56 protein-coding genes, 1 tRNA gene and 3 pseudogenes are annotated in these 54,635 nt (G+C 72.6%); 26 read left to right on the plus strand and 34 right to left on the minus strand.

Translation table 11 applies throughout. The features are described from left to right. Positions 1 to 114: 114 nt before the first annotated feature. Genes cobA through cobC form a run of 3 tightly spaced genes read right to left on the minus strand, consistent with a single transcriptional unit; the run spans position 115 to position 3,499 of the window. A complete protein-coding gene (gene cobA, locus EAD96_RS10810) occupies positions 115 to 1,350 on the minus strand; it encodes a uroporphyrinogen-III C-methyltransferase (RefSeq protein ID WP_121684175.1) in 1,236 nt (411 codons plus the stop codon). Beyond that, the gene (gene cobT / locus EAD96_RS10815) at positions 1,347 to 2,417 is read right to left on the minus strand and encodes a nicotinate-nucleotide--dimethylbenzimidazole phosphoribosyltransferase (RefSeq protein WP_121684199.1); all 1,071 of its coding nucleotides are present in this window, start codon (positions 2,415 to 2,417) and stop codon (positions 1,347 to 1,349) included. Before cobT ends, cobA begins: the two co-directional genes overlap by 4 nt. Then, on the minus strand, positions 2,417 to 3,499 hold the full coding sequence (gene cobC, locus EAD96_RS10820) for an Rv2231c family pyridoxal phosphate-dependent protein CobC (RefSeq protein WP_121684176.1): 1,083 nt from the start codon (positions 3,497 to 3,499) through the stop codon (positions 2,417 to 2,419). The genes cobT and cobC overlap by 1 nt, the downstream gene beginning before the upstream one ends. A 121-nt stretch (positions 3,500 to 3,620) precedes the next feature. Here cobC and EAD96_RS10825 point away from each other — a divergent pair, with 121 nt between their 5' ends. Further along, entirely contained in the window at positions 3,621 to 5,753 is a 2,133-nt protein-coding gene (locus EAD96_RS10825) for a transglycosylase domain-containing protein (protein WP_121684177.1), read from the plus strand. 117 nt (positions 5,754 to 5,870) lie between these two features. On the opposite strand, the gene EAD96_RS10830 is transcribed toward EAD96_RS10825, so the two are convergent. The 3 genes from EAD96_RS10830 to EAD96_RS10840 all read right to left on the minus strand — a co-directional run bounded on the left by EAD96_RS10830 (position 5,871) and on the right by EAD96_RS10840 (position 9,119). Continuing rightward, positions 5,871 to 6,932 carry an IS110 family transposase gene (locus tag EAD96_RS10830; protein ID WP_120572001.1) on the minus strand — a complete coding sequence of 354 codons (1,062 nt, stop codon included), beginning with the start codon at positions 6,930 to 6,932 and terminating at the stop codon, positions 5,871 to 5,873. 250 nt (positions 6,933 to 7,182) lie between these two features. Beyond that, a complete protein-coding gene (locus EAD96_RS10835) occupies positions 7,183 to 7,752 on the minus strand; it encodes a GNAT family N-acetyltransferase (RefSeq protein WP_091423050.1) in 570 nt (189 codons plus the stop codon). Next, positions 7,749 to 9,119 (minus strand): cobyrinate a,c-diamide synthase, encoded by a 1,371-nt coding sequence (locus EAD96_RS10840; RefSeq protein WP_121684178.1) that lies wholly within the window; start codon positions 9,117 to 9,119, stop codon positions 7,749 to 7,751. The genes EAD96_RS10835 and EAD96_RS10840 overlap by 4 nt, the downstream gene beginning before the upstream one ends. 135 nt (positions 9,120 to 9,254) lie before the next feature. Here EAD96_RS10840 and EAD96_RS10845 point away from each other — a divergent pair, with 135 nt between their 5' ends. Both EAD96_RS10845 and EAD96_RS10850 read left to right on the plus strand, forming a co-directional pair. After that, a complete protein-coding gene (locus EAD96_RS10845) occupies positions 9,255 to 10,073 on the plus strand; it encodes an SURF1 family protein (protein ID WP_121684200.1) in 819 nt (272 codons plus the stop codon). A gap of 81 nt (positions 10,074 to 10,154) precedes the next feature. Further along, positions 10,155 to 10,931, plus strand: a complete 777-nt coding sequence (locus EAD96_RS10850) for a hypothetical protein (protein ID WP_121684201.1) — start codon at positions 10,155 to 10,157, stop codon at positions 10,929 to 10,931. A 4-nt stretch (positions 10,932 to 10,935) separates the two neighbouring features. On the opposite strand, the gene EAD96_RS10855 is transcribed toward EAD96_RS10850, so the two are convergent. The 4 genes and pseudogenes from EAD96_RS10855 to EAD96_RS10870 form a co-directional block, all read right to left on the minus strand. Next, entirely contained in the window at positions 10,936 to 12,519 is a 1,584-nt protein-coding gene (locus EAD96_RS10855; protein ID WP_121684202.1) for an ATP-dependent DNA ligase, read from the minus strand. An 88-nt stretch (positions 12,520 to 12,607) separates the two neighbouring features. Beyond that, positions 12,608 to 12,814, minus strand: coding sequence for a hypothetical protein (locus EAD96_RS10860; protein WP_030273275.1), 207 nt, complete (start codon positions 12,812 to 12,814; stop codon positions 12,608 to 12,610). 78 nt (positions 12,815 to 12,892) lie between these two features. After that, positions 12,893 to 14,257 (minus strand): dipeptidase, encoded by a 1,365-nt coding sequence (locus EAD96_RS10865; protein WP_121684179.1) that lies wholly within the window; start codon positions 14,255 to 14,257, stop codon positions 12,893 to 12,895. Between the two features lie 24 nt (positions 14,258 to 14,281). After that, a pseudogene (locus tag EAD96_RS10870) lies at positions 14,282 to 14,932 on the minus strand (uridine kinase); the annotation flags it as partial. 111 nt (positions 14,933 to 15,043) lie between these two features. Between EAD96_RS10870 and EAD96_RS10875 the strand changes: the two are divergent. Further along, positions 15,044 to 15,445 (plus strand): rhodanese-like domain-containing protein, encoded by a 402-nt coding sequence (locus EAD96_RS10875; RefSeq protein WP_120573558.1) that lies wholly within the window; start codon positions 15,044 to 15,046, stop codon positions 15,443 to 15,445. A gap of 74 nt (positions 15,446 to 15,519) precedes the next feature. Here the strand turns inward: EAD96_RS10875 and EAD96_RS10880 are convergent, their stop codons facing one another. The 3 genes from EAD96_RS10880 to ssb all read right to left on the minus strand — a co-directional run bounded on the left by EAD96_RS10880 (position 15,520) and on the right by ssb (position 19,046). Further along, positions 15,520 to 17,061: a cobyric acid synthase gene (locus EAD96_RS10880; protein WP_121684180.1), complete on the minus strand. Its 1,542-nt coding sequence runs from the start codon at positions 17,059 to 17,061 to the stop codon at positions 15,520 to 15,522. Continuing rightward, entirely contained in the window at positions 17,058 to 18,056 is a 999-nt protein-coding gene (locus EAD96_RS10885) for a cobalamin biosynthesis protein (RefSeq protein WP_121684203.1), read from the minus strand. The genes EAD96_RS10880 and EAD96_RS10885 overlap by 4 nt, the downstream gene beginning before the upstream one ends. Positions 18,057 to 18,161: 105 nt before the next feature. Continuing rightward, positions 18,162 to 19,046: a single-stranded DNA-binding protein gene (gene ssb / locus EAD96_RS10890; RefSeq protein WP_121684181.1), complete on the minus strand. Its 885-nt coding sequence runs from the start codon at positions 19,044 to 19,046 to the stop codon at positions 18,162 to 18,164. 286 nt (positions 19,047 to 19,332) lie between these two features. On the opposite strand from ssb, the gene EAD96_RS10895 reads away from it, so the two are divergent. Beyond that, the gene (locus tag EAD96_RS10895) at positions 19,333 to 19,743 is read left to right on the plus strand and encodes an HPF/RaiA family ribosome-associated protein (protein ID WP_121684182.1); all 411 of its coding nucleotides are present in this window, start codon (positions 19,333 to 19,335) and stop codon (positions 19,741 to 19,743) included. Between the two features lie 78 nt (positions 19,744 to 19,821). Next, positions 19,822 to 20,838 carry an alpha/beta hydrolase gene (locus EAD96_RS10900; protein ID WP_199733133.1) on the plus strand — a complete coding sequence of 339 codons (1,017 nt, stop codon included), beginning with the start codon at positions 19,822 to 19,824 and terminating at the stop codon, positions 20,836 to 20,838. A 24-nt stretch (positions 20,839 to 20,862) separates the two neighbouring features. Here the strand turns inward: EAD96_RS10900 and EAD96_RS10905 are convergent, their stop codons facing one another. Continuing rightward, complete coding sequence (locus tag EAD96_RS10905) at positions 20,863 to 21,597, minus strand: hypothetical protein (RefSeq protein WP_121684183.1); 735 nt, start codon at positions 21,595 to 21,597, stop codon at positions 20,863 to 20,865. 170 nt (positions 21,598 to 21,767) lie between these two features. On the opposite strand from EAD96_RS10905, the gene EAD96_RS10910 reads away from it, so the two are divergent. The 5 genes and pseudogenes from EAD96_RS10910 to EAD96_RS30835 all read left to right on the plus strand — a co-directional run bounded on the left by EAD96_RS10910 (position 21,768) and on the right by EAD96_RS30835 (position 27,531). Continuing rightward, positions 21,768 to 21,840: transfer RNA gene (locus tag EAD96_RS10910), tRNA-Arg, on the plus strand. Positions 21,841 to 21,869: 29 nt separating this feature from the next. Continuing rightward, positions 21,870 to 23,394, plus strand: a pseudogene (locus EAD96_RS10915) (tyrosine-type recombinase/integrase). Positions 23,395 to 23,804: 410 nt separating this feature from the next. Next, a complete protein-coding gene (locus tag EAD96_RS10920) occupies positions 23,805 to 25,025 on the plus strand; it encodes an ATP-binding protein (RefSeq protein WP_158614787.1) in 1,221 nt (406 codons plus the stop codon). A 5-nt stretch (positions 25,026 to 25,030) separates the two neighbouring features. Beyond that, positions 25,031 to 26,749 (plus strand): hypothetical protein, encoded by a 1,719-nt coding sequence (locus EAD96_RS30830; RefSeq protein ID WP_147457864.1) that lies wholly within the window; start codon positions 25,031 to 25,033, stop codon positions 26,747 to 26,749. 32 nt (positions 26,750 to 26,781) lie between these two features. Continuing rightward, positions 26,782 to 27,531, plus strand: coding sequence for a hypothetical protein (locus EAD96_RS30835; protein ID WP_147457865.1), 750 nt, complete (start codon positions 26,782 to 26,784; stop codon positions 27,529 to 27,531). 1,111 nt (positions 27,532 to 28,642) lie between these two features. On the opposite strand, the gene EAD96_RS10930 is transcribed toward EAD96_RS30835, so the two are convergent. After that, a complete protein-coding gene (locus EAD96_RS10930; protein ID WP_121684185.1) occupies positions 28,643 to 29,203 on the minus strand; it encodes an AAA family ATPase in 561 nt (186 codons plus the stop codon). A gap of 638 nt (positions 29,204 to 29,841) precedes the next feature. Between EAD96_RS10930 and EAD96_RS10940 the strand changes: the two genes are divergently transcribed. Continuing rightward, a complete protein-coding gene (locus tag EAD96_RS10940; RefSeq protein ID WP_047890589.1) occupies positions 29,842 to 30,309 on the plus strand; it encodes an NUDIX domain-containing protein in 468 nt (155 codons plus the stop codon). A 57-nt stretch (positions 30,310 to 30,366) separates the two neighbouring features. Here EAD96_RS10940 and EAD96_RS10945 read toward each other — a convergent pair. The 3 genes and pseudogenes from EAD96_RS10945 to EAD96_RS10955 all read right to left on the minus strand — a co-directional run bounded on the left by EAD96_RS10945 (position 30,367) and on the right by EAD96_RS10955 (position 32,266). Then, positions 30,367 to 30,766: pseudogene (locus EAD96_RS10945) on the minus strand (barnase inhibitor). Between the two features lie 106 nt (positions 30,767 to 30,872). Beyond that, positions 30,873 to 31,427: a GrpB family protein gene (locus tag EAD96_RS10950; RefSeq protein WP_158614788.1), complete on the minus strand. Its 555-nt coding sequence runs from the start codon at positions 31,425 to 31,427 to the stop codon at positions 30,873 to 30,875. A gap of 110 nt (positions 31,428 to 31,537) precedes the next feature. After that, complete coding sequence (locus EAD96_RS10955) at positions 31,538 to 32,266, minus strand: SDR family oxidoreductase (protein WP_120573511.1); 729 nt, start codon at positions 32,264 to 32,266, stop codon at positions 31,538 to 31,540. A 75-nt stretch (positions 32,267 to 32,341) separates the two neighbouring features. Between EAD96_RS10955 and EAD96_RS10960 the strand changes: the two genes are divergently transcribed. Then, a complete protein-coding gene (locus tag EAD96_RS10960; RefSeq protein WP_199733134.1) occupies positions 32,342 to 32,701 on the plus strand; it encodes a MerR family transcriptional regulator in 360 nt (119 codons plus the stop codon). 26 nt (positions 32,702 to 32,727) lie between these two features. Here EAD96_RS10960 and EAD96_RS10965 read toward each other — a convergent pair whose 3' ends face one another. The 3 genes from EAD96_RS10965 to EAD96_RS10975 form a co-directional block, all read right to left on the minus strand. Then, positions 32,728 to 33,576 (minus strand): aminopeptidase, encoded by an 849-nt coding sequence (locus EAD96_RS10965; protein ID WP_121684189.1) that lies wholly within the window; start codon positions 33,574 to 33,576, stop codon positions 32,728 to 32,730. A gap of 137 nt (positions 33,577 to 33,713) precedes the next feature. After that, on the minus strand, positions 33,714 to 34,124 hold the full coding sequence (locus EAD96_RS10970) for a TIGR03618 family F420-dependent PPOX class oxidoreductase (protein ID WP_047890586.1): 411 nt from the start codon (positions 34,122 to 34,124) through the stop codon (positions 33,714 to 33,716). 42 nt (positions 34,125 to 34,166) lie between these two features. Further along, entirely contained in the window at positions 34,167 to 34,607 is a 441-nt protein-coding gene (locus tag EAD96_RS10975; protein WP_013475439.1) for a hypothetical protein, read from the minus strand. Between the two features lie 73 nt (positions 34,608 to 34,680). Between EAD96_RS10975 and EAD96_RS10980 the strand changes: the two genes are divergently transcribed. The 5 genes from EAD96_RS10980 (at position 34,681) to EAD96_RS11000 (ending at position 39,495) form a co-directional block, all read left to right on the plus strand. Continuing rightward, on the plus strand, positions 34,681 to 35,481 hold the full coding sequence (locus tag EAD96_RS10980; RefSeq protein WP_047890585.1) for a class I SAM-dependent methyltransferase: 801 nt from the start codon (positions 34,681 to 34,683) through the stop codon (positions 35,479 to 35,481). 148 nt (positions 35,482 to 35,629) lie between these two features. Next, complete coding sequence (locus tag EAD96_RS10985) at positions 35,630 to 36,805, plus strand: ATP-binding protein (RefSeq protein WP_121684190.1); 1,176 nt, start codon at positions 35,630 to 35,632, stop codon at positions 36,803 to 36,805. Continuing rightward, positions 36,795 to 37,991, plus strand: coding sequence for a hypothetical protein (locus EAD96_RS10990; RefSeq protein WP_121684191.1), 1,197 nt, complete (start codon positions 36,795 to 36,797; stop codon positions 37,989 to 37,991). Before EAD96_RS10985 ends, EAD96_RS10990 begins: the two co-directional genes overlap by 11 nt. Continuing rightward, positions 37,961 to 38,677: a response regulator transcription factor gene (locus tag EAD96_RS10995; protein WP_013475435.1), complete on the plus strand. Its 717-nt coding sequence runs from the start codon at positions 37,961 to 37,963 to the stop codon at positions 38,675 to 38,677. Before EAD96_RS10990 ends, EAD96_RS10995 begins: the two co-directional genes overlap by 31 nt. 74 nt (positions 38,678 to 38,751) lie before the next feature. After that, positions 38,752 to 39,495, plus strand: a complete 744-nt coding sequence (locus EAD96_RS11000; protein ID WP_120573506.1) for a hypothetical protein — start codon at positions 38,752 to 38,754, stop codon at positions 39,493 to 39,495. Positions 39,496 to 39,523: 28 nt separating this feature from the next. Here the strand turns inward: EAD96_RS11000 and EAD96_RS11005 are convergent, their stop codons facing one another. Next, a complete protein-coding gene (locus tag EAD96_RS11005; protein ID WP_120573505.1) occupies positions 39,524 to 40,276 on the minus strand; it encodes a 1-acyl-sn-glycerol-3-phosphate acyltransferase in 753 nt (250 codons plus the stop codon). A 99-nt stretch (positions 40,277 to 40,375) separates the two neighbouring features. Between EAD96_RS11005 and EAD96_RS11010 the strand changes: the two genes are divergently transcribed. Continuing rightward, complete coding sequence (locus tag EAD96_RS11010) at positions 40,376 to 41,035, plus strand: alpha/beta hydrolase (protein ID WP_121684192.1); 660 nt, start codon at positions 40,376 to 40,378, stop codon at positions 41,033 to 41,035. 9 nt (positions 41,036 to 41,044) lie between these two features. Next, positions 41,045 to 41,434 carry a VOC family protein gene (locus tag EAD96_RS11015; protein ID WP_047890580.1) on the plus strand — a complete coding sequence of 130 codons (390 nt, stop codon included), beginning with the start codon at positions 41,045 to 41,047 and terminating at the stop codon, positions 41,432 to 41,434. A 45-nt stretch (positions 41,435 to 41,479) separates the two neighbouring features. Here EAD96_RS11015 and EAD96_RS11020 read toward each other — a convergent pair whose 3' ends face one another. The 7 genes from EAD96_RS11020 to EAD96_RS11050 all read right to left on the minus strand — a co-directional run bounded on the left by EAD96_RS11020 (position 41,480) and on the right by EAD96_RS11050 (position 49,072). After that, positions 41,480 to 43,540: a glycogen debranching N-terminal domain-containing protein gene (locus tag EAD96_RS11020; protein WP_120573502.1), complete on the minus strand. Its 2,061-nt coding sequence runs from the start codon at positions 43,538 to 43,540 to the stop codon at positions 41,480 to 41,482. Then, on the minus strand, positions 43,540 to 43,911 hold the full coding sequence (locus tag EAD96_RS11025; protein ID WP_091422977.1) for an SCP2 sterol-binding domain-containing protein: 372 nt from the start codon (positions 43,909 to 43,911) through the stop codon (positions 43,540 to 43,542). Before EAD96_RS11025 ends, EAD96_RS11020 begins: the two co-directional genes overlap by 1 nt. A gap of 158 nt (positions 43,912 to 44,069) precedes the next feature. After that, positions 44,070 to 44,486: a CBS domain-containing protein gene (locus EAD96_RS11030; protein ID WP_013475429.1), complete on the minus strand. Its 417-nt coding sequence runs from the start codon at positions 44,484 to 44,486 to the stop codon at positions 44,070 to 44,072. Positions 44,487 to 44,550: 64 nt separating this feature from the next. After that, on the minus strand, positions 44,551 to 45,219 hold the full coding sequence (locus EAD96_RS11035) for a TMEM175 family protein (protein WP_047890577.1): 669 nt from the start codon (positions 45,217 to 45,219) through the stop codon (positions 44,551 to 44,553). 100 nt (positions 45,220 to 45,319) lie between these two features. After that, positions 45,320 to 46,342, minus strand: a complete 1,023-nt coding sequence (locus EAD96_RS11040; RefSeq protein ID WP_121684193.1) for an aspartate-semialdehyde dehydrogenase — start codon at positions 46,340 to 46,342, stop codon at positions 45,320 to 45,322. Positions 46,343 to 46,439: 97 nt separating this feature from the next. After that, a complete protein-coding gene (locus EAD96_RS11045; protein ID WP_013475426.1) occupies positions 46,440 to 47,783 on the minus strand; it encodes a pitrilysin family protein in 1,344 nt (447 codons plus the stop codon). Beyond that, positions 47,783 to 49,072, minus strand: coding sequence for a pitrilysin family protein (locus tag EAD96_RS11050; RefSeq protein WP_121684194.1), 1,290 nt, complete (start codon positions 49,070 to 49,072; stop codon positions 47,783 to 47,785). Before EAD96_RS11050 ends, EAD96_RS11045 begins: the two co-directional genes overlap by 1 nt. Before the next feature lie 85 nt (positions 49,073 to 49,157). Between EAD96_RS11050 and EAD96_RS11055 the strand changes: the two genes are divergently transcribed. Then, positions 49,158 to 49,871 (plus strand): phosphodiesterase, encoded by a 714-nt coding sequence (locus EAD96_RS11055; protein WP_121684195.1) that lies wholly within the window; start codon positions 49,158 to 49,160, stop codon positions 49,869 to 49,871. Here the strand turns inward: EAD96_RS11055 and EAD96_RS11060 are convergent. Next, a complete protein-coding gene (locus tag EAD96_RS11060; RefSeq protein ID WP_114921124.1) occupies positions 49,846 to 50,067 on the minus strand; it encodes a hypothetical protein in 222 nt (73 codons plus the stop codon). The genes EAD96_RS11055 and EAD96_RS11060 overlap by 26 nt on opposite strands. A gap of 254 nt (positions 50,068 to 50,321) precedes the next feature. Between EAD96_RS11060 and EAD96_RS11065 the strand changes: the two genes are divergently transcribed. The 3 genes from EAD96_RS11065 to EAD96_RS11075 are packed head-to-tail and all read left to right on the plus strand — an operon-like array spanning position 50,322 to position 51,930. Then, positions 50,322 to 51,419, plus strand: coding sequence for a 3-deoxy-7-phosphoheptulonate synthase (locus tag EAD96_RS11065; protein WP_121684196.1), 1,098 nt, complete (start codon positions 50,322 to 50,324; stop codon positions 51,417 to 51,419). Positions 51,420 to 51,468: 49 nt separating this feature from the next. Further along, the gene (locus tag EAD96_RS11070) at positions 51,469 to 51,693 is read left to right on the plus strand and encodes a hypothetical protein (RefSeq protein ID WP_013288143.1); all 225 of its coding nucleotides are present in this window, start codon (positions 51,469 to 51,471) and stop codon (positions 51,691 to 51,693) included. Between the two features lie 27 nt (positions 51,694 to 51,720). Next, complete coding sequence (locus tag EAD96_RS11075) at positions 51,721 to 51,930, plus strand: hypothetical protein (protein WP_030502248.1); 210 nt, start codon at positions 51,721 to 51,723, stop codon at positions 51,928 to 51,930. Positions 51,931 to 51,990: 60 nt separating this feature from the next. On the opposite strand, the gene EAD96_RS11080 is transcribed toward EAD96_RS11075, so the two are convergent. The 3 genes from EAD96_RS11080 to EAD96_RS11090 are packed head-to-tail and all read right to left on the minus strand — an operon-like array spanning position 51,991 to position 53,181. Further along, entirely contained in the window at positions 51,991 to 52,530 is a 540-nt protein-coding gene (locus tag EAD96_RS11080) for a DUF1360 domain-containing protein (RefSeq protein ID WP_120573497.1), read from the minus strand. A 34-nt stretch (positions 52,531 to 52,564) separates the two neighbouring features. Next, positions 52,565 to 52,882 carry a hypothetical protein gene (locus tag EAD96_RS11085; RefSeq protein WP_120573496.1) on the minus strand — a complete coding sequence of 106 codons (318 nt, stop codon included), beginning with the start codon at positions 52,880 to 52,882 and terminating at the stop codon, positions 52,565 to 52,567. Continuing rightward, the gene (locus tag EAD96_RS11090; protein WP_047890574.1) at positions 52,882 to 53,181 is read right to left on the minus strand and encodes a DUF6158 family protein; all 300 of its coding nucleotides are present in this window, start codon (positions 53,179 to 53,181) and stop codon (positions 52,882 to 52,884) included. The genes EAD96_RS11085 and EAD96_RS11090 overlap by 1 nt, the downstream gene beginning before the upstream one ends. A 124-nt stretch (positions 53,182 to 53,305) precedes the next feature. Here EAD96_RS11090 and EAD96_RS11095 point away from each other — a divergent pair, with 124 nt between their 5' ends. Both EAD96_RS11095 and EAD96_RS11100 read left to right on the plus strand, forming a co-directional pair. Next, the gene (locus EAD96_RS11095) at positions 53,306 to 53,728 is read left to right on the plus strand and encodes a hypothetical protein (RefSeq protein WP_120573495.1); all 423 of its coding nucleotides are present in this window, start codon (positions 53,306 to 53,308) and stop codon (positions 53,726 to 53,728) included. 25 nt (positions 53,729 to 53,753) lie between these two features. After that, positions 53,754 to 54,083: a DUF3817 domain-containing protein gene (locus EAD96_RS11100; RefSeq protein WP_120573494.1), complete on the plus strand. Its 330-nt coding sequence runs from the start codon at positions 53,754 to 53,756 to the stop codon at positions 54,081 to 54,083. A gap of 7 nt (positions 54,084 to 54,090) precedes the next feature. Here EAD96_RS11100 and EAD96_RS11105 read toward each other — a convergent pair whose 3' ends face one another. After that, on the minus strand, positions 54,091 to 54,609 hold the full coding sequence (locus EAD96_RS11105; protein WP_120573493.1) for a DUF6232 family protein: 519 nt from the start codon (positions 54,607 to 54,609) through the stop codon (positions 54,091 to 54,093). Positions 54,610 to 54,635: the final 26 nt, after the last annotated feature.

Below are 54,635 nucleotides of genomic sequence, written 5' to 3' on the forward strand. Positions count from 1 at the left end.
CTCCCCCGGCGATCTTGCACTTACCGCCCTGCCATAAGGGGCTATAACGGGCGCATGGCGGGCGCTAAGTGCAAGATCGGCGCCATCAGGCGTGGGCGCCGTCGGGCGCGCGCGTCAGGGGGTCAGGGCGTGGACCACGTCGCCTACGACCACAATCGCGGGTGGACGCAGCGCGGCGGTCTCGACGTCTTGCGCGACCGTGCCCAGCGTGGAGCGCAGCGTGCGCTGGGCCGCCGTCGTGCCCTCCTGGATCACCGCGGCGGGGGTGTCCGCCGGCTTGCCGTGCGCGATCAGGGTCGCGGCGATGGCGGCGAGGTTCTTCAGGCCCATCAGGATCACGAGCGTGCCGCGCAGCCCGGCCAGGGCGTCCCAGCGTACGAGCGACGCGGGCGCGTCGGGTGCGAGGTGCCCGGACACCACTGTGAACTCGTGCGCCACGCCCCGGTGGGTCACCGGCACCCCGGCCACCTCCGGCACCGCGATCGCGCTGGTCACGCCGGGCACCACAGTCACCGGCACGCCCGCCTCGGTGCAGGCCAGCAGTTCCTCGCCACCGCGGCCGAAGACGTACGGGTCGCCGCCCTTGAGCCGTACCACCGCCTTGCCGGCCCGGGCCCGGTCCACCAGGATCCGGTTGATCTCCTCCTGGGCACGCGACGGCCCGTACGGGATCTTGGAGGCGTCGACCAGTTCGACGTCCGGGCGCAACTCGTCCAGGAGCAGGCCGGGCACGAGCCGGTCGGCGACGACCACCTCGGCCTCGGTGAGCAGCCGCCACCCCTTCACGGTGATCAGCTCCGGGTCGCCCGGTCCGGCGCCGACGAGCGCGACCCGTCCCCCGGCGGCGCCTTCCGCCTCGGGCGACGGCGCGAAGCCGGGGCCGGTCCGCGCGCCCAGCAGGTCCCGCACGGCGTCGCGGACGCCCATCGCCCGGCGCGGGTCGCCGCCGCCGAGGACCGCCACGGTGACCGGGCCGTGCCGGGTCACCGCCGGAGTCCACGCGCTGGCCGCCGTGCGGTCGTCGGCGCGCACGCAGAAGATCCGCCGTTCGGCCGCTGCCGCGCTGACCGCGGCGGCGGCGGCCCGGTCGTCCACCGCCACCTGGACCAGCCAGGCGCCGTCCAGGTCGCCGGGGGCGAACCGGCGCGGCTCCCAGTGCAGCCGCCCGGCGTCGACGTGCGCGCGCAGCGCCGGGGTCAGTTCGGGCGACACCAGCAGCACGTCCGCGCCGGCGTCGAGCAGCGCGGGCACCCGCCGGGTGGCGACCGCTCCCCCGCCGACGACGACCACGCGCCGCCCGCCCAGCCGCAACCCCAGAGGGTACGGGCTGGGCGGCGTCGGTCCGGTCACTTCTCCGCCACCCCGGCGGAGTCGAACGTGGCCACCTCGTGCAGTACCCGGACCGCGCCGGTGACCACGGGCAGGGCGAGCAGCGCCCCGGTGCCCTCGCCGAGCCGCAGTCCCAGGTCGATCAGCGGCTCCAGGCCGAGGTGCCGCAGTGCCGCCGTGGCGCCCGGCTCGGCGCTGCGGTGCCCGGCGACCATGGCGCCCACCGCGTCGGGCGCGAACGCGGCGGCGGCGAGCGCGGCGCTCACCGCGATCACGCCGTCGAGCAGCACCGGCACCCGACGCGCGGCGGCACCGAGGATCAAGCCGGCCAGCGCGGCGTGCTCCAGCCCGCCGACGGTCGCCAGCACGCCCAGCGGGTCGGCCGGGTCGGGCTCGTGCCGGGCCAGCGCAGCCCGCACCACCGCAACCTTGCGGGCGTACGTCTCGTCGTCGACCCCGGTGCCCCGCCCGGTGGCCGCCTCCGCGTCCACGCCGGAGAACGCGGCGATGAGCGTGGCGGACGGGGTGGTGTTGCCGATGCCCATGTCGCCGGTGAGCAGGATGCCCGCCCCGGCGTCGATCAGCTCACCGGCGACCCGGATGCCGGTCTCGACGGCCGTACGGGCCTCGTCCCGGGTCAGCGCGGCGGTGACCGTCATGTCGCGGGTGCCGGGGCGGACGTTCGCGGCCACCAGACGCGGCCCGGCCGGGTCGGCGGACTCGGCGCCGGGGATCGGGGTGGCGACGCCGACGTCCACCACCGTGACCGAGGCGCCGGCCTGGCGGGCGAACGCGTTGACCACCGCGCCACCGGCCAGGAAGTTGGCGATCATCTGGGCGGTGACCTCCTGCGGCCACGGGGTCACGCCCTGGGCGTGCACGCCGTGGTCACCGGCGAAGATCGCCACAGCGGCCGGTTCGGGCAGCGGCGGCGGGCAGGCACCGGCCAGCCCGGCGAGGCGTACCGAGAGCGGCTCCAGGGCGCCGAGCGAGCCGGCGGGCTTGGTCAGCCGTCCCTGCAACTCGCGGGCCGCCGCCATGGCGGCCTCGTCGAGCGGCCGGATCGCCGCGACTGTGGACTCCAGCATCATGCCTCCAGGATCCGTGCCAGCGTCTCGATGAACGCGTCGGTGGTACCCCGGTCGCGTACGGCGATCCGGAGCCAGTCCGGGCCGAGCCCGGGGAACGTGTCGCCCCGGCGTACCGCCCAGCCGTGCGCGCGCAGCCGCTCGCGTACCCCGGCGGCACCGGCCACGTGGATCAGGACGAAGGCGGCGGCCGGGCGCCCCGCCACGCGTACCCCCGGCAGGCCGGACAGGCGGGCCACCAGGTGGTCGCGGTCGGCGGCGAGTTCGGCGGCGATGGCGCGTTCGGCCGCGACGGCGGCCGGCGCGGCGCAGGCGGTGGCGGCGGCGAGCGCCGGCGTGGAGACCGCCCAGAGCGGCTGCGCGGCGGCGAACCGGGCCAGCAGCGCGGCGTCGCCGAGCAGGTAGCCGATCCGCAGCCCGGCCAGGCCCCAGGTCTTGGTGAGGCTGCGCACCACCACCAGGCCGGGCAGGTCGCGCCGGCCGGCGAGGGACTCGGGCTCGCCGTCGACGCCGGGCGCGGCGGTGGTGTCGGCGAACGCCTCGTCGACCACGAGCACCCGGCCGGGACGGGCCAGCGCGGCGATCGTGTCCGCCGGGTGCAGCACCGAGGTCGGGTTCGTGGGGTTGCCGATCATGACCAGGTCGGCGTCGTCCGGGACGCGGGCCGGGTCCAGGCGGAAGCCGTCGGCCGGGTCGAGCAGCACCCGGTCGACCCGGTGCCCGGCGGCGCGCAGCGCGGCCTCCGGCTCGGTGAACTGCGGGTGCACCACCACGGGGTGGCGGACGCCGGACAGCGCGCGGGCGATCAGGACGAATCCCTCGGCGGCGCCGGCGGTGAGGAGTACCTCCTCCGGGGGTCGCCCGTGCCGGTGAGCGACGGCGGCGCGGGCCGGCGCCGGGTCCGGGTACGCGGCCAGGTCGCCCAGCGCGGCGACGACCGGGTCGGCCAGCCAGTCCGGCATCGGGGCGCGGCGCACGTTCACCGCCAGGTCCACCAGGCCGGGCGTGGCCTCGGCGTCCCCGTGGTGGCCCAGGTCGGGCTCGTCGAGCGCGGCGGCGCTCCCGGTCGGTGCTGCGGGCATGTCCGCGATCCTGCCGGGTAGCCGCCGCCCGGGACAGCGCATCCCGGCGTGGGTCGCGTCACGGTCCGCCAGTTTATGAGTTCTTCTCATTTCCGAATCGGAAATGTCATAGCTTGACCCCGTGAGCAGTCGTCCCCTTGCTTCCGCTGGCCGTCTCGTTCCCCTTCTCCGCGCCGGGCTGATCGCCGGCATCGTGGTCGCCGCCGCCCTGTACCCGCTGGTCGCCGTCACCGGCATCGGGGCCAAGGCCACCGCGCACGCGATCGAACAGAAGACGAGCATCCTCAAGACCGCGCTGCCGGCCGAGACCTCGTACGTCTACGCGCCGGACGGCAAGACGGTGCTGACCATGTTCTACGAGGAGTACCGGCAGTACACCAAGATCGAGAGCATGTCGCCGAACATCCAGCAGGCGATCGTCGCCGCCGAGGACAACCGCTTCTACCAGCACCACGGCGTCGACCCGAAGGGCGTGGCGCGTGCCTTCGTCTCCAACGCCCGGTCCGGCGGGGTCTCCCAGGGCGCCTCGACGATCACCATGCAGTACGTGCGGATGGCGCTGCGGGACAGCGCGACCACGCCGAAGGAGGTCCAGGAGGCCACCCAGCAGACCAGCCTGCGCAAGGTCAAGGAGATGCGCATGGCGCTGGACATCGAGAAGCACCTGAGCAAGGAGCAGATCCTGGAGCGGTACCTCAACTCGGCCTACTTCGGCCACCGCGCGTACGGGATCTACGCCGCCTCGCAGATCTTCTTCTCCAAGACGCCGGCCACGCTCACCCCGGTCGAGGCGGCCACGCTGGCCGGGCTGGTGAAGTCACCGTCGGAGTACGACCCGATCACCTCGGACCAGAAGGACGCCACCGGCCGGCGCAACTACGTGCTGGACAACATGGCCCGCCTCGGCTACCTGTCACCTGACGCCGCCGCCGCGGCGAAGGGCCAGCCGATCAAGCTGAAGCTGACCGACCCGCCGAACGACTGCGCCGCGATCGACGGCGGGCACCGCAGCTGGGGCTTCTACTGCGACTACCTGAAGAACTGGTGGAGCTCCCAGCCCGCGTTCGGCGAGAACCGGCTGGAACGGATGGACAAGCTGCGCCGCGGCGGCTACCGGATCGTGCTCGCGCTCGACCCGAAGACCCAGGCGGCGGCGGAGAAGAACGTCGGGGCCAAGGACAACACCGGCAGCCCGTTCGCCAACGGGATCGTGGTCGCCGAACCCGGCACCGGGCGGATCAAGGCGATGGCGGTGAACCGGAACTACTCGCTCGACCTGGCCGAGAACCCGAACAGCTCGAACCCGGAGGCCGGCCCGAAGGTCAAGGCGAACTATCCGAACACGGTGGCGCCGCTGCTGGGCGGCGGGACGCTCCCGGGCTACCAGGCCGGTTCGACGTTCAAGATGTTCCCGATGCTCGCCGCGCTCAACGCCGGGATGCCGCTGTCCACCGCGTACGACTCGCCGTACACGTACAAGTCGGCCGTCTACGACGGGTGGGCCCCGTCCAACGCCAGCGGCGCGATGACCGGCCGGCAGACCATGTGGTCCGGGTTCGGCAAGTCGGTGAACACGTACTTCGTCCAGCTGGAGGAGAAGATCGGCGCCGACGCCGGGGTGCGCCTGGCCGAGCAGCTGGGGCTGCGCTGGCGTACCGACGTGGACAAGGAGCAGGCGTCGCCGGGCAAGGCGAAGAAGTGGGGCGCGTTCACGCTCGGCGTCTCCGACGCCACCCCGCTGGAGATGGCGAACGCGTACGCCGCCATCGCCGCCGACGGACGCTACTGCGAGGCCATCCCGGTCAACGCGATCATGAACCGGGACGGCACGCCCGCCACGTACACCACGGCGGGCGGGGTGCAGCGGGAGGTCGCCAAGCCGCGGTGCCGGCAGGTGGTGAACGCCGACGCGGCCCGCGCCGCCACCGACGCGGCGCGCTGCCCGACCGGCGACACCCCGGCCAAGGGGAGCTGCGGCGGCTGGTCGACGGCCGACAGCGTGCGGGGTACGGTCGGCCGCCCGGTCGCCGGCAAGACGGGTACGACAGACAGCACCCGGTCGGCGTGGTTCGTCGGCTACACGCCGGAGCTGGCGGCGGCGAGCTTCATCGCCGACCCGGACAATCCGTTCAACGCGGTGGGCGACGGGCAGTCGCAGATCCCGGTGAACGCGGTGGCGCAGACCTTGCGGGACTCGCTGAAGGGCCAGCCCACCCGCCAGTTCACCCCACCCTCGGACCAGATAGTCGGCTGATCCCCTCTGTTCCGCCCGGGGGTGCGCCCGGGTAGTTGATCAAGGAGTTTGCGTCAGGGATCGAACGATCTCCAGACGCGAACTCCTTGATCGACGTTGAGAGAGGGGCGGACGCTCCTATGGCGCGTCAAGTGGCTGGGGTGGGCTTTCGAGGCGTCGGTAGAGGTCTCTTGCGATGTATCGCTTGAGGCAGCGTTTGATCTCTCGGTCGGTTTTGCCTTGGGCGCGGCGGCGGTCGGCGTAGGCGCGGGTGGGTTCGTCGTAGCGCAGTCGGGACAGGGCGACGGTGTGCAGGGCGCGGTTGAGTTGCCGGTCGCCTGAGCGGTTGAGCCGGTAGCGGATGGTTTTGCCGGATGAAGCAGGGATCGGGGCGGCGCCGGCGAGCATGGCGAACGCGGCGTCGTTGCGGCAGCGTCCGGGGTGGGACCAGGCGGTCAGGACGGTGGCGGCGACGATGGGTCCGACGCCGGTGAGGTCGAGCAGGTCGGGGCGCCAGGAGCGCACGATCATACGGATTGCTGTCTCGTGGCTGGCTGCCTCCGTTTCCAAGGTCCGGATGCGTCGGGCGAGATCACGTAACACCGCCAGCGCGGTGGCGGCCTCGATGTCGCCACCGGCCGTGGTCGGTCGCAGCCGGCCAGCCGTGGTGATCATCGTTCGGGTGCGCTGCCCGCGAAAGCGGGTTCGCACCGCTTCGGGAGCGGTGATGACCATCGCGTGCAGCTGCCGCTGGGCGGCGGTGGCAGCCTCGACGGCCGCCCGGCGGGCGGTCAGCCGCATCTGCAGCGCTGCCCGCTGAGGCCCGGTCTTGGGCTGCGTCAGCCGGGTGCGGGCCAGGGCATCACGGGCGGCGCGTTCGGCGTCGATCGGGTCGGACTTTGCCCCGGCCCGGCGAGTCGGCCGCTTGGGGCGGTCCAGCTCGACAACCAGCTCACCGGCATCGGCCAGATAACGGTGAAGGCCGGCGCCGTAGCCGCCGGTGCCCTCCAGCGCCCAGGCCCGCAACCCTGACTGCTCATCGGCCAGGGCTACCAGCTCGGCGTAGCCGTCCGGGTCGGTGTTCACCCTGACCCGTGCCAGCACGGCACCGGTGCGGGCATCGAGGACCGCGGCGGTGTGGGTGTCTTTGTGCGTGTCGACGCCGATGACGACCTCGACCAGATCTGCCAGCATGGACATGCGTTCTCTCCTCACCGTGGGGGACGCGAGGTCCGGTCCGGCGCGGAGATGGCAGGACTGTGATGAGACACGCCAGCCGCTAACTGGCGGTCAAGCTCCTGATCAGGCCAAACGTCTCCCGCCGGGCCGACGCTGGCAGCAGCAGACGGACAAGTCCCGCCAAGGACACAAAGCCAGTCAGACGAAGGTCACGCCTGCCACTGCCAGCCATCAGCTCATCACTACTGAACCGACCCCGCCATGCTCACAGTCAGCGGAGGTCGGCCGCCACGAAGGACCACAGCTCCAGGTCGACCCGGGCGCCCCTGACGAAACCGGCGTTGCGCAACAGGCCCTCGTAGCTGAAGCCGGCCTTCTCGGCGACCCGCCGCGACGCCACGTTGCCGGCCGCCACCCGCAGCTCCACCCGCTGGAACCCGTGCTCCAGGATCAGCGCGATGGCCACCGCGTCCACCGCCTCGACCGCCAGGCCGTAGCCCCGGGCGTGCGGCGCGATCGCGTACGACAGCTCGGTGAGCCGGGCGCCCCAGTCCGTGCGGCGGGCCCAGAGCGAGCCGACCACCCGCTGGTCCTCCCGGCGGACCACCGCCCAGTGGTCGCCGTCGCCGCTGTCCCGCCGCTGCCGGGCAAGCTCGGTGCACCACGCCCGCCCGTCGATCTGCCCGGACGCCTCGGCCAGCGGCAGCCAGCGCTGCGTCTGCCGGTCTGCGAACACCTCGTCCACCGCCTCCGCGTCGGCGGCGACGAGGTGCCGCACCTCGATGCGCGGGGTGGAGACGGTGAGCGCCGGGAACCGGCGTACCGCCACCTGCCCGATCACGCCGACGCCCCCATCGGTGCCAGTGCGGCGGCCACCAGCCGGGCCGCGATGTCCGGATGCGCGGCCCAGTGCGGCACGAGCTGCGAGGCGTGCACGGCCTGCCGGACGAAGCCCTCCGGGTTGCCACCCTCCCAGCGCCAGGCCGGCCGGTCGCCGGCGCGCGGAGTGAGCACGGCGGCGTGCTGCTTGTGCCCGGTCACCGTGGCGCCGGCCGCCGCCACCACGCTGTCGGTGACCGCCGTGGCCGTGCGGTAGCCGACCACCAGGCCGTCCCGGACCGTGCCGACCGCGTCGAGCACCCCGCACATGGGCAGGCCGTCCAGCTCCCGGGCCAGCCAGAGCAGGCCGGCCCCCTCGGCGATCACCGGGCGGCCGGAGCGGGCCAGCTCGGCCACCGCGATGCAGAGGCGGCGGTTGGCGGAGAGCTGCTCCGCATACGTCTCGGGCAGCCCGCCGCCGACGACCAGCGCGCGCGCACCGGCGGGCAGCGCCTCGTCGCGCAGCGGGTCGAGCGTCACCACCTCGGCGCCCGCCGCACGCAGCAGCTCGGCGGTCTCGGGGTGGCTGTAGGTGCCGGCCGGCCCGCCGGCGAGCGCCACCACCGGCCGCTCCCCCGACGGCTGCGGGGCCTCGGCCGGCTCCGGCGACCACGGCTCGACGGTGAGCGCGGGGGCGGAGCGGGCCAGCGCCAGCAGCCGGTCGAGGTCGACGGTGGCGGCCACCGCCTCACCGAGCCGGCGTACGCCGCGTTCGGCGTCCGCGTCGGCGCGCACCACGGGCCCGGTGCCATAGCGGCGGGCGGGCAGCACCGGGGGCAGCTCGTGCCGGCGCAGCGCCCCGTAGACCGGCACGCCCACGTCGTCGAGCGCCTCGCGCAGCAGCGCCTCGTGCCGGGGTGAGGCCACCCGGTTGAGGATCACGCCGCCCAGCCACAACTCGTCGTCGTACGCCCGGAAGCCGTGCACCAGCGCGGCCACCGACTGGCCCATCGCGGCCACGTCCACCACGAGCACCACCGGACTGCGCAGCGCCGTGGCGACTGCTGCCGTGGACTCGCTCTCCGGTCGCCCGGCGACCGAGTCGTAGAGGCCCATCGTGCCCTGCACCAGCGCGAACCCGGCGCCGGCCGCGCCGTACGCGAAGAGGGGGGCGATGCGCTCCGGGCCGACCAGTCTCGGATCAAGCGTGCGCCCGACGCGCCCGGCGGCGAGCCCCAGATACGCCGCGTCCACCTGGTCCGGCCCGACCTTGAACCCGGCCACCGGGATCCCCCGGTCGGTGAGCGCCGCGAGCAGGCCGAGGGAGACGGCGCCGGTGCCGTGCCCCGAGGAGGGCGCACTCAGCACGACGCGCGGCACGTCGGTCATCATCGACTCCTGATGTGGGTGGTTTCCGCCCGCGTGACCATACCCGTCCGGCCCGGCGCGCGAGGGCCACGCACTCCGCCGTTTTCTCCCTGGCCGCGGCGAGTGGCATCGCTCATACGGGTAGCCTTGGCCAACGTGTACCGGTTCCTGCTGACCCCGCGCTGGCTCGGCTACCTCGCGCTCACGCTCGTCGCCGCCACGGTGATGGTGTTCCTGGGCAACTGGCAGCTGGACCGCTACCGGGGCCGCACGGCGGTGAACGAGCGGATCGACGCCGGGGCCACCATGACGCCCGCGCCGCTGCGCGACGCGCTCCCCGCGCCCAGCAGCGGCGACGTCGGTCCCGCGCCGTCCGAGGAACTCACCTGGAGCCGGGTCACCGCCACCGGCCGGTACGACAGCGCGAACACCGTCCTGATCCGCGGCCGGACCGTCGACCGGACGGTCGGCTTCGAGGTGCTCACCCCGCTGGTGCTGGCCGACGGCACAGCGGTGCTCGTCGACCGGGGCTGGATCCCGCCCGTGCCCGGCGCCGGCGCGACAGTCCAGCCGGAGGTGCCGGCGGCGCCGACCGGCGAGGTGACAGTCACCGGCCGCGTGGTCGGCAGCGAGAGCGGCGGCGGCGCGGTCAGCCGGCGCGACGGCAAGCTGGAGGCGCGGCGCATCGACATCCCGCGCCTGGCCCAGCAGCTCCCCTACCCGGTGACCGGCGGCTACGTGCTGCTCGACGGGCAGACGCCGGCCGCCGACCCGGCCTTCCAGGCGGTCCAGATCGGGCACACCAACAACTGGCAGAACTTCGGCTACGTCTGGCAGTGGTGGATCTTCGCGGTGATGAGCCTCTTCGGCTACGGCTGGGTGGCACGCAGGGAGGCCCGCCGCCGGGCCGGGCTGGACACCCCGGGCGAGCCGGTGGACCGCGCCGCCGAGCCGGCCGCCCCCACCTCCGCCTGAACCCGGCGCCCTCCCGGTGGGCACACCGGGCGGCGGGGACGTTGTAGGGTCCGCGGATGATCGTCAATCGTGGGGGTCGCGGTGACCTCTGACGCCACGACGCCCCCGGCCGCCGAGCCGCCCGCGTACGACCCGTGGTCGGCCATGCCGCCGGCCGTCGCGCCGCCAACCGAGCAGTTCCCGGTGATCGCCGCGCCGGACGCACCCGTCGCCCCGGCGCCCACCGCGCAGTTCCCCGCCGCGCCGGCGGCCCCGCCGCACTCCGCGCCGCCGTTCTCCGCCCCACCGGCCACCGCGCAGTTCCCGGCCGCGCCACAGTTCTCGGCACCGCCCGCGCAGTTCTCGGCGCCGCCTGCCCAGTTCTCCGCGCCGCCCGCGCAGTTCTCGGCACCGCCCGCCCAGTTCTCCGCGCCGCCGATGGCGCCCGCCGGGGCGGTCGCGCCGTTCCACGGGCCGGCGGGCACGCCCGGGCCGTACCCGCCGGCCGGGCCCGTGCCACCCACGCAGTCCGTGGTGGCGGTGCAGATCGCCGAGATCATGGTGACGCCACCGGTCATCCGTACCCCGGCCGGTGTCCTGCCGCTCGCCGGCGCCTCCTGGTACGTCACCGACCACTGGCAGAAGGAGGAGAAGATCGCCCCGTGGGCCGTCGTCGCCGCGATCCTCGGCTTCTTCTGCCTGACCGTGTTCAGCCTCCTGTTCCTGCTGATCAAGGAGACGCGGCACTACGGCACCGTGCAGGTGACGGTGAGCAGCGGCGGGCACCAGTACGTCGCGCGGATCCCGGTGACCGACCAGTTCCAGGTGCAGCAGCTCAACAACCAGGTCAACTACGCCCGGTCGTTGTCGGCCGGCTGAGCCGTCAGCCGGTGACCCGGCCGGCGTGGATGGCGCGGACCGCGTCGATGGTGTCCGCCTCGGCGGCGGTCTTGTCGTCGCGGTAGCGCAGCACGCGCGCGAAGCGCAACGCCATGCCGCCCGGGTACCGGCTGCTGGTCTGCACCCCGTCGAACGCGATCTCGACCACCTGCTCCGGCCGTACCCGCACCACCCAGTCGCCCTTCTCCACGGCGAGTGACAGGAACCGCTCGGTCTGCCAGCGCAGCAGCTCGTCGGTGAGCCCCTTGAAGGTCTTGCCGAGCATGACGAACTCGCCGGTGCGCGGATCGCGGGCGCCGAGGTGCAGGTTGGACAGCCAGCCCTCCCGCCGGCCGCTGCCCCACTCGACCGCGAGGACGACGAGGTCGAGCGTGTGCCGCGGCTTGACCTTGACCCAGGCCGAGCCCCGCCGGCCGGCGTCGTAGGGCGCGGCCGGATCCTTGACCACCACGCCTTCCTGGCCGGCGTCGACAGCCGCGGCGAACGCCGTGGCCGCCTGGTCCACGTCGTCCACCTCGACCCGGTCGACGAGCAGCGAGGCGTCGACCGCGCCGGCCAGGGCCGCCCACCGCTCCCGCCCGGGCGCGTCGATCAGGTCGGTGCCGTCGAGGTGCAGCAGGTCGAAGAAGTACGGCGTGAGCACCGGCTCGCCGGTGCGCTCGGCGGCGGCCAGCACGGCGGGCGCGACCTGTGTCGGCCCGGTGGTGCTGGGCGTGGTGCGCCGGGCCGCGCGGCTGGACGTCTCCTGGAACGGCAGCGGCCGGCCGGCGGCGTCCAGCCCGATCGCCTCACCGTCGAGCACCAGCTCGCGGGCGGGCAGCGCGCGGACGGCGGCCACCACCTGGGGCAGCCGGCCGGTGATCTCGTCGAGGCTGCGGGTAAAGACGGCGATGTCCGGGCCGGAGCGGTGCACCTGGATGCGGATGCCGTCGAGCTTGACGTCGACCACCGCCGGCACGCCGGTGGCGGTCAGCGCCTCGTCGACCGAGGGCGCGCTCTGCGCCAGCATCGGCGCGAGCGGCCGGCCCACCTGGAGCCCGAACCCGGCCAGCGCGGCGGCACCCCCGGTGAGCGCCGCGACCGCCACCGCCCGCAGGTCACCGGCGAGCAGCAGGGCCCGCCGGACGGCGGTGACCGGGACGTCGGCGGCGCGCGCGACCGCGTCCGCCAGCAGCCCGGCCTGGGCGCCCTGGCGCAGCTCACCCCGGAACAGGCCGGTCAGCAGGCGCTGCTCGTCGGCGGTGGCGGCGGCGAAGAGACGGCCGACCAGTTCCCGCCGCCGGGCCTGCGAACCGGCCCCGGCGACGCGGGAGATCTCCTCGATCGCCGCGTCGACGGCGGCGACGGTGAGCGTCGGCTCAGCGGCCGGCGGGGGCAGATCACGCAGGCCCGCCCAGCCGACACCGGTCTGACGCTGGCGCAGCTCACCGGCGAGGTAGCCGGCGCCGGCCGGGATCTCGCCCGGCTCCAGCCCACGGAGCGCGGCGGCCAGCAGCTCCACCTTGGCCCGTCGGCCACTGGTGGCCCCGACCGCGGCCGAGGTGGCCGCCAGCTCCGCGAAACGCACGACCACATCCTGCCAGCCGGCTGTGACATCGGGGCGGATCCGGCGGCCCGGCACACCGCACGGGTGCGCCGGGCCGCCGGGCCGACGGTCAGGCCGAGACGGGTTCCTCGATGCGCAGGCCGCGCCCGCGCACGCCCTCGGCGACCCGGGTGAGCAGCGCGTCGAGCGTGACCAGGGCGGCGGAGAGCTCGCCGATCTGTTCGTTGAGCGTGTCCTCGGACCACGCGGAGACGTCGACGTCCCCCAGAGCACGGACGGCGGCCTGAAGCCGCTCCATCTCGTCGTTCGTACGCATGTTCGAAAGGCTATAACACCCCGCCCGCCGACACACCACAAACTCCGACATCGGCCCCGAAGTTACGGTTTCGACACCTCACGCGCGGTTTCCGGCCTCCGCCACCCGGGCCAGCAGCAGCGCCTCGGCCAGGCACACCCGGGCGAACTCGCCCAGGTGCAGGCTCTCGTTCGGCCCGTGCGCCCGCGCGTGCGGGTCCTCCACACCGGTCACCAGGATCGCGGCCTGCGGGAACATCTCCTGGAACGTGGCGATGAACGGGATCGACCCGCCGACCCCGATGTCGACCGGGTCGGTGCCGTCCCAGGCCGTCCGGAACGCCGACCGGGCCGCGTCGAACATCGGCCCCGAGGCGTCGATGACGCAGGGCGCGCCGTCGTGCTCGAACGTCACCGACACCTGCGCGCCCCACGGCGCGTGCCGCTCCAGGTGCGCGGTCAGGGCCGCGTACGCCTTCTTCGGGTCGTCGCCCGGCGCCAGCCGCACGCTCAGCTTCGCCTTCGCGGACGGCACCAGCGCGTTCGGGGCCTCGCCGGTGGCCGGCGCGTCCACGCCGAGGATCGCCAGCGCCGGCTTGGTCCAGAGCCGGTCGGTGATCCGCCCGGTGCCGAACAGCTTCGCGCCGTCGACCAGGCCGGCCTCGGCCCGGAACCGGTCCTCCGGGTAGTCGACGCTGGCGCCCTCGCGGGCGGCCAGCCCGTCCACCGCGACGTCGCCGGCCTCGTCGTGCAGCGTGCCGAGCAGCTTCACCAGCGCGGTGAGCGCGTCCGGCACGGCGCCGCCGAACATGCCGCTGTGCACCGCGTGGTCGAGCGTGCGCACCTCGACGAAGCAGTTGACGATGCCGCGCAGCGAGGTGGTCAGCGCCGGCACGCCGACGTCCCAGTTGGTGGAGTCGGCGATCACGATGACGTCCGAGGTCAGGTCGTCGCGGTGCTCGGCGAGCAGCCGCTCCAGCGAGTCCGAGCCGTACTCCTCCTCGCCCTCGATGAACAGCACCACGCCGACCGGGAGCCGGTCGCCGAACGCGCGCAGCGCGGCGACGTGCGCCATGATGCCGGCCTTGTCGTCGGCGGCGCCCCGGCCGTAGAGGCGGCCGTCGCGCTCCACCGGCTCGAACGGGTCCGACTCCCACAGCGACAGGTCGCCGACCGGCTGCACGTCGTGGTGCGCGTACAGGAACACGGTGGGCGCGCCGGGCGGGGCCGCCTTCGTGCCGATCACGGCCGGCTGGCCGCCGGACCGGACGATCCGCGTGTCGAGGCCGCAGCCGCGCAGCAGCTCCGCCACCGCCTCGGCGGAACGCTCCACGTGCGAGTGGTCGAAGCCCTCGAAGGCGATGCCCGGGATGCGGACGAGTCGCTCGAGGTCGGCACGGACGCCGGGCAGTTCCCGCTCGACGGCGGCCCGCACCTCGGACTCGGAGAGGATCGGAGTGGTCATGACCGGAATCGTATGCTGGCCTTACCCCGCCACGCCGCCCGAGCCCGATCGCCGCCCCACGCGCACGTAGTAGCGGTCGCCGTCGTGCGGCAGGTCCGGTGCGCCGTCGACGACCAGGTCCACCGCTGCCGCCGTACCGTCGGCGGCGAAGTGCGCCCGCTCCCCCGCGTGCCAGCGGCGCAGCTCCGGCAGGATCTGTTCCCCGTCGCGGGCCAGCGCCCGGCGCAACCGCAGTTCGGCCGGCGCGGTGACCAGCACCGACAGCGTCAGCTCGGGGCGTACCGCGGCGCGGGCGGCGCTCATCCCCTCGACGATCAGCACCGGTCCGGCCGGCACCGGCACCACCCGGTCCAGGAAGCGGCGGCGCACCCAGCTGTAGCGGCGGTACCCGCCCGCCCGGCCGGCCCGCAGCGGGCCGAGCACCTGCTCGTCCAGCCGGGTCCAGAACGTGAGCTGGTCGTCCCAGCCGTCGAGCAGGTCGTCGGTGTGCACGAGCGGCGGCCGGACGCCGCACGCCAGCTCCGCGAGGGCGTCCGCGAGGCGCGTCGCGAACCGGCTCTTGCCCGCGCCGCTGGGCCCGTCGACGGCGACCAGGCGGGTACGCCCCAACCGCGCCGGGCCGGCCAGCACCCGACGGGCCAGCCCGGAGTACGCCTCGATCACTGCGACGTTCACCCGACCGACGCTAACGTTCCCCCGTCCGCTGGAAACTGCGACCCGGGCGGACCGTTTCGCCGAGCGGCGGCCCGGCGCGCTGGGCATCATCGGGGGGTGCTCCATGACGTGATGTGTCCGGGCGTCGACGCCCTCCTGGAACAGGCCCGCGCCGGTCTCCGCCGGCTCACTCCGCACGAGACCGTCGAGGCGGTCCGTGGCGGCGCGCTGCTGATCGACACGCGTACCGAGGCGCAGCGCCGCGAGGAGGGTGAGCTGCCCGGCGCGATCGTCATCGACCGCACGGTGCTGGAGTGGCGGCTCGACCCGGCCAGCGCGTGGCGCATACCGGAGGCCACCGGGTACGACCGCGAGGTCATCGTGGTGTGCCGGGAGGGGTACAGCTCCAGCCTGGCCGCCGCCAGCCTCCAGACGCTGGGGTTGCGGCAGGCCACCGACATGATCGGCGGGGTGCAGGGCTGGCGGGAGGCCGGGCTGCCGATGTCCGACCGCCCGGCCGACGTGCGCTACTGAGCCCTCGCGGTCGGCGCTGTGGCTCGCGGTCCGAGCCGGGTCGCACGACCGGCGAGGGCCGGTGGAACGGCCCCTTATGCCGGTGGCGCGCCGGGTGGTACGAACGGCAGTCCCGGCGGTGGGCCGGACTCGATCAGCCGCCACAGCGCGTCGGTGTCGAGGTGCTCCTCCACCAGGTCGCCCAGCAGGTCCAGCGTCCCCTCCCGGGCCGCCACGAAGGACGTGTCCGGCGCGACCTTGAAGCCGCTCCGGCCGGACGCCTCCGCGACCTCGGTCAGGAACCGGCGGCGGAACGCGTCGGAGGAGAAGGCGCCGTGCCAGTGCGTGCCGTACACGGTGCCGAGTCGCGCGCCCTCGCCGGTGCCGTCGGCGTAGCGCAGCAGCGGCGCGAGGCCCGGGTCGGCGGCCGAGACCCGGCCGTGGTGGATCTCGTAGCCGTGGACCGGCACGTCACCGGCGGCGGTGCCCTCGGCCCGGCGGACCGTCTTGCGGGGCTCGAAGGTGATCTCGACGGGCAGCAGCCCGAGGCCGGGTACGGTGCCCCGGCGACTCTCCACCGCGTCGTGGATCGCCCGGCCCAGCATCTGGAAGCCGCCGCAGATGCCGAGCAGCGGCCGTCCGGCGGCGGCGTGCGCCCGGACCGCGTCGGCCAGGCCGGTCTCCCGCAGCCAGGCGAGGTCGGCGACTGTCGACTTGGTGCCGGGGAGCACCACCAGGTCGGCGGCGGCCAGTTCGGCCGGCTCGACAGTGAGGCGTACCCGCACACCCGGCTCGGTCGCGAGGGCCTCCACGTCGGTGGCGTTGCTGATCCGGGGCAGCCGGACCACCGCGACGTCGAGCCAGTCGGTGCCCCGGGGTGCGGGCGGCCGGCCGAGCACCCGCCCGTACGCGAGCGAGTCCTCCGCGTCCAGCCACAGGTCCAGTGCCCAGGGCACCACCCCGTACGTCGGGCGGCCGGTGACCCGGCGCAGCATGTCCAGCCCCGGCTGGAGCAGGCCGCGATCGCCCCGGAACTTGTTCACCACGAACCCGGCCAGCAGCGCCTGATCGGCCGCGTCGAGCAGGGCGACGGTGCCGAACATCGAGGCGAACACGCCGCCCCGGTCGATGTCGCCGACCACGATCGTGGGCAGCCCGGCCTGCCGCGCCAGGCCCATGTTGACGTAGTCGCCGTCGCGCAGGTTGATCTCGGCGGGGCTGCCCGCGCCCTCGCAGATCACCACGTCGTACTCGGCCCGCAGCTCGGCCAGCGCCGCGTACGCCGTGGTGGCGAGCCGGGACCGCACCTCGTGGTAGTTGCCGGCGGTGACGGTGTCGACCGCCTCGCCGAGCAGCACCACCTGGCTCGCGTTGTCGCTGCCCGGCTTGAGCAGCACCGGGTTGAAACGCAGGTCGGCTTCGAGCCCGCAGGCGGCGGCCTGCATCGCCTGGGCGCGGCCCAGTTCGCCGCCGCGACCGTCCGGGCCGACCACCACGGCGGAGTTGTTCGACATGTTCTGCGCCTTGAACGGCGCGACCCGGACGCCCCGGCGGCGCAGCCAGCGGCAGATGCCGGCGGTGAGCACGCTCTTGCCGGCGTCGGAGGTGGTGCCGGCGACCAGCAGCCCGCCGCTCACCGCCCGCTCCCCCGGCGGGCTGCACGCGTGAGGACGCCCAACGCCGCCCGGCCGGTGGCGCCGACCAGGCGACCGACTGTCACCGGGTAGAGCGCGGCCAGGCCGAGCGCGGCCACGCCCACCGCGCCGGAGATCCGGGCGGCCCGCTTCAGGTGCCGCGCCTCGGGACGGGGGCCGTCACCGAGGAACGGCCGGGTCTCGGCGCGGCCGAAGTAGACGTTGCGCCCACCGAGCCGGACGCCGAGCGCGCCCGCCATCGCCGCCTCGCACTGACCGGCGTTCGGGCTCGGATGGTCGGCCCGGTCCCGCCGCCACACGTGCCAGGCGGCGGCGCGGTCCCCGTGCGCCACCGGCGCGACGGCCACCGTGAGCAGCCCGGTGAGCCGGGACGGCACGAGGTTCAGCGCGTCGTCCAGCCGGGCCGCCGGGGTGCCGAAGCGGGCGTACCGGGGCGAGCGGTGGCCGACCATCGCGTCGAGCGTGTTCGCCGCCCGGTAGCCGAGCAGGCCGGGCAGGCCCGCGACCGCGCCCCAGACCAGCGGGGCGACCACGGCGTCGGAGGTGTTCTCGGCGACCGATTCGACTGTGGCGCGGGCGAGTTCGGGCTCGTCGAGGGCGGACGGATCCCGCCCGCAGAGGTTGCCGAGGCGGGCCCGGGCGGCGGGCAGGTCGGCCCGGCCCAGCGCGCGTGCCATCACCCGGGACTCGCGCCGCAGCGTGCGCCCGCCCAGCACCGTCCAGGTGCCGGCGGCCACCAGCGCGGCCCGGGCCACGGGATGGCGGCGGGTCGCCAGCGCGGCGGCGGCACCGAGCAGGACCGGCGCGCCGACCGCGAGCGCCGTGAACGCGGTGCCGGCCGCCCGGTCGGGGCGGTAGACCCGCCGTTCCAGCGCACCGGCCGCGATGCCGAAGCCGGCCACCGGATGCCATCGGCGGGGGTCGCCGAGCAGGGCGTCGAGCGCGTAGCCCGCCACCAACCCGGTCGCGTTCGCCATGGCGGTCGCCTGCCGCACCCGTCACCACCTCCGGCGGGCCAGCCTAGTCGTACCGCGGGGTGGTGACGCCGACGTCACCACCCCGCGCCCCCGTCGGACGAAGGGTCAGGCGGGCACCGGGGTGCGCCGCCGGCCACGGCGCCCGGAGGTGGTCCCGGCGGCGCCGCCGGGACTCGCGCCGCCCGGCTCGCCCTCCCCCGGTCCACCGGCACCCGGTGCGGTGACCTCACCCAGCTCGTCGTCCCCGGCCGGGGCCGGCTCGTCGCCCTCCTCGGGGGACAGGTCGTCGTCCTCGGCCGGCAGGCGCGGGCCGGTGCCGGACGGACCGTCCGCCCGCACGCCCGACGGGCCGCCCGGCAGGCCGCCGGACGGTCCGCCGAACCGCCCGTCCCCGCCGGGAACGGGCGCACCGGGCCGGTCGTCGAACGGGTCGGGCTCGCCCACCCGCTCGACGGTGCCGACGAGCCCGACCCGGCCGCCCCCGTACTCCGGCGGCGGGAAGTCGTCGTCGAAGGGCCGGTCGTCGAACGTCGCCGGGGCCTGCGCGTCCGGCACCGGCTCGGTCGCCTCGCCGTGCACCCGCTGCTCGGCCTCCGCGTCCTCGACGGTGCTGGTGGCCGCGCGGGGCTGGTTGCGCAGGAAGCGGGCCCGGCCCCGGGACAGGTCGTGCCCGACCGCGACCGCCTCCAACTCGTAGAGCGTGCGGTGGGTGCCCGCCTCGTCGGTCCAGTCCCGGGTGTAGAGGCGCCCGGCCACGATGACCGGATCACCGACGGCCACCGAGGCGGCCACTCCCTCGGCGAGGCGGCGCCAGCAGTTGACGCGTACCCGAAGGCTGTTGCCGTCGACCCAGCGGCCGCTGTCGCGGTCGAGCCGGCGGGCGGTCGAGGCGACCTTGAAGTTGGCCACCAGCGTTCCGCTCTGCGTGGTCCGGCGCCACTCCGGCGCGGTCAGCACGTTGCCGACGATCGTCACGTACGTATCGAACATCGCCCCTCCCAGGGATCGACTTGTCCCGGGAAGCGTCGGCCGACCGACCCGCCCGGACCACCCGCCCGGCCTTTGCCTGTGGATGACGGACCGCCCTGTGGACAACCACCTGATCAAGGTCCCGATCTGCTAGGCCGACCGGCCCTACGGGCCTGACCTGCGACGACGCATGATCGAAAGGAGCCGGCAGGCAGGCGTTCCGGAATCGCGCCGGTTGGGTAAGTACTTGATCAACCGAGAGAAAGGGAGCTCCCATGCTTCTCCGAGACGTCCGCGAGGCAGCGCGATGAGCGCCGTGGCGAACCCCGCGACCGTGGCCGAGTGCCTGCGGGTCGGCGCCGGGTTCTCCCAGGGCGACCGCAACTGGATCGCCGAGCAGTTCGCGACCCTGGACGCCCGGCTCGCCGGCTTCCACGCCGACGCCACCGAGCTTGAGGTGTCCGTCAAGGATCGCGAGGCCCGGGGCCAGAAGGTGACCCTGGAGTGCTGGGTCGCCGGGCGGCAGAAGATCGTCACCACCTCGACCGAGGAGGATCTGCACGCCGCGCTCAACGACGTCCGGGACGACCTGCGCCGCAAGCTCAACGACGCGAAGACCCGGCAGGAGCCGCGCCACAACAAGCACCTGCGCGCCGTCGACCAGCCCGATGGTGCCCCGTTGCAGGACGCCGAGCGCGAGGAAGCCGAGACCGTCTGAGGCCCGTATGCCCCCGTCCGTCCGGTGCGGGCGGGCGGGGGCTACCGCCGGGTAGCCCGGCGGCGTACCGTCGCGGTCGTGGAACCGGACGTGCTGGGCGCCCCCTACGAGCGGCGGACGATCGACCTGGGCACCGACGACGAGGGGCCGGTGGTCGCGACCCTGGTGCGGCGGCGGGCCGACCGCCCGACCGGCCGCGCCGTGCTCTACGTGCACGGCTTCGTCGACTACTTCTTCCAGACCCACGTGGCCGACTTCTTCGCCGAGCGGGGCTGGGACTTCTACGCGCTCGACCTGCGCAAGTACGGCCGCAGCCTGCTGGCGCACCAGACCCCGAACTTCTGCCGCGACCTGAGCGACTACTTCCCCGAGCTGGACGCCGCCGCGGAGATCATCCGCACCGAGGAGGGCCACGACACCCTGCTCGCCATGGGCCATTCGACCGGCGGCCTGATCATCTCGCTCTGGGCGCACGACCGCCGCGACGCCGGCCTGGTCGACGGCATCGTGCTCAACAGTCCCTTCTTCGACATCAACGCGCCCTGGATGGTCCGCCGGCCCCTCGCGGCCGCCGTCTCCCGCCTGGGCCGCAGGGCGCCGCAGCGTGTGCTGCCGGTCGGGCTGGGCACGGTGTACGGCGAGAGCCTGCACGCCGACCACCGGGGCGAGTGGCGGTACGACCTGGCCTGGAAGCCGCTCGCCGGGTTCCCGGTCCGGGCCGGCTGGATCAACGCGATCCGCGCCGGTCAGCGCCGACTGCGGGCCGGGCTGGACATCCCGGTGCCGGTGCTGCTCGTCTGCTCCACGCGCAGCTTCCGGGGCACGAAGTGGCACGACAGCGCCACCGGCGCCGACGCCGTGCTCGACGTCGAGCACATGGTGCGCTGGGCGCCCCGCCTCGGCCGGCACGTCACTCTCGCCCGCTTCGACGGCGGGCTGCACGACCTCACGCTGTCCAGTCCCGGCGTACGCGAGAAGGTCTTCGCGGAGGTCGGACGGTGGGCGGAGGGATTCCTGCGCGCCGGGCCGACCGAGCCGGAGCCCACGACACCGCCGGCCCCGCGGCGGCCGGCCGACGCGGCCGCCGAGGGCTGAGGCCGGACCGGCCCCGCCGCCGGCTCAGTCGGCGACGACCGCCGCGAGCGCGGACCGGATCCGGTCGAACGTCGCGATCGGGTGACCGCCCGCCCGCGCGGGCAGGACCACGCCCAGGCAGCGCAACGCCGGTCCGCCGTCCGGCCCGGCCTCGACCGCGAACACCGGCGCGCCCACGTAGCCTGCGGGCAGCTCCGTGGTGACCCGCACCTCGCCGCCGTCCCGGACGACCCGCTCGACGACCGCCTCCAACGGCCGCGACCCGCCGTCGCCGACGCCCAGGGCCAGCACGAACGCCGACGCGGGCGCCGCGCCGATCCGGGCGACCGAGTCGGCCGGCGCGGCCACTGCCTCGGTGACATGCTGGGTACGCCAGCGCCAGCCCCGGTCGTCGGCCCAGCCGTGCAGACCGCCGGTCGGCATCGCGGCGAGCCCCAGTTCCGGCAGGTGCAGCCAGTGGTCGGCGAAACCGGGCAGGTCGATCGGCTCGTCCGCCCCTTCGGCCGGGTCGGTGACGCTCGGCCGCAAGCCGATCTCGCCGTACGCGCGGTCGGTGAGCGCGTCGGCGGTGAGCAGCCACTCGTGCGCGACCTCGCCGTCGTCGGTGGCGCCGACCAGCTCGCTGTAGAAGAAGGCGGTGCCGAGCACGCCGGGCGGTGTGCCCGGGCCGTCCGAGCCGGTGAGGGGCAGGATGGCCCGTCCGAGGAGCTGACACAGCTCGAAGACGATCTCGTTCTCGGTTTCCTGGTCGAGCAGCATCCGACGAGGGTACGGATCGCGTCCCGCCCGGCCCGCGCCGGACCCGCCGCAACTGTGGTGCCGGTCCGGGCCCCCGCGTGGGACGCTGAGGGGCGGAACGGACGCGCCGACCCGTACCCCCGGGCACGCGGGGAGCGGCGGTACCCTCTTGGCGCGACGACCGTCGGCGCGCGCCCGTAGCTCAGCGGATAGAGCAGGGGACTTCTAATCCCAAGGCCGCAGGTTCGAATCCTGCCGGGCGCACAGGTACTTCCCCGATCTGACCGGCTCGCGTGGGGATATTCGTGGTGCGAGCGCTACTTGGCCGCGTGGCAGCCTCGAACGGACGCACCAAGCGCCAGCGCGGCGAGATCGAAACCCTTCCCAGCGGGTCACTGCGCGTGAAGGTCTATGCCGGCGTCGACCCGATCAGCGGCAAGAGGCACTACCTGACCGAGGTCATCCCCGCCGGCCGCACCGCGGCTAACGAAGCCGAGATGGCACGTACGCGGCTGCTGGCCCAGGTGGACGAGCGGCGCAACCCGCGCACCCGCGCCACGCTCGACCAACTTCTAGACCGGTGGCTTCAGGTGGCCGACCATCGAGGCCACCACCCGCATGGGCTACGTCAACAAGGTCAACAAGCACGTACGGCCGGTGCTCGGCAAGCTGCCGGTTGGCCGGCTCGACGCCGAGACGTTGAAGCCGTTCTATGCGAGCCTGCGCCGCTGCCGCGACTGGTGTGGTGGTAAGGCGTTCGTGAAGCACCGCGTGCAGGGCGAGCACACCTGCACCACGAAGTGCCGGCCGCACGTCTGCAAGCCGCTCAGCGCCTCGTCGGTGCGGCAGATCCACTGGATCCTTAGTGGTGCCCTCAGTCGCGCGGTCCGGTGGCGCTGGATTGCCGTCAATCCCGCCAGCCAGGCTGAGCCGCCCGCGCCTCCTCACCCCGACCCCCAGCCACCGAGCCCCGCCGACGCGGCCCACATCATCAACGAAGCGTGGCGCGACCCGGACTGGGGCGCGCTGGTCTGGCTCGCGATGACGACGGGCGCCCGACGCGGCGAGTTGTGCGCGCTGCGTTGGCACCATCTCGACCTTTCTGCCAGCGTGCTGACGCTGCGACGAAGCGCCTACTTGGACGAACACGGCGAGCTGCGGGAGAAGGACACCAAGACGCACCAGCAGCGGCGGGTAGCGCTCGACCCGGAGACGGTCGAAGTGCTGCGCGAGCTGCACGGCCGATACCTCGACCGCCTAGCGCTGCTCGACGCGGACGCCGACCCGGCCGATTACGTCTTCTCCCTCGAGCCCGACAACAGCCGTGGCTATCGGCCCGACACCATCACCCAGCGGTACGGCCGGCTCGCCACCCGGCTTGGCATTGACAGCCACATCCACGCCCTGCGCCACTACTCGGCTACGGAGCTGATCAATGCGGGTGTTGACGTGCGGACGGTCGCCGGACGCCTGGGGCACGGCGGTGGCGGGACGACGACGCTCAGGGTGTATGCCGCTTGGCTGTCGGAGTCTGAGCAACGGGCCGCCGCGACGTTGGCCGCCCGTATGCCGCCGCGCCCATTGACTCCGACGCAACGGACCCCGCCGAGCAGCCCATACCGAGCGATCGCCGCCGGGATGCGCCAGCAGATCACCACTGGTCAACTGCGGACTGGCGACCAACTTCCCACGGTTGCCAAGCTGGCTGCGGCACACGGCGTCTCCGTCGGTACTGCTCACCGAGCTGTCGCCTTACTGGCCGCGGAGGGCCTGGTAAGCGTTGTCCGAGGCCGCCGACCAACCGTCGCGGGCGCATAAGCCGCACGTATCCGAGTCACGCAGCTGCACGAACCCGAGCCTGTTCGCACGTGCGACTGACCGACGACCGTTGGCCAGATGCTTGACGCCGAGTACTCCGTCGAGCCCGACAGCAACCGCGTCGCCATCGAGTAGCAGGGTATCGCCGCCGAAGAGCGCGACCACTCGTCCCCCGCCCCTGACGGCCAGGGTCAGCATCGCTTACAACTCGATGCAGGGTCCCTGCACGCGTCCGGGAACCTGCGCGGCCACCGGGACGAGTCAGATCATGCTCTGGCATCCGACACCCGGTACATACGTTCGGAGCCATGTTTTCTGAGACCACGCCCCACAGCGGTCACATACCTGGCAGCAAGTTGCGGTCCCGGTGGCATACTGTGCATCGATGCGCGAGCCTGAGGGAGGTCAGCGTGGATTTGGTGGCCCCGGACCACCTTAACCCGTTTACGGAGCAGACGGCGACGAGGTACTTCGTAGGCCGCGAGAACCAGCTGCGGGCGTTCGAACGCTCACTCGCAGGACTTCAGGCTGGACGAACCGGGCATATGTATGTGGCTGGTGCTCACGGAACCGGAAAGACTTCATACCTGGCAAAGCTGGTCGAGCTCGCCCGGTCGGCTGACTTCCTAGCCGCGCAACCGACGCTAGACCCGGCCGCCTCAGCCCGTCAGCATGTATGCTCGCTCCTTTACTCGATCATCGAAGCAATCGACGAATCCATTCACGTTCAAGGCGGCGGCAGCGAGAGGCCCTACACGAAGGATTGGGACCTCGGCCCCAACTCCGCGCACTTCAGAGTTGCTCGGACCGATCGTCTGGTGAGCGACGAGGTTCGCGCCGATCTAAAAACGCTGCACCGCATTGCGAAAGATTCGGGCTATGAGAAGATCGTTGTCTGCGTTGACGAGGGACAGCGAATAGGTCCGTTCGCCCTTTCGGCACTAAAGAATGCCTTACAACAACTTGACGACTACCTTTTGGTGTTGTCCCTCAGACTCGTTGACGGCGACCAAGATACAGTTGCTGCGGGACGCGCCATTTTGGACGAGAAAGCAAACGAAGCAGAGGGCGATATTGGCGCAAGCCGCATGTTCGTGAGCGGAGTTCCACTCGGACCGTTTGACTCCGACCAGGAGGCGCGTGCATGCCTCCTGAAGCGGTTGGAAGGAAATCAGGTCACGTTCCAAGAGGAAGTAATCTCGCTAATTGCGCAAGTAACAAGGCGTCACCCCGCCGCCATCATTTCGCTTGCCGCAGCGACCTACGATTACGCCGTGGAAACGCTCAACTTCCAAGCGGACCCCAGAGTCTTTCAGGACGCGTTCGCAAAGCGCTACAGGAAGCAGTACGAACAGTCAATCGCCCTATGCGCTCTGCTCACGGAGACAACCAAGAAAGCGCTTAGCGCTTTGGTCAGCCTGGAAGACCCGGTCTCGCCCGAGGAGCTTACGAAGAGGGCCTTCCCTGAATGTCCAGCGGATCTCGCCGACACCGTACAAAAGGCTGTAACAAGTGAGCTACATGCTTTGCTGGCTGTGGCCCCCACCATCGTGGTGGAGCGTGACGGCCGTTACTGCATTCCCAACCCGGCGGACAGATACGCAATGACGTCAGCGTTGGGGGGGCGGTGAACCAGATGACGCTTCAACCGTCGACGGAGCTGAGGGGTCTGGAGGAGTCCTACGTCCCACACAGACTACAGAGATCGCTTCGATGGCTGAAAGAGGCTCGAAAGCCACGGGAGGCATGGCCACTCTTTCCCGGACTCTCTTCTGATCTTCACGCATCGGCCGTAGTAATCCGTACACTGCAGCTGGTCGGCAATGACCATTTGCGCGTAGAGATTGCCGAGAGTGCGGCGTTCCTAAGAGAGACTTTTGCGCCGAAGCTATCCGGAGCAACCGTACAAGACCTTATTGACCTACTTATAGCCGCCACTGCAGAGTCTTCCGAAAGTGCGTATCAACGAAGTCTCCTCGTCGAGCTTAGAACGCGGTTGCCAATTCTTGAGCGTGGGGCGGGAGGTTGCTCTACCGCACTGCTCGCCCAAGTATTGATTGTCGCTGCGGACACGCCTCACAAGTCTGATATGCAGCACTGGTGTGACATCCTGATAGAGCGGCAACACCGATACAAGGGCTACTGGCCAGATGCTGCAAGCATACGAGACGAGTCGGTTGTGGCCACCTGCTGGGCTGTTTACGCCCTCGCGGTCTGGGATCGGGCCAAGTATGCAGAGAGCATCCGCGCAGGTTTAGATTACCTACATTCATTCATCACCGACTCCGGGTGGGAATGGATTGAAGGCCAGGGAACGTATGTCCTTTCCCTTACACTGCGGGCCTTCTGCTTGGGGGAGGGGCTTTACGCGTCTCTGCAGGAGGAGGGAATTGCTCTTCTCACGTCCTTTATGAATGTTGATGGCGGGTGGGGTGTTCAGCGCGGAGAAGTGAGTGGCACGGAGTACACCGCGCTCGCCTTGGGTGCCTTGGTTGAGAGTGGCGTCGGGCGGTTTGTTCCATGCCGTGCAGCCGAGAAGGTAATCTTGCAGATTACGGCGCGAGCCGAGGCGCTAGAGGCGGAAAGGGACCGACTTAAGCAAGACTTCGACGACAGAGTCGAGCAACAATGCGGCCGCGTATTGAGGGAACGGGATAAGCTGCGGCAAGAGATAGAAGATGTGAAGACCAAGGTAAGCCAGTTCGAGCATCGGCTTCGGCTAGAGCGGCTCGAAAGTTACCGGCTTAGGCATCGCACAGAGGCAAGCCTTAGGGAATCAGTCGCCGCCGTAACGGAGCCGGTGACCGTGCCTACCTTCGTTCGCCAGTTGATGCGCGGGTCCCTGCTTCCGTTGCTCTTGGGCACATTAGTAGCCGGGACGCTCCTGACAAGCGGCTACTTGCTGGCCGACGATGGCTCTTCTTTAGGTAGTGTATTCATAGGCGCTGCCCTCGCAGCGCTAGGCATTGGCGCCGGCGGGGTCGTTATTAATTTCGTGAACCAGTACTTCGAGCGCCGCCGCCTTCTTGCCAAGCGAGTCGAGAGGCTTGAGGACCTCGGCCCTACGGAAGTGACTTCCGAGGATACCCCCATTGGAGCCCTCGCGGCGCTCTTCAGATACGCAACTGAAGACCTTCCACCAGACCTTTGCGAGGAGATTGTCTATCGACTGATCCGCCAAGGCGCTGACATGCCACCGGAGTATGGGAGGCGCTTCGCGTCGGACCTTTTAGTGCAGATGCATATACCGCCGCGGTACTCCGTTCGATTGGAAGCTTGGCTAGATGAATGGCTTCAACTCAAGCCGAGCTCAAGGCGGGCGGTTCTCACGCAGTTGAGGCGGCATCTTCTTTGAAGATGAGAGCCTTTACTGGATTGGCTTGCTCGTTGATGCTGGTTGTCGCGCCTTCGCCTCCAGCCGTCGCCGACGCTTCCGCTCTACGCGTCGCTGCATACCTTGCGCATGAGGACGCACAAGGCGCATCTAAGACCGTCGTGGTTCAAGTTGAGAACGTCAGCAAGACGGAAGTGGCGATTACCAGGGTGTCCCTCGGCTACGGTCGTTCAGAAATTGATTCCACCGGCGTCCGAACAGTCATATCGCCCCAAGCTTCAAGGGTTTTCGAGATCGAAGCTCCTGATGGCTTCCTGGCCGGAGATGCGCCGGTAGTCGTTGAGTACGTAGGGACGGCAGGCCGGACGGATGCCATCGCAGTATCTATCGCCGCCCCCTCTGCGGCACCGCCCTCCCCATTCTGGTACCCCGGCCTGTTTACTCTAGTGTCTGCAATCGTCGCGCTTGTGGGCGTGGCAATCGGCGCCTGGCTGACTCACGTAACAACGAGGAGGCGTGAGAGAGAGAAGGCCCGCCTCGAGTGGGCGAAATCGAGGTTTGACCGTGATTCCAAACCATACGTTGCCTTCTTGAGTCAAGTCGGGACCCACGTCAACGCAACGCTCCTCGAAGAACGCTTCCTAACGCTAAGGAAGGAAGTGGCGGTGCCAAGCCGCATTGTCAAGGAGTTTGAGAAGGCCTGCGGGGTTTTGCGTGACCGCGGATCTTCACAGCCGGAAAAGCGTAGGAGTTTGGAGAGGTTGCACGACGAGATATCGAAAGAACTCGAGTTCCCAGAGTGATACTTGCGTCGTGCTCGGTGCGGTGGGGTCGCATGGCCGTTCGGGCGAGGATAACGACATCATGGCGACTCGTTGCATCGAAGGCATGCGCTTATCGGGGCAGCACCATCTGTGATCTTTATCCCATTGCTGGCGATCACTTGCTGCTGGCTATCGTCGCCCAGTCACCGGCTACACGGTTGCTGGCATCCCGGTGGGTTCGAGCTCGGTTCACTCGCTCGGAGCCAAGACCAGGCGGCGGACCCACCGTACCACTCCGTCACCGGCTGCTGGCTGCGGTCTGCCGGTCCAGCATTCCACCGGTCAACGGTTCGTTCTTCTCCGAAACCGGCCCTCCAGGCGGTCCCCGTGATCCGTGCCGGTCGCCCGGCAGAGGCGGGCCACAACCCAGCGCATGGCCCGCGCCCGCTCCCCCTAACCCCGGCGAACCGCGTCCAGGCGGCGGCATTTGCTGCCACCCAAGGTCGCCCTGAAGACGTACAGACACTATTTCGGCATTATGGATCGATGCGCATGTTAGTGCTCGGCGGAACTTGGTTCGTAGGCCACGCGATTGCCACAACGGCCGTTGACGCCGGCTGGGAGGTCAGCACATTCAATCGCGGCACTTCGAACCTGTTCCTTGAGGCAGTGCAGTCCATCCGGGGTGATCGGACCCGCCCGGGAGACCTGGCTGGCCTCGCCGCCGCTGGCCCCTGGGACGCTGTGGTCGACACGTCGGGATACGTGCCGAGCAACACCCTCGCCGTCGCCCGTACGCTCGCGCCCCGCAGCCGGCGGTGAGGCTCGTAGCGATCAATGAAGGCAGCGGCAGCCACACCATCAACACGTCGACGCCGCGCGACCATTGCGCCGCGGCTGGCCGCGATGGTGATCTTTCCCTCCGGACCACAGGCGGACTCCCACCGTCTCGACGGCTCGGGCGGTACAGCCATTCATACAGCCAAGCCGAACGGCTAGAACCGACGTAACCTCGACAGCGGCAGACCACCTGAACAGCGGCAAGTTCGAATCCTGCCGGGCGCACCATCCCCACCGCAGGCCAGTGGCTTTCCGCTGCCGGTCGAGACGATCACTACGGCCCGTACGGCGGTGGCCACAGCAACGACCGTCAGTAGCAGTCTTCGGGTCTGGCCACGACAGTGCCTGAACCACGGCCGGTAGCTCGAAGGACGATCTGCCGGGCTGCTTGGGCGGGCGTGAGGTGCGTGGTGTCGACGACCTCGGCCTCGGCATGCAGCCACGTGCGGGCCGCCTCGGCGTAGGGCTCGAGGTACTTGAGGCGGAACGGGGAGGGAACGGGATGCTCCCTCTCGATACGGCTGCGGAGGGTGTCCTGGTCGGCGTGGAGGACGAAATACCTTACCGGTATGGCGTGTCGGGCAAGGCCCCCGCTGATCTCGCGCCAGTACTGCTCCACCAGGACGGTCATGGGCATCACCAGCGTGCCGCCGGTGTAGTCGAGCACGCGGCGGGCGGTTTCGACGACGAGATGCCGCCACGGCGGCCAGTGCTGGAAGTTGTCCGTCGCGGGCAACCCCGGCGTGATGTCCATGAGTGCCTCGCCGACCTTCTCGGCGTCGAACACCCGTGAAGCCGGGATCAGTTGTTGCACGAGCACACTGGTCGTCGTCTTGCCCGCGCCGTGGGTGCCGTTGAGCCATACGATCACGGTGCACGTTAACGCGGGCGAGCAACCGGGCGGCGTTGACGTGTCCCCCGGCTGAACGTCGGGTAGGTGGGCGCTTGGCGCAGGCCACTACGCTCCACACCAGAACTGTGGGACTCGACTCTTCACCTCCCGGGCTCTGGAGGTACTGGTGCCGGTCGTGCTTGGGCCATACCCGTTGTGCCCGACGTGCCAGAAGACGAACGGCGGCCTCATCGCCGCCAAGCACCGCCAGATTCACCTCCGGGCGCACGGCAGGGAGGCATGTGTCGATGCGGGCCTCGCCGGACTCATGGCCAGCCTCTGGGCTGTCTGCGACACGCGTAGCTGTTGCGAGAACGACCGCGGACGGGCGTACGTCGTACCGACCGCGGACACGTGCGACGCAGCGGAACACCTGCTGACCAGGCTCGGACTGCGCCCGACGAATCTCGACGGGATCCTCTGTTTCCACAAGCCCAGCTCCTTTCGGCTGGACGACGCCGGCCAGGTGCGACGCGTGCTCGAACAACCAGGCGGTGCCCACTCGCGCTGGCGGGTGAACGAGAACGGGGTGTTCGAACCCGTCCGCACGGCAGAGGAATCCGCCGGCGCTGACGCCGGTCCATGACGAGCGTCCCCTCAGCGACTACCGTGCCCTGATGGCCGTCTCGTCGTACGTGGCCCGGCTGCGGGCGGTGATCGGCCACGAGTTGATCCAGATGCCGTCGGTGTCGGTCGTCGTCGTCGACGACCGCGCACGGGTCCTGCTGGTACGTCATGCCGAGGACGGGAACGGGTGGGCGGTGCCCGGCGGCGCGGTCGACATCGGAGAGTCGCCGGCCCAGGCGGCCGTGCGTGAGATCCGCGAGGAGATCGGCGTCCGGATCAGCCGGCCGCGGCTGCTGGACGTGCTCGGCGGCCCCGACTACGAGGTGACCTACCCGAACGGCGACCGCGTCGCCTACGTCACCGCGGTCTACCAGGCGACCATCGCCTACGGAGAGCCGGTCCCCGACCACGACGAGATCAGCGAGCTGGACTGGTTCACCCCGCCGCAGCTAGCCGGTGCCGATCTCAACCGCTTCTCCCGGGCGCTACTGCGGGCCACCGGTCACCTCGCCGGTTGACGGCGACCGCTTCTCGCAGGCCGCTCCGCCGCCGACGGTCGAAAGGAAGCTTCCCGGTCAGGCCGGTCGGCGGTTGGCGTCCGCCCACTCCGCGTCGTTCCAGAGCGCGGGGACCGCGCCGACCGGCTGGAACCGGATCTGCGGATCGTTGCTCTGCACGAGACACATGAGACGGCGGCCGATCAGGCTTGCGCTTCGGGAGTGGCGCGCCATCGTGTCCAGCACGATCTGGGCGGACCGCGGGCAGTGCGTGGCGAACGTGTCGTAGCCGGTGAACACGAGGACGAGGCCGGCCGCCTGGGGCGTCCAGGTGGGTGACCTGGTAGCCGTGATCGCGTAGCCATCCGGTCGTCCGATCGAGGATCGGCAGGCGCCAGAACAGAGTCACCGGCGTATTGCTCATGAGGCGGAAAGCCCGGTCCCCGCTGAGATCAGCTTCCGCGTCGAAGGCGGTCACGACCGGGAGAGTACAGCCGCGACCGTACGCGAGCGCCATCGCTCCTCGACGGCGACGGACGGGCCGACCGTCCACCGCGGGCCGTGCAGGCGCACCCCGTCCAGATCTAGCCCTCTGCCGACTGGCGACCTGCGGATCGGCTCCACAGCCGGGCCTCGGCCGACAACTGCGCAAACACCTGCTCCTTTGCTGCGCCGTACTGGGCCCGACTGTGGGGATGCAGCGCGGCTGCACGCCTCTTTGCCGCCTCGTAGCGACGGGCAGCGTCCGGGGTGGCCGCGAGGTAGGCGCGAAAGACTCGGTTCGCCTCCGGCACCGGCGACGTGACTCCGAAAACGTGCAGGTGGTGGCTTCGCTTTCCGGCCGTGTCCTTCGCGAAGAACAAGTGCTCATCGTCGTCCGGGAAGGCCAACGGACGATAGGCGTACCCGAGCTGCTCAAGTGACCGGACGTCGGCGACCACCGCACCTACCTCAGGCACCACCACCAGGATGTCGATGACGGGTTTGGCAGCCAGGCCGGGAACGCTGGTGGAGCCGAAATGCTCGACGCTCAGCGCCGCGGGAAGCGCCTCCGACAACAGCCGTTCTTCGATCCTGAATCGCTCGGGCCAGGCCGGGTCGTAGGGCACCACCTCGACTACAGGCACGTCGTCGCTCACGTCGGCCACCGTAGCGGCTGGCACCTTCTTCCGACCGAGGCTACGACCCGGCTGGGGGCAGAACACGAGGCACATCAGGCGCCCACCGAACAGGGCGGGCTGAACCTCGCTCAGGCCGCCGTCAGCGCCGCCAGGGCCCGGTCCATCGCGGCGTTGAACTCCTCCGGCGTCAGCGTCAGCCGGGACTTGACGTCGCGGCTCCACTGGTCGGCGAGGACTTCGGCGGCACCCGCCTCGACGCCGTCGAGCGCCGCGTCGGCCAGGTCGGACGGCGCGATCTTGTCGACGGGCCAGCCGGCGGACATGTCGGTGTCGGCCAGGCCGAGGTGCACCGCCGTCACGAGCGTGCCCTGGTCGGCGAGTTCCAGGCGTACGCCGTTCGTCATCGCCCACGCGGCGGCCTTGGTCAGGTGGTACGCGCCGGCGCCCCTGGTTCCGAACCACGACATGGCGGAGAGCACGTTCACGATCGCGCCCCCGCCGTTGCGGCCGAGCGCCGGCGCGAACGCCCGGATCATCTCCAGGTGCCCGAGCACGTTGGTGTCCACCTCGTGCCGCACCGCGTCCAGCGAACCGGCCACCAGGTCGGTGCCGGTCTGGATCCCGGCGTTGTTGACGAGCAGCGTGACGTCCGGGGCGGCAGCGGCGACGGCACGCACCGATGCGGGATTGGTGATGTCGAGCGCCAGCACCTCGACCCCTGGCAGGTCGACGGTTTCCGGCCGGCGCGCGGTCGCGTAGACCTTGCGGGCGCCGCGTTCGAGCAGGCGCTGGGCGAAGGCGCGGCCCAGGCCGCGGTTGGCGCCGGTGACGAGGGCTACCGAGTTGGTGATGTCCATGCCCGGTACGCTAAAACCTGACGTTGACGTCAGAGGCAAGTGCTGAGCGCCCGAGCCGGGGTGAGAGGAGTCACCGTGCCCGAGCAGCTGATCCGCATCGGCGAGGTGGCGCGCGACGCCGGTGTCTCGGTGCGCGCGGTGCGCTACTACGAGGAACAGGGTCTTCTCTTCCCCAGGCGCAGCCCGTCCGGCCAGCGCCTCTACCGGCCGGACACGGTCACGCTGGTCCGCTTCATCCAGCAGATGTACGCGGCGGGCCTGACCAGCAGCCGGATCGCGGAACTCCTGCCGTGCTGGGACTCCGGGCACACCGACCCGGCGCAGCGGGCCATGCTGCGCGCCGAGCGCGAGCGCATCCAGGCCAGGGTCGACGAGCTGCGGGCCGCGCTGGACCGCCTCGACGAGGTCATCGCGATCACCGACACCCACCCGTAGGCGCGGCCCGCCGGACGCCGCAGGTCTCAGCGGCCCTCGGTCTCGCGGTGGGCACGCAGTGCGCCGGCGACGGCCAGCCCCACGCCGCCCAGAGCGACAGCCATCTCCACGGCCGAGGAGACCTCGATGGCACTGGCCGCCGGAGCACCCACGCTGATCATGAGCCCCGGTTGAAGGAAGGCGTCCTCGGCGGGCTCGACCAGGGTCCACCAGGTCGCCCACGCGGAGGCGAGAGCCGAGCAGGCCCTCACGGCGACCAGCGCCAGCAGGACCATCCCCGCCGGGAGGAGCCCGTGCCGGTCGCCCCGCCGTCCGGACAACGCCAGCACCCCGGCGGTCACCAGCACGGCGAGCAACGCCGGCCACACCGCCGCGAACAGGTCGGGCAGCGGCGGTTCGCCGGGCGCCAGCGCCACGCTCGCCACGCACCAGACGAGCACTGCCACCGCCAGGACCGTCGTCACCACACCCCGCCGCCCGCCGCGTGCCGGCAACGCCGACACGGCGACCGCGAGCAGGAGTACGCCGAGAACGAGGCCCCACGCGATGAGCCGCTGCCGGTCCATGCCGTCCTGCCAGTGCTCCAGCAGGTACGCCCTCGCCGCCGCCTGGCCCCGTGCCAGGTCGCCCGCGTCCGTCCCCCATCCCCGATGCCGGAGCAGGTTCGCCGCCACCAGGGCGAACACCCCGGCACCGGCCGCGACGCCCCGCCGCACCCGGGGCGTACCGGAGGTGGTGAGCGCGTGGCCGCACAGGGCCGCCAGGGTGACCGCTGCCCACAGCAGCGACGCGTCCGGCATGGCGAGCAGCGCCGCCCCGACCGACAGCAGGCCGGCCACGACCGCGGCGGCTCCCAGGCTCGGCGACAGACGCATGGCGCAGAGAGTGGCACAGGAATCCCGACCACGGTGACCCGCCGGTTTCGTCGGTGGTCTCGGGCATGATCGCGTGCGCCGCCGGACGACGAGGCGGGTGCCCCGAACGAGATCTCCTACTGGGGGTTCTCCGGGGACTAGCGTGCCGTGCCGGCGAGCAGCCACCGCCGGACGGGCACCTCCAGCAGCACCCGCTCACCGTCCGGCGTGACCGGCTGCCGGATGTCCCATCCGCCGTACTTCTCCGCGAACGCCGCGACGACCTCGGGCGGGAAGCCGGTGCGGTGTACGCGGGCCTCGCCCTCCGCGACGACCGGGTGGACACCGTCCTCCAGGGCGAGCGAGACGCGGGGGTCGGCCGTCACGTTGCGGGCCTTGACGCTGCGCCCCTCGCAGCCGATCCACCAGACGCCGTCGGCGTAGACGAACCACACCGGCGTGACGTGCGGAGAGCCGTCACGGCGCAGCGTGCAGAGCCAGACGTTGCGCTCGCGGGCGAGCCGGTCCTCGACGGCCGGCGGGAGCGGTGTGGCGGGAGATGAGGCCATGCGACAAGTGGATCAGGTGTCACGCGGCGGCACGCGACCGGCTCACTCGCAGATCCGCCACTCGCCGTCTTCCTTGACCATCGGGAACGACTGGGTCACGTTCGTGCCGACCGAAGGCGTGAAGCGGATGGTCGTCGACCCGCTCACCCGCCCGTTGTTGTTCGACACGTTCAGCCCGGTGATCTCGTAGCCGGTGAACTCCGGCTGGGAGGACTGCTGCCGGGTGAAGTCCGCCTCGCTGACCCGGTCGCGCACCGAGGAGCAGAACTGCCGGTACGCGGCGGGATAGTCGCGGTCGACGATCGCCTCGGCGTAGGTCTCCGCTGTGGACCGCGCCGGGCCGGTGGCTTCCTGCACGGCCCGGAAGAGGAAGAAGCCGGCGAGCACACCGCCGGAGCAACAGATCGCCAGCACCACGCCGAGCACGATGAACAGGGTTCGCTTGGACTTCTTCGGCGGCACCATGGCCGGCTGGTATGCCATACCCCGCAGGGTAGGAAACACCGGCAACCGTAAACCGGATGCTGCGGCTCCGCTTCTCGGCGACCATCGATCGATGCCCGCACACCGCCCGGCCGAACCGGACATCAGTCGCTACTACACCGAGGTCTACGCCGAGGCCGACCGGCTGGAAGGGTCACCGCAGGGCCGGCTGGAGGCACGGCGTACCCGCGATCTGCTCGCCCGGCTGCTGCCCGCCGCACCCGCGGACGTGCTGGACGTCGGCGGCGGTCCCGGTGCCTACGCGGGTCCGCTCGCCGCGGCCGGTTACCGGGTGCACCTGGTCGATCTGGTGCCCGCGCACGTGGCGGCGGCGCGGTCCGCGTACCCGCTGGTGACCGCGTCGGTGGGGGACGCCCGCGCGTTGCCGTCGCCCGACGCGGCGGCGGACGCGACGCTGCTGCTCGGCCCGCTCTACCACCTGCCGCGGCAGGCCGACCGGGTGGCGGCGCTGCGCGAGGCGGCGCGGGTGACCCGGCCGGGCGGGACGGTCGTGGCGGCGGCGATCAGCCGCCACGCCGCGCTGATCGACCTGAGCGCGCAGGGCCGCGTCGACGAGCACAACCGTCGGTTGCTGCGCGCCGAGTACGAGACCGGCGTGAACGATCCGCGCACGGGCTTCACCACCGCATTCTTCCACCGGCCGGAGGAACTGGCCGCCGACTTCGTCGCGGCCGGGCTGCCCGACCCCCAGGTGTACGGGGTGGAGGGTCCGCTGTGGCCGCTGCTGAACGCGCTCGGCACCGGGTCGCACGAGCGGTTGTTCGCCGACGCGCTGGCCTGCGCCGAGACGTTCGAGCGGGACGCGGCGATCCTCGGCGCCAGCGCCCACCTGCTCGCCGCCGCGCGCCGCTGACCGCCGGCCCGGAGTGCGGTCTGCTTTACGCCGGAGCGAAACTCGTCAAGCACCAAGGGTGACCAGTTGCGACAAACCATGTTATTCTCCAGCGTCAATCTATGCCGCGCGGACCCGGCCGGGTCGCTGCCGGAAGGACATCCCCCCGATGCCGGTCGCTGCCGCCATGCCCCTGTCACGGGCCCCGCTGGCACGTCCGGCGGGTGACGCGTTCAGCCGGATCTTCACCACTCTGCCGGCGCTGCTGCGGCTCACCTGCGGCCTGGTCGGCGCGGTGGTCGCGCTGTCGGTGCGTACGCCACCGGTGCGGGTGGCGCTGCTGGTCCCCGCGGTAGTCGTGCTGACCGCCTGGTCGGTCTGGTACGCGTTCCGCGCGTTCCGGCACGGCATCGGCGGCGCGCTGGTCGCCGGGGACGTGGCGCTGACCACCGCCGCCGCGCTCGCCGTCCCGTGGCTCGTCGCGCCGGAGGTGCTGCCGGGCGAGGCCAGCTGGGTCGCGGTGCTGGCCAGCTCGACAGTCATCAACGCGCAGGCCACCGCCCCGGCCCGCTGGTCCGTGCCGGCCGGCCTGCTGGTCACCGCCGCGTACGTCACCGGCACCACGCTGGCCGGCAACCCGGTCGAGGCGCGGGCGCACGCCGGGACGCTGCTGGTGCAGACCGGCAGCGCGGCGGTGATGACGGCGGTGATGCGCCGCCGGATCGCCCGTGCCGACGCCGCGTTCGCCGACTACCAGCGGCTGTCCCACGAGGCGGTGGTGGCACGCGCCGCCCGCGAGGACGAACGGCGGCAGAACCGCGACCTGCACGACACCGTCCTGGGCACGCTCACCATGGTCGGCCTCGGCGCCGTACCCGACTCGGCGACGTTGCGCGAGCGGTGCGCGGACGATCTGCGTACCCTCACCGCCCTGGCGGGCGCGCGGACCGCGACCGCGCCCGGCGAGGCCGACCTGGACGAACGGCTGCGCGAGGTGCTGGCCGGGACGCCCGGGCTCGCGGTGACCGCGACGCTCGCGCCGTGCCGGCTGCCGGCGGAGGTCGCCACGGCGCTCGCCGACAGCGCCGCCGCCGCGCTCGCGAACGTGGCCCGCCACGCGCCGGGCGCGGCCACGTCGCTGCGCCTGGCCCGCGAGGGCGGCACCGTCGTGGTCGAGGTGGTCGACGACGGCCCCGGTTTCGACCCGTCCACGGTCCCGGCCCACCGGTACGGGCTGCGCGAGTCGATCCACGGGAGGATGAGCACTGTGGGCGGTCGGGCGGTGGTGACTTCCGCCCCTGGCACCGGCACCCGGATTCGGCTGGAGTGGTCCGATGGCGAGTGAGTCGGGTACGGCCGTGACGGCCGGCTCCGCGCTGCGCCCGCTGCCCCGGCCGCGGACGGCGACGCGCTCCGCGGCGGCCACGGCCCCGCCGGAGGCGCACGCGGTGGCCGACGCGTCCGACGGCGGCGCGCGGATCGCCGCGATCGTCATCGCGGCGGCCTGGCACCTGGCGGTGGCGCTGCCGGCCGTGTTGCGGGCCGGGCCGGGGATGGCCTTCCCGGCCGTGGTGGCGACGGGCTGGCTGGTGACCGCGATGGTCGGGGCCGGGGCCGGCGTACGGCTGCTGCGCGGCGGGCTGCCGGCGGCCGGGCCGCTGGCCGCGGTGCTGCTGGTGGTCGACGCGGCGGTGGTCGCCGGTGCCGGCGACCGGTTCCTGTTCAGCACCGCCAACTGGGTGTGGGGCGGTCTCGCCTGGTTCTTCCTGCTGGTGCTCTGGCAGCGGCCGGTGCGCCGGCTGCTGGTCATGCTCGCCGCGCACGGCACGATCGCGCTGGCCGCGGTGATGCTGTACGGGGCGACCGCGCCGGCCGACCTGAGCCGGGCCGCGATGTACGTCTACGGCACCTCCACCCTGCCGGTGGCGGTCTTCGTCGGCGCGGCCGCGCTCACCGCGCAGGCCCGGAACCGGGCGGCCACCGCCGCGGCGACGCTCGCCGTGGCGGCGGAGCAGGAGGCGGCCGAGCGGGCCCGCACCGAACGGCAGGCACGGCTGGCGCTGGTCAGCGGCACCGCCGAGGAGGTGCTGGCCGAGCTGGCGGCGGGCGACGCCGACCCGGCCGACCCGGCGGTACGGCGGCGCGCGGTGCTGGCGGCGGCCCGGCTGCGCCGGCTCATCGCCGAGTCGGACGACGTGCCGGACGCGCTGCTGCACGAACTGCGCGCGGCGGCCGACCTGGCCGAACGCAACGGACTGCCGATCGACCTGGTGTCGGTCGGCACGCCGCCGGAGTTGCCGGTGGAGATCCGGCGCGGGCTGGCCGACCCGCTCACCGCGGCGCTCGCCGCCGCCGAGGGTTGGGCCCGGCTCACAGTGGTAGCAGGCCAGGACGAGGTGGTGGTCAGCCTGGTGACACCGGATCACGACGGCCCGGACGAGCCGGCGACCGGCGGGGACGGGCCGGTGGAACACCTGCACGAGCGGGACGGGGAGATCAGATGGACGCAGACCCGCTGGCGGCGGACGTGAACGCCGGAACCCCGATCGGGGTGGCGATCGTCGACGACCATCCGGTGGTGATCGACGGGGTGCGCGCCTGGCTGGCCCGCGAGCCCCGGTTGCGGGTGCTGGCCACCGGCGACGACCCGGACGAGGTGCTGCGGGCCGCGCCGGACGCCGAGGTGGTGCTGCTCGACCTGCGCCTGCACGGCCGGATGGTGCTGGACAAGCTGGCCGAGCTGAGCGCGGCCGGGCGCCGGGTGGTGGTCTACTCCGAGCACAGCGACCCGCAGACCATGCTCGCCGCGCTCGACGCCGGGGCGGTCGCGTTCCTGGCCAAGCACGAGGGCCGCGAGCACTGCGTGGCCACCGTACTGGCGGCGGCGAGCGACCGGCCGTACGTGCCCCCGGCGCTGGCCGGTGCGATGGTCGGTGACGCCCGCCCGGATCGTCCGTCCCTGTCGGACAAGGAGCGTGAGGCGCTGCTGCTGTGGTTCCAGTCGATGTCGAAGGCGTCGGTGGCGCGCCGGATGCAGATCAGTGAGCACACCGTGAAGCAGTACGTCGACCGTGCGCGGATCAAGTACACCCGAGCGGGGCGTCCGGCCGCCACGAAGGCGGCACTGCTCGCCCGGGCGATCGAGGACGGACTCGTCCGACCGGAAGATATCGGCATCTACCGGTCGCAGGCGTCGGCCGACCGGCCGACCCCCTAACAGGCGTCATGACAGTCACCCCAGGAATCGGGCAGGCTCGCCGTTACCGCCAACCGTCATCGGGAGGTCGTACCGTGCCGGAGGACGCCACACCCTTCTTCGTCGGACCGCACCGGTTCGACGCCGACGACGACCCCACCCGTCCCGTGCTCGACCGGCGCTACGAGCTGGTGCCCGAGCCGGGCGAACGTCTGCTCGGTCAGCACTGCCTGCGCGTCGCCGGGCACCTGCTCGGCCCGAGCGAGGACGTCCGCTGCTGGTCGCTGCCCGCCCCGGCGACGATCACCGTGACCGACCGCCGCCTGGCGTACGTCTGCACCGGCTCCGAACTGTCGGTGGTATCCGGGCGGGACAGCCGGGCAGGTGCCCGGCACCGGCGTCCGGCCCGGCTGTCCCGCCTGGTCAGCGGCCAGATCCGCTGGCAGTGGCCGTCCCGGCTGGAGCTGGCCGAGGTGGGCGACGGCATCGCCGAGCTGCGCATCGTCTGCGACGCGCTGCGCACCATCCGGCAGCCGGCGCTGGCGCTGACCGGGCCGGTCGGTCTGGTCGCCGGGCTGGCCCGGCAGGTACGCCGCTCGGTGGCCGGTTTCCGGCTCGCCAACGCCGACCTGGTGGACCTGTCCCCGCCGGAACGGGACGTCCTCGCCGTCCGGGTCGCCGCCTCCCCCGGCCCGACGCTCGGCACCGTGACGCTGCCGGGCTCGCTGCCGGTGGAGTTCCTGTCCCGCGACGACTACTACCGTCCGCCGGAGGCCGAGGCGTCGCCGTGGGCGTGGTCCGGCTTCCCCGCCCACGACCAGCCCGGCTCCGCCTGCTGACGCTCCCCCGCGGCGGAACCCGGCGTGGTCAGGAGGCGCTGCGGGTGCGGCGCTCGGACCGGTCCAGCTCGACCGCCTCCTCCGGGGTCGGCGCGCCGCCGCCCAGGTGGGCCGGCTGCCACCAGGTGTCGTCCGGGCCGGACGGCTTGTCCGGGTACTCCCGCTGGGCCCGGTCGACCAGCGCCGACAGGCGGGTACGCAGGTCGGCGGTCATGACGGTGGCGTCCGGGTAGGCGGACGGGTCCATCGGCTCGCCGACGATGATCGTGATCGGGGTGTGCCGGCGGGTCAGCGTGCGCGGGCGGCCCTTCGTCCACAGCCGCTGGGTGCCCCAGAGCGCGACCGGCAGCAGCGGCACGCCCGCCTCCTGCGACATCCGGGCCGCGCCGTTCTTCAGGTCCTTCACGGTGAAGGAGCGGCTGATCGTCGCCTCCGGGAAGACGCCGACCACCTCGCCCCGGCGCAGCGCGCTCACCGCGGCGGCGTACGAGCCGGCGCCGGCGGCCCGGTTGACCGGGATGTGCTTCATGCCGCGCATCAGCGGACCGGAGACCCGGTGCCGGAAGACGCTGTCCTTGGCCATGAACCGGACCAGCCGCTTGGCCGGGTGCGCGCCGTAGCCGCAGAAGATGAAGTCGAGGTAGCTCACGTGGTTGGACGCGAGCACGGCGCCGCCGGTCTGCGGCACGTGGTCGCTGCCGGACACGTCGAGGCGCAGGTCGAGAAGCCGGAACATCGTCTTCGCGGCGGTGATCACAGGGGGGTACACGAGTTCCGACATGTCGAAACTTTACCCCGAGTAGGTTACGCGACCGTAGGGCCGATCTGCCCTCGGCAGACCCGGGTCGCGCACCGGCCCGGGCCCGGCGACGATGGCGACATGACCGAACGCGCGGTGCTGCTCTGGATCCACGGCGGAGGATGGCGGGCCCGCGCCGAGGAGGACGGGACGGCGCTCGCGTCGCTCGGGCTGCGCGTGGTCCCGGCCACGTACCGGTTCTCGCACCAGGCGCGCTGGCCGGCGCAACTCGACGACGTCCGCGCCGCGGCCCGGGCCGCCCGGGCCGCGGCGGGCGGCCTGCCGCTGCTGGTGGGCGGCGACTCGGCCGGCGGGATGCTGGCGCTTCAACTCGGCCTGCGCGGGGCGGACCGGCCCGGCGACGTGGCGGGGGTGCTCGCGTACTGGGCACCCGTCGACCCGCTCGACCCGGAGCAGCGGCGCCGGCGCGCTCCCGGCGACGACCCGTGGACCGACCTGCTGGGCCGTCCGCCGACCGCGGGCGATCCGGCCACCGTCGACGCGACTGTCGCCACCCACCTCGGCTCCGGCGTACCGGTGCTGCTGGTGCAGGGGCGCGACGACGAAGCGGTGCCGGCCGCCCAGCCGGTCGAGCTGGCCGGCCGGCTGCTCGCCGCCGGGCACCCGACGCATCTCTGGCTCACGCACGGCGGTCACGCGCTCGACCTGGCCCGGCCCGACCTGCGCGCGGCCGCCGCCGCGTTCCTGGACAGCGTCCTGCCCGCCGCCGCGGGCGACTAGGTTCGAAGAATGCCCGACCTCGCCGCGATCGTCATCCACTGCCGCGACCCCTACCTGCTCGCACCGTTCTGGAGTGCGGTCACCGGGCTGCCGGTGGTCGAGGCGGACCGGGTGAAGCTCGCCGAGGGCACGCTCGCGCCGACCGAGGCGGTGCTGCTGCGCGACCCGCACGGACGGCGTCCGGACCTGTGGATCAGCCCCGCCGACGTGCTGCCGGAGCCCGGCCGGATCCACCTCGACCTGGTCGGTGACGCCGAGGAGCGGGCCGCGGTGCTGGAGGCGGGCGCGACAGTCGTGCGCGAGCTGCCGCGCTGGACCGTGCTGGCCGACCCGGAGGGCAACGAGTTCTGCCTGCTCCCCCCGAACGAGGCACACACCGCGCCGCCGCCCGGGCACTGACCCGCCGCCGGGGCGCCGGCACCTGCCCCCGGGCGCCGCCCCCGCTCAGTCGGCCAGCTCGTCGAGGTCGAGCCGGCCCCGGGCGAACGCGTCCACCCGGCCCCAGCGACCCGGGATGTCCAGCACCTCGATCCGTCCCATGCCCACCGGCAGCCGCGGGTCGACCGCCAGGTGCTTGTCGTGCGGCTCCAGCCCCAGCATGGTGCGCAGCAGCAACAGCGGCGCGCCGGTCGACCAGGCCTGCGGGCTGCACGCGGTCGGGTACTCCACCGGGAACTTGGTCAGCTCGCGCTGGTAGCCGCCGAACGCCTCCGGCAGCCGGCCGTCGAAGTAGGTGGCCGCGTCGAGGATGCCGTTGGCCACTGTGGCGGCCTCCTCGGCGAAGCCGTACCGGCGCAGGCCCCAGGCGACGAACGAGTTGTCGAACGGCCAGATCGTGCCGTTGTGGTAGCCGATCGGGTTGTAGCGGACCTCGCCCTCGGCCAGCGTCCGCACCCCCCAGCCGGACCAGAGCCGGGGACCGACGAGATGCTCGGCGATCTTCGGCGCCCGCTCGTCGTCCACGATCCCGCTCCACAGCAGGTGCCCGATGTTGGAGGTGAGCACGTCGCACTGGCGCCCGTCCGGGTCCAGCGCGAGCGCGTAGAAGCCGCGGTCGGCGACCCACCAGTCGTTGTTGAAGCGCCGCTTCAGCTCCGCCGCCTCGCGTTCCAGCTGATCGGCGTACGTGGGGTCGTCCCAGAACTCCCGGGCCATCCGGGCGGCCCGCATCTTCGCGTCGTACGCGTACCCCTGCACCTCGCAGGTCGCCCGCGGGAACGGCGGAAGCGTGCCGTCGGCGTACGAGATGGAGTCCCACGAGTCCTTCCAGCACTGGTTCTCCAGGCCGGTGTCGGTGTTGCGCCGCTCGTACCAGATGTAGCCGTTGCCGAGCAGGTCGGCGTAGTCGTCGATCCACTTCAGCGCGGCCCGGCACTCCCGTTCCAGCTCCTTGACCAGCGCGCCGTCGCCGCTCCACCGCTCGTACTCGTCGAGCAGCACCACGAACAGCGGCGTCGCGTCCACCGAGCCGTAGTACGGCGAGTGCGGCTGCTCCTCGAACGCGGCGGTCTCGCCGTACCGCATCTCGTGCAGGATCCGGCCCGGGTCCTCGTCCCGGAAGTCGTCGAACCGGGTGCCCTGCAGCGCGCCGAGGATGCGCAGCGTGGTCTTCGACATCTCCGGCGCGAACGGCAGCACCTGGAGGCAGGTGAGGATGCTGTCCCGGCCGAACATGGTCATGAACCAGGGCAGGCCGGCCGCGGGCAGCGTCTGCCCGCCGAGCGACAGCGGCGAGAAGCGCAGCGCCGCGAGGTCGACCAGGCTCCGCCGGTACGTCGCGGCGAGTTCCTCGTGCTCGCTGTTCAGCTTCGGGGCCCGGCTGATCCACTCCTCCAGGTCGTGCTGGAGCGCGAGCCGCTCGGTGCCGTGCGCGCGCAGTCCCATCCGCAGGTCCCGGCCGCCGGGGCCGATCGCGAACGTCTGCACGTCGATGACGGCGTCCCACTGCTCGTTGGGTTCCAGCCGGATGCTCCAGGCGAAGCCGCGCTGGTCGTAGCGGGCCGGCTGGTTGGCGGAGACGAGCGTCTCGCGCCGGAAGTTGCCACGCCGGTAGCCCAGGCGCAGCCGGTCCGGCTCAGCCTCGGCGTAGTGTTCGCCCTTCTTGTTCAGGATCTCGTCCTTGACCTGGAACAGGTCGGCGAAGTCGGAGCCGGCGTCCATCCGGATCTCCAGGTCGACCGCCTTCTCGTCGTGGTTGAGGATGGTCAGCGTCTCCCGGAAGCTGCCGCCGACGGCCCGCTCCCGGATGACCGACAGCTTCGCGTCGATGTAGTGCGTGGCCATGCCGGGCACCAGGAAGAACCGGGCCTCGTAGTACTGGAGGTCGTCGTAGGAGAGCGCGTTGAGCCGCTCGCCGTTGACGGTGAGCACCCACTTCGACAGGTACCGCGTGTCGAGCGAGAACAGGCCGGTCGGCTCGCTCGGCGTGGCCTCGATGTCGCCGGTGTCCTCGCACACCACGAACGTGTTGCCGTCCAGGATCCGGACGGTGTTGCCGCCGGGCATCAGGCACCCCTCCCGCTGAACGTGTGATGCGGTCCGCGGGAGTCCGGCGGGCCGGGGAAGACCCGCTCGACCTGAAGCACGAGCCGCAGGTCGCCGACGACTGTCATGTCGCCGCGCAGCAGCGCCGCGATGGCGTTCTCCTCGCCGCCGACCAGCTCGGCGAACAGGCGCGGCTCGGTGCCGACCACCGTGTCCGCCTCGCCGTCCTCCTGCCGGACCCGCAGGTTGCCCCGATCGATCTCCAGCAGCCAGTGCGTGGTGTGCGGGCCCTCGTGCAGGTCGAAGCGGAGCGTTCCGGATGTCTTGACCAGCAACGGCTCGAACCCCCGCCGGTCCAGGTCCTCGAAGAATCTCGTGGTCATGTCCACCATCCGGGCGACTCCTCCCGCGATCCGCGCCCTACCTGTCGAGGCTCCGTGTCCCCACCCGGTCCGGGGCCAACCTCGCCCGAACCGGGTGAGCGCGGCACCGTCGCGACGCGCGACGCCGGCCCTCGAACCGGGGGCCGGCGTCACCGCGGCGGACAGGTCTAGTTGTTGGGGTCGTCGGCGCTGATGTCCGCGAGCACCGACTGGGGTTCCCGCTCCACCGCCAGGTCACCCATGGAGATGAGGCCGACCAGCCGGCCGTCGTCGACCACCGGGAGGCGGCGGACCGCGTACGTGCGCATCAGGTCGGCGGCGGCCACGGCGTCGTCGTTCTGGCTGACGGTCACCACGTCCTTGCTGGTGATCTGGTTGAGCCGGGTGGCGGTGGGGTCCATGTTCTCGGCCACGCCCCGTACCGCGATGTCCCGGTCCGTCACGATCCCGACCACGTTGTCGCCGTCGGTCACCACCACGTCGCCGATGGCGCTGTCGCGCATCTCCTGCGCCGCGGCGATCAGCGTGTCGTTGCCGTCCATCGTCACCAACCGGGTCGTCATGAACTCTCCGACCGTTGTCATGGTGCTCCCCTCTCGGTGTCGGCACCGCCGTCTACCCGCCGCCACAGGCGGGGTAACGCGGGCGTCACCGCCGGTGACGCAGGCGCCGGCGCAGGTCGTAGAAGCCGTTGCTGGACAACCCGTAGAAGAGCGGCAGCAGCAGGAGCACCACCAGCGCCGCCGGCACGCTCAGCAGCACGCCCACCAGACCGGCGATGGCGTACGCGAGGACGCCGAGCAGCGCCCGGACGCGTTCGGCCTCGAAGAACCGGGCGGGGACGTGCGGCTCCAGCAGCTCCCGGTGCCGGCTCAGGTAGTGGTAGAGCCACAACCAGGTGATCGACAGGATCACGCCGACCAGCGCGTACGCGGACACCGCGACCCGCTCGTCGAAGACGTCGCCCTCCTCCACGGCCCGGGAGACGAGCGCGGTGACGAACGGAAGCAGCGCCACGCTGAACAGCACGCCGAGGTTCGCCCAGTGCAGTCCCCGGTCGGCGCAGCGCACCCGGTGGAACGTCCCCTTGTGGTTCAGCCAGTTGACCGCCACGTACAGGTAGGACGTGACGTAGGCGAGGTAGACCGGCCACTGGTCGAGCAGCGCGCGCAGCATCCCGCCCGGCGCCGTCTCGGGCACCCGCAGGTCGAGCACCAGCAGCGTGATGACGATGGCGAAGACCGCGTCGCTGAACCCGATCGCCCGGCCGGTGTCCGGGAGGATCCCGGCGTCACCGGTGTCTCCTTCGGCCGTCATCGGCACCCCCGCCCTGCCGGCGCGGGGCGGCCGGCGACGCGGGTGCATACCCGCTGCGGGGGCGTCCGTGCCGGGTGGTCCGGCACGGACGCCCGCGGGGTCAGCGCTCGGCGGCGACCAGCTCGGCGAGCTGCACGGCGTTCAGCGCCGCGCCCTTGCGCAGGTTGTCGTTGGCGCAGAACAGCGCGAGCCCGTGCTCGACTGTCTCGTCGGCCCGGATCCGGCCGACGTACGTCGGGTCCTGGCCGGCCGCCTCCAGCGGCGTCGGCACGTCGCGCAGCGCCACGCCGGGCGCGCCGTCGAGCAGCTCGCGGGCCCGGGCCGGGTCGATCGGCCGGGCGAACCGGGCGTTGATCTGCAACGAGTGGCCGGTGAAGACCGGCACCCGCACGCACGTGCCGGAGACCTTCAGGCCGGGGATCTCCAGGATCTTGCGGCTCTCGTTGCGCAGCTTCTGCTCCTCGTCGGTCTCGTCGGAGCCGTCGTCGACGATCGAGCCGGCGAGCGGGAGCACGTTGAAGGCGATCGGGCGGGCGAACGAGCGCGGCGCCGGGAACTCCACCGCCCCGCCGTCGAAGGCGAGCCCGGCGGCGTCCTCGGCCACCTTGCGGACCTGCTCGTCCAGTTCCGCCACCCCGGCCAGGCCGGCGCCGGACACCGCCTGGTAGGTGGCGACGACGAGGCTGACCAGCCCGGCCCCGTCGTGCAGCGGGCGCAGCACCGGCATGGCGGCCATCGTGGTGCAGTTCGGGTTGGCCACGATGCCCTTCGGGCGGTCCGCGATCGCGTGCGGGTTGACCTCGGCCACCACCAGCGGCACCTGCGGGTCCATCCGGAACGCCGAGGAGTTGTCGATCACCACGGCGCCGGCCTCGGCGACCCGGGGAGCCAGCTCCTTCGCGGTGCCCTTGCCCGCCGAGAAGAGCACGATGTCCAGACCGCGGTAGTCCGCGGTGGCAGCGTCCTCCACGGTGACCTCGCCGCCGCGCCAGGGCAGCGTGCGCCCGGCCGACCGGGCCGAGGCGAACAGGCGCACCTGCTCCGCCGGGAACTCGCGCTCCGCCAGCACCTGCCGCATGACGCCACCGACCTGGCCGGTGGCTCCCACAATGCCGATCCTCATGCCCGCGAGGCTACCCAGCCGGGCGGTGCGGGTGGGAAACGTTTCCCACCGCGCGGATGCGGGGCGACGGGAATCACAGGCCCGCCGCCCCGTCCGGTCACGTGTGGTCGACCACCTCGCCGAGACCGCTGGCGACCAGCTCGTCCCGGATGACCGCCGCGTCCCCCTCGATCACCATCGTCAGCGACTCGGGGTGCAGGTAGGTCGCGGCCGCGGCGGAGACGTCCTCGACTGTCGCCGCGAGCAGTTGCTCCCGCAGCCGCGCGTGGTAGTCGTCCGGCAGGTCGTGCACGACCAGCGTGCTCAGGGCCGCGGCGATGGCCCGGGGGCTCTGCAACTCGACCGAGAGCTGCCCGGCCCGCCAGGAACGCGCCACCTCCAGCTCGTCCTCGCTGACGCCGGTGAGCTGGGTACGCGAGATCTCGCCCACCGACTCGACGAGCGCCGGCGCGGTCACCGCGGTCTGCACGCCGGAGCTGACCGCGAAGCGGCCGAACCGCCGGGACGAGGCGAAGTCGCCCCGGATCCCGTACGTGTAGCCGCGCACCTCACGGATCAGATGGTTGAGCCGGGACGTGAACGCGCCGCCGAGCACGGTGCCGGCGAGCGTCATCGGCACGTGGTCGGGGTGGGCGCGGTGCGGGGACGGATGGCCGAGCCGCAGCGTGGACTGCACCGAGCCGGGCCGGTCGACCAGGATGATCCGCCGCTGCCCGGCCAGCGGCACGTCGATCGGGCCGCCGCGTTCCACCGGGCCGCCGCCGGCGCCGGCGAACGCCGTCGCGGCGAGCGCGTCCAGGTCGATCCGCTCCAGGTCACCGGCGACGACGAGCGTGCCGGGGCGGATGAACCACTCGGAGTGGAAGACGGTGACGTCGTCCACCTCCAGCGCGGCCACGCTGTCCGGGTCGCCGTAGAGCGGGCGGCCCCACCGGTGCTGCGCGCCGAACAGCTCGGCCCGCAGCACCGCGTCGGCACGCGGGCCGGGGTTGGCCCAGTCCATCCGCAGCGCGGTGGCCTCGTCGTCGCGTACGCGCAGCACGTCGGCCGGGTCGAGCCGGGGCGTACGGACCGCCTCGGCCAGCAGCTCCACGGCGGCGGTCAGCCGGTCCACCGGCACCTGCACGCTCACCTGGAACGAGTCCCAGTCGAGCCCGGTCGCCAGCTCGGTGCCGAGCGCCTCGATGGCCAGCGCGTACGCGGTGGCGTCCCGCTGCGCGGTGCCCTCCTCCAGCGCCTTGGCCAGCACCGCGCCGAGCCCCTCCTTGCCGACCGGCTCCCGGCCCGCGCCGCCGTCGAGCAGCAGCAGCGCGACGGCGAGGTTCTGCCCGGGCAGGTGCGCGGCGACCACCTGGCCGCCGGCCGCCGTACGCCGGACCACCTGCGGGAACCGGTAGGCGCGGGCGGCGCCGGGGCCGGGACGGGTGGCGATCAGCGACATCAGTTCTCCTCGGGCAGGTAGGTCAGGATCACCCGGTCGGCGGCGCCGAGCAGCTCGGCGGCCTGCTCGGCGATCTGCTCCGCGGTCACCGCGAGCCAGGCCGGCAACCGGTCGGCCGCGCGGGCCGGGTCGCCGAACTGGGTGGCGTACCGGCCGAGCGTGTCGGCCCGCCCGTCGACAGTGGACATCTGCCGCCACCACATGGTGCTCAGCAGCGCCTTGGCGCGGTCCAGCTCGGCGGCGGTCACCGGCACTGTGGCCAGCTCGTCGACCACCTCGGCCAGCCCGTCGCGCAGCCGCTCGGCGCTCACCCCGGGGCGGGCCGTGGCGGTGGCGATCAGCGGGGCGGGCGCGTGCGCCAGGTCCACCCCGTACGCGCCGACCAGGTCCGGCTGGGCGATCCGCTCACCGTCGGCGAGCCGCTGGTAGAGGCGGCTGCCCCGGCCGCTGCCGAGCACGGTGCCCAGCACCGTCGTCACGTCGTACCCCTGGGTGCCGAACGGGTGGGTGCGGTGCGCGACGTAGACGCGGGGGGCGGGCACGTCGGCGGTGACCGTCTCCACCGCCGGGCGGCCGGTGGCCGGCACCGTGCGGCCGTCCGGCGCGGCCGGGATCTCGGCGCGCGCGGCGAGGCCGCCGAAGTACTTGTCGGCGAGCGCGAACACCTCGGCGGCGGTGGTGTCGCCGACGACGGTGAGGACGGCGTTGTTCGGCGCGTAGTAGGTGCTGTGGAACTCCTGGAAGGTGGCCAGGTCGGCGGCGTTCAGGTCGGCCATCGACCCGATCGTCGCGTGGTGGTACGGGTGGCCGGGCGGGTAGAGCAGCGGCAGCAGGCGCAGCCACGCGTCGCCGTACGGCACGTTCTCGTAGCGCTGCCGCCGCTCGTTCTTCACCACCTCGCGCTGGTTGTCCAGCGTCTCCTGGGTCAGCGCCGGCACCAGACCACCCATCCGGTCGGCCTCCAGCCAGAGCGCCAGTTCCAGGTGCTCGGCCGGGACCGTCTCGAAGTAGTTGGTCCGGTCCGGGTTGGTGGTCGCGTTGAGCGAGCCGCCCGCGCCCTGGATCAGCTTCATGTGCTCGGTCTTCGCCACGTTCACCGAGCCCTCGAACATGAGGTGTTCGAAGAGGTGGGCGAAGCCGGTCTGTCCCGCCGGCTCGTGGCGTGAGCCCACGTCGTACCAGAGGTTGACCGCCACGGCCGGGGCGGTGCGGTCCTCGCTCACCACCACGCGCAGGCCGTTGTCCAGTCGGGTCGTCTCGATCGGCCAGGGGAAACCGCTGTCGGGCATGGGACGACGCTATCCGATCTCGGAGGCGGAAAGGTGACACGCGCGCCGGAGCATCGTCGCCGCGCGCCGGGGTACCCGTGCGGGCATGGCCGCCACCACACCCTCCGCCGTCGAGCGCGCCGCCGCCGCGCTGGCCCGGCTCCGGCACGCCCGGCTGCTGCACCCGGCCGGGCGCACGTTCGCCGGCGAGACCCGGGTCTGGGGTACGCCGGGACCGCCGACCGGTGTGCCGCTGCTCGACCTACCGGGCCGGTGGCCGGCCACGATCCGCCTGTCCAAGGGCGTGCCGACGCCGGGCGGCTGGCCGGACGTGCTGGGCGTGGCGGTACGGCTGCACCGCGACCCGGAGCCGCCGGTGGACCTGCTGTGGAGCTCCAGCGGCGCCGCGCCGGTGCTGCGGAACCTGCCGCTGCCCCGGCGGCGCTTCACCGGGACGTACACGTCGATCATGCCGTTCCGGGCCGGCGGACGGCGGCTGTTCCTGGCCGTGCTGGCCGACCCGGAGTCACCCGACCTGGGTCGCGGCCTGGCCGAGGCGGGCGCGGCGGTCGCCGCCGACGAGCCCCGGCTGGTGCTGGCCGTGGCCTCGGCGGTGGGCCGGTGGCGGCCGTTCGGCGAGGTACGCCTCGACGACGAGCGCGGCGCCGCCGAGGACGCCGCGCTCGCGTTCGATCCGATCGGCAACGTGCCGCCGGGGTTGCGCCTGACCGGCCCGCTGGCCCGGCTGCGGGACGACAGTTACCGGGGTTCCCGCCGGGCCCGGGGCGCCGCGCTCAGTCGGGCGGCTCGACGGGGGTGACGGTCTGCTCGGAGGTGCGGTGCTCCAGCACCGTGTCGGGGGCGGCGTTCTGGTCCGCCTCGCGGATGTCGGACTCGGCGAGGATCGCGTCGGCCTGCGCCTGCGCGTCGTCGCTGCCCGCCGCCGCCTCCTCCGGCAGCAGATGTGCTCGGGACTCGATCCGTTCCTGGTCACTGGGGTCGTGGCTCGTGGTCATGGCGATCACATACCCCGCGTTCCGCACTTCGGAACGACAGCGGGAATTCCGGCCCGTGTCGGGTACGCTGGCCGACGTGACGCGGTCGTATCGATGGTTTAGGCAGCCGGCTGGAGGAGCCGGTGACTCGACCATGAGCTGACGTCACCACCTCTTCGAGCCGGCCGGGCAGGGATTCTTTTCCCTGCCCTTTCGTATGCGAGCAGCCGGCTCGATCCCCCGGACCCGGCACGGGGGCACGGTCGGCGGAAGGAATCCCCACCGTGACCACGTCCCAGGACGCCCATCGGGTCATCGACCAGCGCATCGACCGTGTGGTGCCGCTGACCACCCCGGCCCTGCTGCACCACCACCTGCCGCTCGACACCCCGCTGGCCGAGGCCGTCGTGGCGGGCCGGCGTGCCGTCGGCCGGGTGCTGGACCGCGCCGACGACCGGTTGCTCGTCGTCGTCGGCCCCTGCTCCGTGCACGACCCGGCCGCCGCCCTGGAGTACGCGGGCCGGCTGCGCGAGGCCGCCGCCCGGGTCGCCGACGACCTGCTCGTGGTGATGCGTGTCTACTTCGAGAAGCCGCGCTCGACGGTGGGCTGGAAGGGCCTGATCAACGACCCGGCGCTGGACGGCTCCGGCGACGTGAACACGGGCCTGCGTACCGCGCGGGCGCTCCTGCTCGACGTGCTGCGGCTGGGCCTGCCGGTGGGCTGCGAGTTCCTCGACCCGATCACCCCGCAGTACATCGCCGACACGGTGGCCTGGGGCGCGATCGGCGCGCGGACGGTGGAGAGCCAGGTGCACCGGCAGCTCGCCTCCGGGCTGTCCATGCCGATCGGCATGAAGAACCGCCCGGACGGCAGCATCGCCACCGCCGTGGACGCGATCCGGGCCGCCGGGGTGCCGCACGTCTTCCCCGGCATCGACGTCTCGGGCACCCCGGCGATCATGCACACCCGGGGCAACGCGGACGGGCACCTGGTGCTGCGCGGCGGGGGCGGCCGGCCCAACTACGACGCGGAGTCGGTGGCCGGGGCGCTGGAGCTGCTGCGGGCGGCGGGCCTGCCGGAGCGGGTGGTGGTCGACGCCAGCCACGCCAACAGCGGCAAGGACCACCGCAACCAGCCGCTGGTCGCCGCAGACGTGGCCGCGCAGCTCGCGGCCGGTCAGCGCGGCATCGTCGGCATCATGCTGGAGAGCTTCCTGGTGCCCGGCCGGCAGGACCTGGACCCGACCCGGGAGCTGGCGTACGGCCAGTCGGTCACCGACGCCTGCATCGGCTGGGACAGCACCGCCGAGGTGCTGGAGCACCTGGCCCAGGCCGTCCGGGCCCGCCGGGCCACGCTCCCGGCACCGGCCTGAGCGGGGTTGGGGCGAGTTTGACCGGTTCGGTGCCGGGTAGGTGGTCGGCGTGACCGATGACGCGCCCGTGACCGAGCAGCCCGACACCAGGCCGCTCGACGACCTGCTCGACGACATCTACCACGGCCAGGAGCGGATCACCCAGGCGGACATCTACCGCCGGGCGGTGGCCGCCGAACTCCCCGCGGAGCTGCTCACCCGGATCGCCGCGCTCCCCCAGGGCGAGTACGCGGCGGACGAGGCGGCCGATCTGCTGGGCGGCACGGTCGCCTGAGCCCCCGGAAGACCGAGAGGACGCGACATGACCGACCGCAACCCCGACCACGAGCACCTGGCGGCGCTCGGCCAGCCCCCGGAGGGCGTCGACACGCTGCCGGAGCCGGACTTCGCCAACGAGCACGACCGCACCGCTGTGGACCGGGACGTCGTCACCGGGGAGGACGAGGACGAGCGGGAGCCGGAGGCGTCGCGCGGCTGGGCCGGCGAGGACCACGGCACCACCCCCACCTGACGGGTGGGAGACACGGGAAAGGGGGCCGGCTCGCGCCGGCCCCCTTTCCGTGTCCACGGGTCACGACTCGTGGCGTCCGCCCTCGGCCGCCTGCTGGGCGACCGCGTACCCCATCTGGAGGAAGTCGGAGGCGGCCACGGCGGTCAGCGCGGTGGCGACCAGCCGGGTCAGCCGGGGCGCCAGCACCAGGCCACCGGTGAGCCCGGTGGCCACCCAGACCGCCAGGCAGAACGGGCAGCTCACCAGCTCGCCGAGCGCGTGCCGGGTCGGGCTGCCCTCGTCGCGGACCTGCTCCATCACCTCGCCGCTGCCGATCGGGTGGTCGTAGCGGGTGAACGGCGCGCGCAGCGGGCTGGTGATCGCGTCCTTGGACAGCAGCCGGCTGAGCTTGTGCGTGGCGATCGAGAGCAGCACCACGTCCGCGGGCGTGGGCCGCTCGGGCACCGGCCGGCCGGTCGCCCGGACCAGGCCCACGAGCGCGGCTGTCACACCGGCGTACGTGCCCATCGCCTTCAGGTAGCCCTCCAGCGGCCGATGCTCGTGCGGCGCGTACGCCTGGCGCAGGCGCGCCACCTTCTGCTTCAGGCCACTCCCGGTCAACCCGGCCTCCTCGTGCTCGTCGTGCGGGCCGGGCTCAGCCGGCGGTCAGGTTGTCGGCCACCTCGCGGTCGAGGTTGGCCAGGATCTCGTCGGCCAGGTCGTGGTCCGGCCCGGCCAGGTCCAGCCGCACCCGCGCGCCGCCCGCGTCGGCCGGCTCCACGTCGATCTCGGCGGACCAGTCCGCGGCGCTCCACCGGGCCCGCATGTCGTCGGCGTCGACGACCTCCACCCGGCAGGCGCCGGAGCTGCGCAGTCGCTCGGGCAGCCAGGCCGACGAGCGGTCCGGGTCGGTCGCGGTGTTGAACACCACCTCCGGCGGCGCGGACATGCCGCGCTCGGCGTGGCTGGCCATCAGGCGTCCCGCAGCCGGCTCGGGTCGACCTCCCGGCCGGGGTGCCGGGCCAGGTACTCCGTCTCCAGTTCGGCGGTGCGCCGCAGGTGGTTGGCGAGCGCCGAGTCGGTGGCGTGCCGCAGCGTGTCCAGCCGGGTGCGGTGCAGGCTCTGCATCTCCCGGATCAGGTCCTCGTCGCCCAGCTCCGTGGGGTCCACCCCGAGCTGCTCGCCGTCGGCGTCGACGGTGCGGGCGTGGTCGCCGTCCCATTCCGCGACCCGCTGTTCCGGGCTCGCGTCCCGGCGTACCGATTCGGTCATCGTCGCCCCCTCGTCTCGTTCGGGTTGGCACCTGTTCGGATGCCCAGCGCGCGTGCCACCAAACCCCGCCCGTCCTACGACGCCGTGTCGGAGACGCCCCGGCGGCCCCGGTACTCTCGTGGGCATGGAACGGCTCTGGACACCGGCGTGGATCGTCCGCCACGTGGCCATGGTCGTGCTGGTGGCGGGTTGCCTCGGCATGGGCTGGTGGCAGGTCACCCGCGCCGCCGGGGGGAACGCGATCAGCTTCGGTTACGCGATCGAGTGGCCGGTCTTCGCCGCCTTCGTGGTCTTCGTCTGGTGGCGTGAGGTCCGCCAGACGCTGCGCGCCGCCGACCCGGCGCCGGCGGAGGACACCGCGCCGTCGGCCGGTCCCGCGCCGTCGGTGACCGCCGGCACCCCTGCGGTACGCCGGCCGGTGCGCGTCGTGCGGGTGCCGGCCGCGCCGGCCGACGGGGCGGACGACGCCGAGCTGGCCGCGTACAACCGCTACCTATCCTGGTTGAACGCCAATCCGGGCGCCCGGCCCGGCGACTATCCCGGCTGAGGCCGGTGCGGAAGGACGGACGACGGTGGGCGGAGCCTTTACCCGGTACCGCGTGATCGCCTGGATCGTGGGCGTGGCGCTCGTGGTGCTGGTCCTGATCGGCATGCCGCTGAAGTACGGCTTCGACAACCCGAGCGTGGTGGGCGTGGTCGGCGTGGCGCACGGCTGGCTGTACATGCTCTATCTGGCGCTCACGTTCGACCTGTCGCGCCGGGCGAACTGGCCGCTGAAGCGGATGCTGCTGGTGATGCTCGCCGGCACCGTGCCGTTCGTCTCGTTCTACGCCGAGCGGCGGGTGAGCCACTGGGTGGCCGCCGAGAGCCGCCAGCGTACGCCGGAGCCGGTCGCGGGCTGACCGCCGCTCACCGGGCCGGCCGCCACGGCTCGGCCGCCGGCGGGTCGGCCCAGCCGCCCAGGCGCGCCGCCTCGCGGGCCCGCGCCAGCGCGCGGGCGACCTGGCCGAACTGCCGCTCGTCGTCGCTGCTGAACAGCAGCACCTCGGTGCCCCGCACCCGTCCCCACAGCTCGTGCGCCGGGGGCCGCACGCGGTCGCCGATCAGCACGAGCAGCAGCGGCACCACCCCGACCGCGCCGAGCATGAGGTACGCCCCGGCGGTGAGCCGGTGCAGGCCGCCGGTGAAGCCGAGCAGCAGGCCGACCGCGGCGATCATCGCGGCGGACACGGCGACGGCCCGGATCGCGAGCCGGTCGTGCGGTCCACGGTCGGTCCGGAGCTGGGTGATCTCGGCAACCGGCCAGGTGTTGCGGCCGACGGTGAAGCGCTCGGCGGTGACGACGATGCCGGGCCGGGCGTAGAGCAGCCTGGGTCCGGCCGGTCGCGGCGAGCGGGGCGGCTGGGTGGCGGAGCGGTCGGTCTGCACGGCGGCCTCCCGGGAGCAGGGATCCC

This window comes from Micromonospora sp. BL1 (assembly GCF_003667485.1).
GTDB classification, from domain to species: domain Bacteria; phylum Actinomycetota; class Actinomycetes; order Mycobacteriales; family Micromonosporaceae; genus Micromonospora; species Micromonospora tulbaghiae.

Coding starts and splice junctions, on each gene's coding strand:
- cobT (WP_121684199.1), bottom strand. CDS start 2,417: ATGCTGGAGTCCACAGTCGCGGCGATCCGGCCGCTCGACGAGGCCGCC.
- cobC (WP_121684176.1), bottom strand. CDS start 3,499: ATGCCCGCAGCACCGACCGGGAGCGCCGCCGCGCTCGACGAGCCCGAC.
- EAD96_RS10830 (WP_120572001.1), bottom strand. CDS start 6,932: ATGTCCATGCTGGCAGATCTGGTCGAGGTCGTCATCGGCGTCGACACG.
- EAD96_RS10840 (WP_121684178.1), bottom strand. CDS start 9,119: ATGACCGACGTGCCGCGCGTCGTGCTGAGTGCGCCCTCCTCGGGGCAC.
- EAD96_RS10860 (WP_030273275.1), bottom strand. CDS start 12,814: ATGCGTACGAACGACGAGATGGAGCGGCTTCAGGCCGCCGTCCGTGCT.
- EAD96_RS10865 (WP_121684179.1), bottom strand. CDS start 14,257: ATGACCACTCCGATCCTCTCCGAGTCCGAGGTGCGGGCCGCCGTCGAG.
- EAD96_RS10875 (WP_120573558.1), top strand. CDS start 15,044: ATGTGTCCGGGCGTCGACGCCCTCCTGGAACAGGCCCGCGCCGGTCTC.
- EAD96_RS10885 (WP_121684203.1), bottom strand. CDS start 18,056: ATGGCGAACGCGACCGGGTTGGTGGCGGGCTACGCGCTCGACGCCCTG.
- ssb (WP_121684181.1), bottom strand. CDS start 19,046: ATGTTCGATACGTACGTGACGATCGTCGGCAACGTGCTGACCGCGCCG.
- EAD96_RS10895 (WP_121684182.1), top strand. CDS start 19,333: ATGAGCGCCGTGGCGAACCCCGCGACCGTGGCCGAGTGCCTGCGGGTC.
- EAD96_RS10905 (WP_121684183.1), bottom strand. CDS start 21,597: ATGCTGCTCGACCAGGAAACCGAGAACGAGATCGTCTTCGAGCTGTGT.
- EAD96_RS30830 (WP_147457864.1), top strand. CDS start 25,031: ATGACGCTTCAACCGTCGACGGAGCTGAGGGGTCTGGAGGAGTCCTAC.
- EAD96_RS10940 (WP_047890589.1), top strand. CDS start 29,842: ATGGCCGTCTCGTCGTACGTGGCCCGGCTGCGGGCGGTGATCGGCCAC.
- EAD96_RS10955 (WP_120573511.1), bottom strand. CDS start 32,266: ATGGACATCACCAACTCGGTAGCCCTCGTCACCGGCGCCAACCGCGGC.
- EAD96_RS10965 (WP_121684189.1), bottom strand. CDS start 33,576: ATGCGTCTGTCGCCGAGCCTGGGAGCCGCCGCGGTCGTGGCCGGCCTG.
- EAD96_RS10970 (WP_047890586.1), bottom strand. CDS start 34,124: ATGGCCTCATCTCCCGCCACACCGCTCCCGCCGGCCGTCGAGGACCGG.
- EAD96_RS10975 (WP_013475439.1), bottom strand. CDS start 34,607: ATGGCATACCAGCCGGCCATGGTGCCGCCGAAGAAGTCCAAGCGAACC.
- EAD96_RS10980 (WP_047890585.1), top strand. CDS start 34,681: ATGCCCGCACACCGCCCGGCCGAACCGGACATCAGTCGCTACTACACC.
- EAD96_RS10985 (WP_121684190.1), top strand. CDS start 35,630: ATGCCGGTCGCTGCCGCCATGCCCCTGTCACGGGCCCCGCTGGCACGT.
- EAD96_RS10990 (WP_121684191.1), top strand. CDS start 36,795: ATGGCGAGTGAGTCGGGTACGGCCGTGACGGCCGGCTCCGCGCTGCGC.
- EAD96_RS10995 (WP_013475435.1), top strand. CDS start 37,961: ATGGACGCAGACCCGCTGGCGGCGGACGTGAACGCCGGAACCCCGATC.
- EAD96_RS11005 (WP_120573505.1), bottom strand. CDS start 40,276: ATGTCGGAACTCGTGTACCCCCCTGTGATCACCGCCGCGAAGACGATG.
- EAD96_RS11010 (WP_121684192.1), top strand. CDS start 40,376: ATGACCGAACGCGCGGTGCTGCTCTGGATCCACGGCGGAGGATGGCGG.
- EAD96_RS11015 (WP_047890580.1), top strand. CDS start 41,045: ATGCCCGACCTCGCCGCGATCGTCATCCACTGCCGCGACCCCTACCTG.
- EAD96_RS11020 (WP_120573502.1), bottom strand. CDS start 43,540: ATGCCCGGCGGCAACACCGTCCGGATCCTGGACGGCAACACGTTCGTG.
- EAD96_RS11025 (WP_091422977.1), bottom strand. CDS start 43,911: ATGGTGGACATGACCACGAGATTCTTCGAGGACCTGGACCGGCGGGGG.
- EAD96_RS11030 (WP_013475429.1), bottom strand. CDS start 44,486: ATGACAACGGTCGGAGAGTTCATGACGACCCGGTTGGTGACGATGGAC.
- EAD96_RS11035 (WP_047890577.1), bottom strand. CDS start 45,219: ATGACGGCCGAAGGAGACACCGGTGACGCCGGGATCCTCCCGGACACC.
- EAD96_RS11040 (WP_121684193.1), bottom strand. CDS start 46,342: ATGAGGATCGGCATTGTGGGAGCCACCGGCCAGGTCGGTGGCGTCATG.
- EAD96_RS11045 (WP_013475426.1), bottom strand. CDS start 47,783: ATGTCGCTGATCGCCACCCGTCCCGGCCCCGGCGCCGCCCGCGCCTAC.
- EAD96_RS11050 (WP_121684194.1), bottom strand. CDS start 49,072: ATGCCCGACAGCGGTTTCCCCTGGCCGATCGAGACGACCCGACTGGAC.
- EAD96_RS11055 (WP_121684195.1), top strand. CDS start 49,158: ATGGCCGCCACCACACCCTCCGCCGTCGAGCGCGCCGCCGCCGCGCTG.
- EAD96_RS11060 (WP_114921124.1), bottom strand. CDS start 50,067: ATGACCACGAGCCACGACCCCAGTGACCAGGAACGGATCGAGTCCCGA.
- EAD96_RS11075 (WP_030502248.1), top strand. CDS start 51,721: ATGACCGACCGCAACCCCGACCACGAGCACCTGGCGGCGCTCGGCCAG.
- EAD96_RS11085 (WP_120573496.1), bottom strand. CDS start 52,882: ATGGCCAGCCACGCCGAGCGCGGCATGTCCGCGCCGCCGGAGGTGGTG.
- EAD96_RS11090 (WP_047890574.1), bottom strand. CDS start 53,181: ATGACCGAATCGGTACGCCGGGACGCGAGCCCGGAACAGCGGGTCGCG.
- EAD96_RS11095 (WP_120573495.1), top strand. CDS start 53,306: ATGGAACGGCTCTGGACACCGGCGTGGATCGTCCGCCACGTGGCCATG.